General features: G+C 63.9%; 12 protein-coding genes (1 of these 12 cut by a window edge). 5 read left to right on the top strand and 7 right to left on the bottom strand.

Annotation, left to right across the window (positions count from 1 at the left end; all coding sequences use genetic code 11):
- Nucleotides 1-273: 273 nt before the first annotated feature.
- The 3 genes from IEX85_RS08205 to IEX85_RS08215 form a co-directional block, all read right to left on the bottom strand.
- Entirely contained in the window at nucleotides 274-26,631 is a 26,358-nt protein-coding gene (locus IEX85_RS08205; protein WP_188860090.1) for an LEPR-XLL domain-containing protein, read from the bottom strand.
- A gap of 299 nt (nucleotides 26,632-26,930) precedes the next feature.
- Nucleotides 26,931-27,704 (bottom strand): SapC family protein, encoded by a 774-nt coding sequence (locus tag IEX85_RS08210; protein WP_188860091.1) that lies wholly within the window; start codon nucleotides 27,702-27,704, stop codon nucleotides 26,931-26,933.
- A 205-nt stretch (nucleotides 27,705-27,909) separates the two neighbouring features.
- Nucleotides 27,910-28,521: a hypothetical protein gene (locus IEX85_RS08215; RefSeq protein ID WP_188860092.1), complete on the bottom strand. Its 612-nt coding sequence runs from the start codon at nucleotides 28,519-28,521 to the stop codon at nucleotides 27,910-27,912.
- 128 nt (nucleotides 28,522-28,649) lie between these two features.
- On the opposite strand from IEX85_RS08215, the gene dauA reads away from it, so the two are divergent.
- On the top strand, nucleotides 28,650-30,386 hold the full coding sequence (gene dauA, locus IEX85_RS08220; RefSeq protein WP_188860093.1) for a C4-dicarboxylic acid transporter DauA: 1,737 nt from the start codon (nucleotides 28,650-28,652) through the stop codon (nucleotides 30,384-30,386).
- 208 nt (nucleotides 30,387-30,594) lie between these two features.
- Here the strand turns inward: dauA and IEX85_RS08225 are convergent, their stop codons facing one another.
- Complete coding sequence (locus IEX85_RS08225) at nucleotides 30,595-31,362, bottom strand: FadR/GntR family transcriptional regulator (protein ID WP_188860094.1); 768 nt, start codon at nucleotides 31,360-31,362, stop codon at nucleotides 30,595-30,597.
- 120 nt (nucleotides 31,363-31,482) lie between these two features.
- Here IEX85_RS08225 and IEX85_RS08230 point away from each other — a divergent pair, with 120 nt between their 5' ends.
- The 3 genes from IEX85_RS08230 (at nucleotide 31,483) to IEX85_RS08240 (ending at nucleotide 35,014) form a co-directional block, all read left to right on the top strand.
- A complete protein-coding gene (locus IEX85_RS08230) occupies nucleotides 31,483-32,664 on the top strand; it encodes an acyl-CoA dehydrogenase (RefSeq protein WP_188860095.1) in 1,182 nt (393 codons plus the stop codon).
- Nucleotides 32,665-32,917: 253 nt separating this feature from the next.
- Nucleotides 32,918-34,132 carry a CaiB/BaiF CoA transferase family protein gene (locus IEX85_RS08235; protein ID WP_188860096.1) on the top strand — a complete coding sequence of 405 codons (1,215 nt, stop codon included), beginning with the start codon at nucleotides 32,918-32,920 and terminating at the stop codon, nucleotides 34,130-34,132.
- Nucleotides 34,133-34,234: 102 nt separating this feature from the next.
- Complete coding sequence (locus tag IEX85_RS08240) at nucleotides 34,235-35,014, top strand: SDR family oxidoreductase (protein ID WP_188860097.1); 780 nt, start codon at nucleotides 34,235-34,237, stop codon at nucleotides 35,012-35,014.
- Between the two features lie 482 nt (nucleotides 35,015-35,496).
- Here the strand turns inward: IEX85_RS08240 and IEX85_RS08245 are convergent, their stop codons facing one another.
- On the bottom strand, nucleotides 35,497-36,054 hold the full coding sequence (locus IEX85_RS08245; RefSeq protein ID WP_188860098.1) for an NnrU family protein: 558 nt from the start codon (nucleotides 36,052-36,054) through the stop codon (nucleotides 35,497-35,499).
- A 122-nt stretch (nucleotides 36,055-36,176) separates the two neighbouring features.
- Nucleotides 36,177-37,226, bottom strand: a complete 1,050-nt coding sequence (locus IEX85_RS08250) for an alkene reductase (RefSeq protein ID WP_188860099.1) — start codon at nucleotides 37,224-37,226, stop codon at nucleotides 36,177-36,179.
- Between the two features lie 526 nt (nucleotides 37,227-37,752).
- Between IEX85_RS08250 and IEX85_RS08255 the strand changes: the two genes are divergently transcribed.
- Nucleotides 37,753-38,925 (top strand): DesA family fatty acid desaturase, encoded by a 1,173-nt coding sequence (locus IEX85_RS08255; protein WP_188860100.1) that lies wholly within the window; start codon nucleotides 37,753-37,755, stop codon nucleotides 38,923-38,925.
- Between the two features lie 333 nt (nucleotides 38,926-39,258).
- Here IEX85_RS08255 and IEX85_RS08260 read toward each other — a convergent pair whose 3' ends face one another.
- Nucleotides 39,259-57,671: the 3' portion of a hypothetical protein gene (locus tag IEX85_RS08260; RefSeq protein ID WP_229721838.1), read on the bottom strand. 5,023 nt of this gene lie beyond the right edge of the window; only the last 18,413 of its 23,436 coding nucleotides appear in the window; its start codon lies beyond the right edge, outside the window; it ends in the stop codon at nucleotides 39,259-39,261.

Raw genomic sequence — 57,671 nt, forward strand, 5'->3', positions numbered from 1 at the left:
TGCCGAACCGTGGGAGCCGCGCCTCGCGGCGAATCGAATCGGGCACCGTGCCCAACCCGTTCGGGGCGGGGAAGTGCCCTTCGGGTAAGCCGCTCCCGGGAAAAACCCCTGTAGGAGCCCGGTCCCCGGGCAAACCGGTGCCGGGCTTCGACGGCCTGGATGTGCCGCGCTCGCGAAAAGATCGCCCGCGGAGCGGGCTCTACACCCGATTCGCAGGTTCTGCCGAACCGTGGGAGCCGCGCCCCGCGGCGAATCCAAGGCGAATCGAAACGGTCAATCGCGGTAGATTTTCCAGTCCTCCGCCAGTCCCTCGTCCAGGGATCCACGGCGCGAGGGTTCTGTCCGTGGCGGCTCGACGCCGAGCAGCAGCCAGTCGTCGACCTCCACCGCCCCGTCGCTCTGCGACAACGGTGCCTGCGGCTCGAGTGCCGGCAACTCGGCCCTTGCCGTGAGCGCCGCACCGACGCTGAAGGCCCCGGCGTCCGGCTGTACCCTGGCGCTGCCCGCATCCACGTTCAGGGTATCGTTCGCCATTTCAGGCCCGGACGCCACGCTTCCGGATGTCCCCTGTGCTCCGGAGCCGAACGATTTTCCCGCGACAGGGGCCAGTCTGGCTTCGTCATTCTCCTTTGCGGCCGGTTGCGCCAGCGACAGCGTCAGGGCGGTCGTGGGGTCGTCGCCAACAGCGGCGGCAAGCAGACTGCCGCCACTGACATTGCCGTGCTGATCGACGTTGGCGCCGGCGTTGTTGTAGTCGTCGAGGCGGTTTTTCAGCAGGTTGATCTCTTCGCTGTCGCCGCCGGCGAGCGCGGCATTGGTCTGATCGACCACCTCTGTCGCGGTCAGCGGATAGGCGATCTCCGGATGGGTGGCGTTGAGCAATGCGGCCACGGCATGGCGCAGCAGCGCGTTGACGCCGCCACCCTTGAGACCCAGCGCCGCCTCGAGCGTGATGTCGTCATAGCCGAGTTCATCCGGCAGGTCGAAGACGCTTTCGAGCGTCTGCTGCGGATCGAAAACCAGCGCGCCCGAGGTATCCCGCGGCCAGGCGACCGCTCCCCAGTTGCCCGCGTTGTTCTTCCAGAAGCCCGGGGTCAGACCCTCGCTGCCACCGATATAACCGCGATGATGGTTGGCGTCGACGTCCGTCGCCTCGACGCCCAGCAGCAGGTCCTGCGCGCGAACCTCCACCAGGTTGGCGTAGCCGCCAGGCTGCACCCGATAGTCGTATACCCCTTCCGAGGTGAAGAGCCAGGTCTCGCCGATATCCAGCACGCCGTTGTCGTTGTCGTCGCCCGACAGATATCGCGGTGTGAAGTCGTCGGTCGGATCCTCCGGCGTACCGGCATCATCCACCAGCGCCAAGATTTCGAGCGCGACGTTGCCGGTATTGCTCACCCGATAGGTCCAGACCGGCGCCGTGCCAATCACCAGTTCCGGCCCGCCCGGCAGGTCCGCATCCTCGATCGAGGTTGGGTCGAGCCGGTCGAACGCGTTGATCGCCTTCTCGACATCGACCCGGGCCAGTACGCCGAAGTGGTGGTTGGCATCGTCGTCGGCGACGGTATCTCCGGTTTCGTCGGTCGCCATCACCAGAACATGGTTGGCATAGTCGCCGGGCTGTACGCTGTAGTTACCGGAGGTGAAGCGCCAGACCTCATCCGGATCGAGCAGACCGTTGCCGTTCGTATCGCCGTCGACATAAACGGGGGCGAAGTCGTCCGTGGCGTCGCCCGGGGTACCGGCATCGTCGACCAGCGTGGTCAGCGCCAGCGCCCCGTCACCCTCGTTGTGCACCTCGTAGTGCCATATCACCTCGGTGCCGGCCTGCAGGTAGGCCCGATCTTCGGGGGTGTCGGCATCCACCTCGACATAGCCGCCGCCGGTCAGGGTTTTCTCGATGCGAATCAGCGCCTCGGAGCCGAAGTGGTGGTTGTAGTCGGCGTCGCTGACCTGCGCGCCGCTGTCGACGCCGACGGCGGTCACGGTGGCGAGATTGCCGTACTGCCCGGCCCCGACCGTAACGGTGGCGCGGAACAGCCAGACCTCGCCGACATCCAGCAGGCCATTCTGATTGGCATCGCCCTCGACATAGAACGGCACGAAGTCGTCCGCCGGTGTCTCGCTGCCGGCGTCGTCGACCAGCCCGGTAAGCTGCAGGCTCTCGGCGCCGGTGTTACGCACCAGATAGGTCCAGACCGCGGTATCGCCGACCTTGAGGACAGGTCCTGTCGGCAGATCCGCATCCTCGTAGTCGGTCGGGTCGAACACCTTCACCGCGTTGATCGCTTTCTCGATATCGATCGCGGCGGTGGTGCCGTAGTGATGGTTCCAGTCCTCATCCCGGACCTGCAATCCCAGCGCCACGTCCGTCGCCGTAACCGTCGCCAGGTTGGCATACTGACCGGCAACGACGGCGTAATCGATCACGCCGGCGGATGTGTAGACCCAGACCTCGCCGACATCGAGCAGTCCGTTGCCATCGAGATCGCCCTCGACATAGACCGGCACGAAGTCGTCATCGGTACTGGCAGTGCCGAAATCATCCACCAGCGCATCGATCGCGAGCGCCACGTTACCGGTATTGCGCAGCTCGTAACGCCAGCTGGCGGCGCTGTCGACGGCCACTACGGGCCCGGTCGGGGTATCGGCATCGTACCAGGTCACCCCGTCGAAGCTGATCAGCTTTTCGAGGTCGATCCCGGTCAGCACGCCGAAATGGTGGTTCGGATCGCGATCGATGCCGTACTCGCCGGTATCGGGGTTGGTCGCCAGCACCCCGGCATGATTGACATAGGCGCCGGGCGCTACGGTCTGACTCTGCACGCCCTCGGAGGTAAAGACCCAAACCTCGTTGCCGTCGAGCAGGCCGTCGCCGTTGCGGTCGCCGCTGACGTAGACCGGCACGAAGTCGTCGCTGGGATCGTCCGGCGTACCGGCGTCGTCCCACAGATCCAGGATCTGCAGCGGATCGCGACCGTCGTTGTAGACGCGGTAGGTCCAGAACAGCTCGGAGCCGACCGCCAGCATCGGACCCGTTTGCGCGCTGTCGGCATCCTGCGCCGCACTGACCCGGGTGACGCTGGTATCGGTATTGATTGCCTTCTCGACGCGGATCTCGAGATCGCCGATACCGAAGTGATTGTTGTCGTCCTGGTCCCCGGCAACGCGGCCGCGTACGTCTTCCACCTCGACGCTGACGGTATTGGTGTACTGCCCGGCCTGAACCTGATAGTCGATCACGCCTGCCGAGCTGAACAGCCAGACCTCGTCGGGATCGACCCAGCCATCGAGATCCAGGTCGCCGATATTGTGGATACCGTCTGCCGCGTAGACATAGCCGGGGGTAAAATCGTCGCTGCTGTCATCCGGCGTGCCGGCATCATCGACGATCAGTGTCGGGCGCACCGCAACGTCGCTGTCGTTGAACAGCTGGTAGGTCCAGACCACCGATGTCCCGGTTTCGAGCAGCGGTCCAATTGGCTGGCCATCCATCGCCATCGGCGGCGTATCGGCATCCTCGAGCGGCGATGGATCGGATGCATCCCCGGCATTGATCGCCTTCTCGATCCGCACCTCGAGCGGACGCAGTACGCCACGGTGGTGGTTCTCGTCGACATCGAACACCAGGCTGCCGCTGAGCGGGTCATCGGCCACTGCCAACGCGATATTGGCGTAGTCGCCCTCGATCACCTGGTAGTCGAGCACGCCGTCGGAGGTAAAGCGCCAGACCTCGCCGGGATCGAGCAGAAGATTGTGGTTCAGGTCGCCAACGTTGTAGGCACCGTCCGTTACCGGCGTGGCGACGAAATCATCGCCGTTATCGTTCGGCGTACCGTTATCGTCCACCACGCCCAGAACATCCAGCGCCACGGTGCCGAGATTGCGCAGCTCGTAGGTCCAGACCACCTGATCGCCGACGAACAGATCGACGCCCGGCGCCTGATCGGCGTCGGCCTCGACCGTATCCCCGGCGCTGATGAGTTTTTCGAGCTGTAGCGGCGTCGTGAAGCCCAGATGGTGGTTGGCGTCGCGGTCGATACCGCTCTGGCCGGTGGCCGGGTTCGACGCCACGACGGTCGCGACGTTGCGGTAGGCCCCCTCGACGACCTGGTAGTCGCGCACGCCCTCGGAGCTGAACCACCAGGATTCACCGCCGTCGACCAGGCCATTCCGGTTGCTGTCGCCGATATTGAAGCCATCCTGTGTGATCGCCTGCGGGGCGAAATCGTCGCCGGCGAATTCCGGCGTGCCGGCATCGTCACTCAGTGAATCGACGCGCAACGCCTCGTCGCCGGCGTTGGTCAGCCGGTAGGTCCAGATCACGTCGGTGCCGACGTAGAAACCGGGTCCCGGTGCGGCATCGGCATCCAGCTCGACAACATTGGCGGCACTGATGTACTTGTCGAGACGAATCCGCACCTCGTCGTCGCCGACGCGATGATAGTTGGCGTCGCTGTCCGAGGCTTCCCTGCGCACGCCGCCGATCTGCGCCGCGGCGGTCACCGTTGCCACATTGACGAAGTCATCGGCGCGCACCCCGGCCTCGAAATCGACCACAGCCTCGGACGTATAGCGCCAGGTTTCGCCGGGGTCGAGCAGTTCGTTGCCGTTGCTGTCGCCCTCGACATAGCGCGGCACGAAGTCGTCCGAGGTATCCTGCGCCGTGCCGGCATCGTCGCTGATGGTCAGATCATCGACCGCGACTGCAACGGTGCCGGTGTTGCGCACCAGGTAGCTCCAGACCAGGGTTTCGCCGTCGTCGGCATCGTAGGCCGTGGCCGGGGTATCGGCGTCCTCGAACAGCGACGGCTGCCAGACGTTTTCGGCGTTCACCGCCTTTTCGATATCGATCGACAGGACCTCGACCAGCAGGTCCGGACAGTGCTCGGTTTCCGGCGCGCCGCGGGTGTCGATCGCCACGCCGCCGATATTGCCCGGCTGCGGATCGCGCGGCGCGCCGCTCTGATCCTGCCAGCCCTCGTCCTGCTGGGTGATGATATTGAGTTCGCCGTCAGGCTCGATGCGCGTCGGGTCGGAGCCGCTGCCCACCCCCAGCGCCGCAACGAAGTCCACCACCTGGGGTGTCGGCAAGCGGTTGACGGTGGGGTAGCCGAACTGGCTGAACGGCACGATGAAGCTGTTGAACTCGCCGACCCAGTCGAACAGCCGGTCGGAGCCGGTATTGGCGATCAGTACATCGCGCCCGCCACCGCCAAAGGCAAAATCGCCGGCGCTGCCGTCGGGCCGGTCGTTGAGTCCGCCATTGGTTTCGAGGTTGTCGTCGGCGTTGATCAGGTCATCGCCGGCACCGCCGAACATGCGGTCGCAGGCGGTGCCGCCCACCAGCCAGTCGTTGCCGAGATCCCCGAACAGATGGTCGCTGCCATCGTTGATCAGGTCGAAGTTGAGCAGGAAGCCCTCGATCTTCAGACGCGGGTTGTCGGCATCGTAGAGCGCGAACTTGGTGGTCGCGGGATCGTACTGAAGCGGATTGGCAAGGTCGAAACCACCGAGCGAGCCACCGGATTGCGGCGCCTCACTGTAGAACGGCAGCTGCGCCTCGGCGCCGGAAATGGCGTCGTCGCCGGCGCCACCGTGCAGGTAGTCGTCACCCAGGCCACCGAACAGGATATCGTTGCCGCCGCTCTCCCAGGCGTGCAGCACCACCGTCTTGTGCAGATAGCCCTCGTAATAGAGCCCGGCGCCGATATAAGGCCCCGGGGTGGCAATATGGACTTGCGCGTTGGCGCGATCGAGCCGGTTCAGCGGTTCGGCGACGCCGTTACGGCTGGTGAGAATACGGCCGTCGTCGCCGAGGACACCGTCCACGCCGGTACCGCCGTAGATACGGTCGTAGCCGCTGCCGCCGTAAATGTCGTCATCCTGGCCTTCGCCGAAGGCGATATCGTTACCGGTCATCAGGTGGATGCTGTCGTCGCCTCCCTCGCCGTGCACCAGGTCGTCGCCGCCGATATCGCCGGCGGCGCCACCCGGCGTGTAATCCAGCAGCTCGAAGGCACGCGGAATGATACGCAGCGCGCCGGCGTAGTCGTCGTAGTTGAAGGTCAGGAAGGCCGGCGCCGGTGCCGCACTGCCGTTGAGGCCGACCAGGCGGTATAGGTTGCCGTTGTCGCCCAGTATCCAGTCGGCATCGCGGGCGTGGCCGTCGGCGGTCAGGTCGCCGAAGTCATTGCGGGCGATACGCACCCCTGCACCGCCGAACAGCACATCGGCACCGTCCGGCCGCATCTGTGCACCGCTCAGGCCGAACAGCGACGAGCTGCCGCCGATGATATCGTCCTGGCCGAGGTTGCCGAATATCAGGTCGTCGCCGCCGTTGCCCTCGATGTAATCGTCGCCGTCGGAGCCGCGGCCGTAGTAGTCCTCGACCGAGAGCCGGGTTGCGCGGGCCTGAACGGTCAGGCGCCCGTCTTCGTCGATCACCGAACCGTCGCCCTGGATGGCGTCGTTGCCGAGCTGCCCGAATATCAGGTCGTCACCGGCGCCGCCGGCGATATCGTCGTGCCCCCAGAGACCGGTGGCGGTACCGGCGGCATGGTCGAGCAGCGTTACCACGCGGGTTTCGACGCCGGTCGGATTGAGCTGCGCCGGGTCGGTGATCAGCGCGCGGCCGTCGTCGGCGTAGATCAGGCTGCCCTCGAGTGACCGCATGCGCGGACTCAGGGCGCTGCCGGTGCGCAGGATAACGGCGTTGTCGCCGGCGATGACGTCGTGATCCAGACCGCCGTCGATCAGGTCGTCGCCGTCGAGACCGTTGGCGACGTTGTGACCGCCGATGAGGTCGTCGTCGCCGGCGCCGCCGCTGATACGGTCACCGCCCTGGCCACCGAGGATGATATCGGCGCCATCGTTGCCACGCAGCAGATCCGCGGCGCCGGCGCCATGGCGCGTGTAGATGGAGGTGAAGGTGAACGGATGCTCGGCAGGCGCCAGACTCAGCGGCAGCAGGCTCTGGTCGATATCGCCCCGGACACGGCCGAAGTCGCCGAATATCAGATCATTGCCGCTATCGCCCGAGACCGTATCGCCGGCGATGCCGGCAATGACGATATCGTTGTCGTCGCCGGCACGGATTTCATCGGCACCACCCAGTGCCGGGTCTGTCGCGACTATCAGATCGGCGCGGCTGCGGTCACCGTCCAGCACGACATAGTCGATGCGGCCGTGATCGCCGAACAGCACGTCCTCTCCGCTGCCGCCGGCGATGAGATCCGAGCCGTTGCCGCCGAGAATGCGGTCGGAACCTAGGTTGCCGTAGAGGATATCGGCGGCACCGTTGGCCGGCGCCCGGGTGCCGATGCGCTCGATGAAGCCGGTGGTCAGTATCCTCAGCGTACCCGGCGTCTGGGTGACGAAGCCGTGGTCGCCGAAGATAACGTCATCGTCCTCGTTGCCGCGTATCAGGTCACGACCGGCGCCGAGGGCGTCGCTGGTATCGATGACGGTGCCGGGCAGCCACTCGATGGATATGACCCGGGTGATGGGGTCGACGTTAAAGCCCGAGTCGCCGTAGATATGATCGACACCGCCCTGCCCCTCGATCAGGTCGTCGCCGGAGCCACCGGCGAGATGATCCCCCGCCTGGCTGCCGTAAATGCGGTCGTTGCCGCGGCCGCCGTATACCGTCAGGCCGACGCTGACCGCGGTATCGAAGCTGAGATTGCGGGCATCGATGATATCGTCGCCATGAAAATCGAACGGCACCGCATCATCCGACGCCACACCGGGCGTGCCGTTGTAGCGCTGTCCATCCTGGGCGGTGTCACCGTAGATCACCAGCGGCGAGTCGGGGCCGGCGCCGCCGTTGACGATGAAGAGGTCACTGCCGCCGCCACCGTGCAGCAACGTCAGGCCGCCGTGGTCGGCCTCGGTCAGCAGGGTGCTTTCGACGGTCAGCTGATCGTCGCCGCTGCCCAGCAGCACCTCGAGGATTTCCATATCGCCGTAGGTGATACCGCCGGCAAAGGTGACGAAGTCCGGCTCGTCCGCGGTGCCGCGGTTCAGGGTCAGATCCGGCGCCAGCCCGAGCCCGGAGAGGTTGGTCGAGGTCAGCACGCCGATATCCCCGGAGGGGTCCGCCCCCTGAATGCGGGTGATGCTGGAATCGTTGTGCACATTGACCCGGTCGATCTGCTGGCTTTCGTCGATCGGCACCTCGATATCGATCGGCGGCGGGTTGGTTTCGCCGGGCAGTACCACCGCAACGTTGATCGAACGTCCCGGCCCCTGGCCGACGCCGCCTTCCAGGTACAAAGGGCCGAGCAGCTGATTCAGCGTATGCGGCTGGATCGGGAACTCGCGGGTCTGGGCGTCGCGTTCGGTCGGGGTGTAGCTGCTGTCGGCCGAGACGTTGATCACCACGTCCTGATACCAGTTGTTCTGATCGAAGGTCAGGGTCGCCGGATTCGTGCCGCTGGCCGGCGTAAAGCGCGCACCGATGCTGCTGGAAAGGATCGTCTGACCGTCGCCGTAGAAGCTGATGGTGACCGGACCCTCCGGGCGATGAGTCAGGCGGATGCTGTAGCTGTCGCCGGCGCCGCCCTTGACCAGGTGGGTCGAACCGTCGGTCTGGCGGACCAGCACGCCGGCCGAATCGTTGTCGACGACGTCGACCGCCAGCCGCACCGGCACCTGCACGACGAACCCGGGATCGGTGCTGCTGACGCCGTGGACGATCGGCGAGATCATGCGGTTTTCGGCATCGCCATCGTCGACCGCGGTGACCAGCAGTTCCACCGGCGTGTTCCAGTTGCTGCTGTCGAAGGTCAGGGTACGGGTGGCGGCGTCGTAGCGCGTTTCGCCGGCCGCCGCCGCAAGGCTGATCTGGGCATCGAACTCGAGCGTCACCGTGACGGTGGTGCCGGCTGCCGGTGCGCGGGTCAGCGACAGCCGGTAGCTGTCACTGATGCCGGTGGTCACGGAGCCTTCGAGCACCAGGGTATCGGTGCCGGTTTCCTCGATGATCAGGCCCGCGCGATCGTCATCGATCACGCTGACCTCGACATTGCGCACCCCGGCATGCTGGAAGCGGTCGTGATCGCTGAGCACGCTGTGGCTGATGGCCAGGGTACGCGGTCCCTCTTCCAGCGAATCGGCGACCGCTTTGACCCTGACGGTCTGATCGGTCTTCCAGTTGTCCGGCGTGAACACCAGTACCAGCGCTTCGTCAAAGGCACCGCTGGCGCCGGATACCAGCACGCCGGCACCGCCGAGGGCCCGCTCCTGCTGGTTCGACAGCGCCGCCGATACCGTGACATAGACATTGGAGGTGGGCGCGGCCGACAGACGGATGCTGTAGCTGTCGATGCTGCCGCCATTGTGCTCACGCACCTCGGTGAAGCCGTTGCTTTCGGTGATCACCAGCTGACCGATGCGCTCGGCGTCGGCGACGCTGAGGCCAATGCCCTCGGCCAGCACCTTGTCGTACTCGATGTCGGTCGCCGACGAAACCGCATGGTTGATGACGCCGCTGAGGCCTTCGAGGTCGACGCTGACGACCTCCCCGGTGACGTCCCCGGTCACATCGAAGGTATCGCTGCCCTTGCCGCCGATGACCCGGGTCACCATGCCGTAGGCGGTACTCTGGATAAAGAAGTGGTCGTCGCCCTCGAGACCGTCGACCTCGAGGCTTTCCTCGCTGTTGCTGAAGCGCACGTTGAGACCGGCGCCGAAGACGCCGTCCTTGGTGATGACGAAGTTGTCGTCCTTCTCGGTGCCGAGCACGATGATGCTGTCGTAACCCTCGCCGCCGTCGATCGATACCGGGGCGTTGATGTTGTACTGCACCAGGTCGTCGCCGTCGCCCGCGTTGAGCTCGGTCTTGCCCTCGGTGGACTGGCTGCCGTCGGCCAGCGCGAAGGCCCGGACGATAAACTCGTCGTTGCCGCTTTCGCCCTCGAGTCGCAGCTCGGCCTTGTTGCTGTAAACGCTGAACTGATCGTTGCCGGTGCCGCCCTGCACCACCGTCGAGAAGCTGATGCCGCGGCTGAGGTAGCCGCGGGTGGTCTCGATCGCCCGGGCGCCGGCCGGAAACTCGTTCTCGGCCAGCACTTCGCCGTCGGCGCGGTCGGTACCGAATATCTGGCCGATCTGGAAGCTGTCGTTGCCTTCGCCGCCGTCCAGTGTGGTGATGGCGGCGTTGTCGTCGACCGCGAAGTGATCGCTGCCGGCAAAACCCAGCACGCTGAGGCGGGCGTTGATGTTCTCGTCGTAGTTGATGCGCTCGACCTGCTGCGGCCGGGTGCTGTCGTTGCTGCGGATCTGGTCCAGGGTGCCGTGCAGCAGCGCGACGAAGGCGGGCGTGTCGGCGGTGGCGCCACTGGCCATGCGCGAGGCGATCTCGTTGACGCGGCGCAGCAGGAAGATATCGTCGTCGGCGGTGCCGAGAATGCTGAGGCGGTCGATACCGTCCTGGCGATGGCCGCTGTCGAGCACGCTGATGACGTAGTCGGCGGCGGCGCTGCTCTGGCTGCCGCGGGTCTGGACGATATAGGTGTCGCTGTCGGACTGACCGTCGAGGTACAGGGTATCGCGGATTGGATTGCCGTCGCCGTCGCTGCCGCGATAGGTGTCCATGGTCTGCAGCCGGTACACCTCGAACAGGTCCAGACCGTCGTTCTCGCCGGAGGTGGCGCTTGCGTTCATGTCGGCGCTGCCGAAGACATGGGTCTGGCCGCCAAGCTTCGTTTCGAGGAACTGGAAGCGATCGTTGTCGACGTTGCCGAAAATCGCCGTGTAGTGGCTCAGGCCGCTTCCCGGGGTGATCTCGCCGCGCAGCCACATGCGGGTGCCGGCGGCATCGAGGTCACCGTGGTCGCCGCGGATGATGACCCGGCGCCCGGCCTTGATCAGGCTGTTGCTGCGGGTGGTGACGTTGTCGCCCACCAGCAGGAATACCGAACCCGACGCCAGCACCCGGGCGCTGGAAACCGCCTGATCCAGCAGGGTGGTACCGCTGGTTTCGAGGTTCAGGTCCTCGCCGATCACCGTGCCGGCGGCGTTGGTCACCGCTGCGGTTTCGCGTACCCAGAGCTGGAGGTCGCCGGCCTTCGCCTCGGCGCGAAGCACGTTGAGTTCCTGGCGCACCTCGGTCAGGCCGATATTGCGATCGGCGACCAGGTAGACGCGGCCCTTCTGATAGCCGTTTTCCGTGCGCGAGGAGTCGATCTCGAGATTGTCGTCGAAGCTCACCGCGCCGCTGACCGTCGACTGCAGACCGATACTGCCGCCATGGGCGATGAGGTCGATGTCGACGGCGGTGATATTGGTGCTGCCGTCGCGGCGACCGTCCAGAATGGAGCCGGCGCGGCTTTCGAGGCGTACGTCGGCGCTGCGCGACACCACCGTATCGAGCCGCAGGTCGCCGGCGGTTTCCTCGATGAACAGGCTGGCGTAGCCTTGTGCGCTCAGCATGCCCGATTTGGCGCCGGCGCGGCTGCCGCTGGCGACGCTGTCGAGCAGATCGGTCTGCAGGAAGTTGGCCGCGCTGCCGATACCGCCGTTCAGCGCCCGCAGCCAGATGTTGATGCCCAGCACATCGGCGGCGCTGTCGTCGAGCGCATCGACGATCGATTGCGGCGCGAACAGGTAGACGTTGTCGGCGGTGGACTGAATACGACCGATACGCAGGTCGTTGCCGTCGCTGCCATCGACCGCAACGATCTCCGCGATGGGCGCCGCAAGGGTGCCGATAAAGCCGTTGCTGGTGATATCGATATGGCCGCTGCCCCGGATATTGGTCTTGGCGAGCACATTGATCACAGCGATATTGCTGGCAAGCGTGCTGCCGACCGCCGGCGGACTGGTGTTGGCGGCGCGGACGATGATATTGCCGCCGGCTTCGACCAGGCCGAAGTCATAGGTGCTTTCGATCTCGGTGGCGTTGGTGCCGTTGCCGAAAGCGCCCCAGACCACAGAGGCGCCGGTTGGATCGGCGCTGCTGTTATTGGGGCGGAAGAAATCATTGAAGCTGAGGAAACGCGGGGAATAGGAGCCGCTTTCCGGATCGAAACTGCGATATCCGTCTTCGTTGGGCACCCGTACCAGCACGCTGCCGAGGCTGCCGGCAGCGACTTCACGGGTGCTTTCCTCCAGCACCACATTGGCATTCGCGCCCGCAGCCACATGGTCGAGGTCGACGCTGAAGATCGTGCCGCTGGCGAGGCTGTCGCGCAGCAGCCCCTTGAGGCTCAGGTACAGCGACTGTCCGGCGACGGCGTACAGCTCCTCGTTGCGTCCGGCGCTCTGCACCAGCTCCACGTGCAGCCGCTTGTCGGAGGCGCCGACAGTGCCGGTACTTGCCTCCAGGCCGTGGAACAGGGTCAGGCTGACATCGTTCTGCTGCCCGGACTTGGCAAGGCTTGCCAGGGTATTGAGGGTGAGCCTGGCGTCGCTGATCGCCGCAATCTGGTAGACGCCGTCGTTGCCGTCGCTGCCCTGCACCTTGATCAGGTCGCCGACGGCAAAGCCGTAGGCGCTCCAGCCGAGGCCGTCGTCACGGACGATGGCGGCCGCGGCCGACGCGGTCTGACGGGTAAAGGTGAGCCCGCCGCTGTACTGCCCGGCACTGCGGAACTCGAACTCGCGGCTGCCCCACTCGGTACCCGCCGCGCCGAGGGTGTGGGTGCGGATCACCATGGCATCGCTGGCGGAGAGAATATCGCCGCCGGTATTGAGAATGCGGGTCTCGCCGATCGGATTGTTGATGGCGGCGGCGTTGGCGAACTGGCTGAGTCCGGTGCCCTTGAAGATGATGTCCGAACTGCTGAGGTTCTGGATATCGAGCAGCGCACCGTCGACGGTGCGGATCAGATCGAAGTCCATCGTCACGGTGTCGCGTTCCGGCCGGCCTCCGGTAGCACCGGTGCTGGTGCGCAGCTCGACACGCGGCTGGCCGGTGCTGTTGACCAGGTCGATATTGTTGATGATCAGGTTCAGCGCCGACTGATTGACGATGCGCACGCCCGAGAAGCTGTCGCGGAACACGAAGGTGCCGAAACTGCTGCTGGTCTGGTTGACGATGGTGCCGGACAGCGCCTCGAAGACGATATCGCCGCTGTCGTCGTCGTTGTAGATGTCGTTGACCTCGATCGAGCCCGGCGTGCTGCCGCTGGCGGCGGTCTTGGTATAGGTGACGTTCACCGCCCGCACCACCTTGCCGTCCTTGTCGATGATCAGCTCGGGGGCAGGACCGGCCGAGATCACCACATCGGCATCCCACTCGATCAGGCGCGTAATGTTCTGGGATTCGTACTTGTTGCCACCGTCGAAGTACTGGTCGGTGTGGATGGTCTTGCTGTAGCCATTGTTCTCCGGCTTGCCGCGTTTGGCGCTGTAGCTCTGGATATCCGCTTCGACGAACAGCGCCAGGTTGTCGAAACTCGAGCGGCCGTCGGTGGCGGTGAGCGAGCCGGGCCTGAGCAGCGGCGTGTCCGAGGCGCGCGGGCCGGCGTAGATGATCGCGGTGCGGTCGGCGTCGACCTTGCTGGTGATGGTGTCGTTGCCGATGGTGTCGGTGCCCTGGGGCGGCACCACCGCGACGGCCAGGCGACCGGCCAGGCGTTTGGTGGTAACGGAATCGTGGCGGGCGCGCACATCCACACCGCGGCTGCCGGTGATCTCGGCGCCGGCCTTGATCTTGACTTCGGCGGTGGAGGTCAGCGCGATATCGGCGTCGGCATGGGCCGAAGCGACGCCGAACAGCACCGGGTTGATGGCGACGGCTTCCGCCACCGCGTTGGCCTTGATGGTCGAGACCCTGGCCGTCAGATCAACGGTTTCGGCCAGCAGCAGCGCATTGGCATCGACCACCACCTTCGAGCTGCCGTTGATGATCAGGCCGCGTTTGACGTCGTCGCGGTTCTCGGTATCGTCGGCATCGGCGCCGGCGCCGGCGCCCACCGCCAGTGCGCTGGCGCGCACGGTGCCGTCGATATCGGCGTCGGAATGGGCTTTTAGATTGTGCGCCTCGACACGGCCGCTGCTGCCGAACTCGGCGCGGTTATCGAAGTACAGCTCTGCACGCGGGTCGGCGATATTGGCCGAAATAAAGCCACCACCATGGGCCAGGGAGTAGGCGTAAATGGTGAGCTTGGAGTTCTCGCCGGCACTCAGGGTGAGATCGCCGTCGGCCAGCAGGGTCATACCCGACGCGCTGATGGTGCCATCGCTCGCCTTGTCACCGAAATAGGCCAGCGCCGTGGCCTTGCCATAGGCCCTGGCTTCGACGCCCGTGCCCTGGAACGCCAGTCCGCCGGAGCGCATGTCCGCTTTGCTTTCGATGTTCAGGCTGGCATCAGCGGTGATGTCGACGTCACCGCCGGCGGACAGCCACTTCGACGCGATCCAGGCCTCGACCGCGGTGGTAACGTCGAGATCGGCGTAGAAGACACTGACGGTCCCGACGCCGCCGCTGCCACCGAACGCCCTCGAAGTCGACTTGCCGTCGCCCGGAAGCTCGATGCTGTTGGCCAGGGTATCGCCGTTGGCGGCCAGCAACCTGTGGGTGCCGCTGCCGCTGCCGATATCGAAGCGCAGCTGGAACACCGGTGTGCCCGCGCTCAGGGCGCCGAAATCGACCCCTTCCACGGCCACGGAGTGCATCGTGCCGCTGAGCAGGCCGGCCTGGCTCAGGGAGATGGCGTCGCCGCCGCTTTCCGTGGCCAGCTGGAAGCCGGTCGCGGTGCGGTTGACGACATAGTAGGTACGGCCGTCATCGAGCCCGCCGAGCGGCAAAGATGCGACCCGCAGCAGACTGTGCTCCGAGTCGGTATCGGTACGGTCCGGCGTCAGCTCGACCACAGGCCCCCTAACCAGCACGTCAGTCTCGTTGGCACTGGTAAAGGCGTTCTTGCTGGTCAGGCGTATCTGGTTGTCGACGATTTCGGCAATTTCGTAGGAACCGTCGCGACTGCCCGCACCACTGATGCTGATGACATCGCCAACCGCGAAGCCGTCGTCGGCCCAGTTGCCGGTGCGGCTCAGCACATCGCCGCTGGCGCGCAGGCCCGAAGCGTCCGCGTCGTAGGCGAGAAAACTCAGTGACGCAAGATTGGCATAGCCGTGTGTCAGCTTGACGCTGTAGGCGTCCTGACGGAACACGTAGTAAACGCTGGTCTCGTCGAGGCCGCCGATTGCGGTGCCGGTGGTGCGATACACCACCTGCTCGCCGTCGACCAGGCCATGACCGCGGATCGACTGACCGTCATCTCCGAGCACGGCAATGTAGATATTGTCGTTGTCCGGAGCATCGATCACATTGCCGCTGCTGTCGGTTTTCGGCACCGGCTGGCTGCTGCCGTCGGGGCCCGTCACGTTGACGATATCGACATCGACCTGGCCGCTGCTGAACAGGCGGTCGTAGTCGTCCGGCGCGCGATAGGTCACGGCATCGCCATTGCTGAAACTGTTGTTGCGGTTGATGGTCTTGCCATCACTGCCGATCAGGCTCGACCCGGTGGTCAGCTGAACCGACGGCAGCGTTCCGGCGTCGGGGTCGACCAGCTTGATCGAGCGGGCATCGACTACCCTGACGGTATAATCGGCGCCCTGGGTCAGCCCTCCGATGCTGGCGCCGTCGACACCCCGGAAGACGATACTGTCGCCGTCCTTGAAGCCGTGGTCGGCTTTGAAGCGAATCACATCATAGACCGCATCGAAGGCCTCGCCGAGCACCACCTCGCCAAAGGCCAGCACGCCCTCGGAGTCCTGAATCACGCTGTAGAGACGGCCATCCTCGAGCCCCGGCAGCGCACTGCCGCCATCCGGTTTGGCGTAGATGACCTGATCGCCGGTGCGCAGCGGAAACTCGAAGAGGATGATATTGCTGCCGTCGTCGACGTCGGTGGCGGCGTCGAAGGTATCGGACGGGTTCGACAGTTTCTCGGCCCTGGCCTCGGCCCTGACCTCGACGTTGCCGCCGACATCGAGCACCGAACCGGTATCGAGATAGGCGAAGACATCCGGCGCGCTGTCCACGTCGGCCGTGCCACCATTGCCGGACAGCACACCACCACCCGACGCCTGCACGCTGGCGTCGGCCTCGGCGGCCGGCATGCTGGCCTCGGCAATCAGGTCGCCGCTGGTAAAGAGCGTGGCATTCTTGCCAAGAAAAGCGGTCACCTTGACGACCGGATCGGTGTCGCCGGAGTCGTTGTCGTTATCGTCGCCAAGATTGGTATGCGCCTCCATGCCGTTGCCGGAAATCAACCCGCCACCGGCCGCCAGCCCCTTGGCGCTGGCGACATGGGTGCCACTGGCGCTGAGCTTGAGACGCCCGGCCCGGGCGTCGGCGGCACCGACGGTAGCGTTATCGCCGACGGATGCCTCGGTAATGCCGCCGAGATTGGCCTCGACGTAGCCGCCGGCGCCCTGCAGCGCGCCGCCCGAGCCCGCGACGATGTCCGCCAGCGCGTAGGCCGTGTTCTGGGCCGTGAAATCGGCATTGCCGCGGACATCGAGCACGACCTTGTCGCCGGCGGTCGCTTTGGTATTGCCGTCGACCCTGACCACCAGCTTGCCCCCGGCGCCGCCGAGCGCAATGCCACCGCCGCCGATTCGGATATCGCCCTCGGCATCGCGGTCGGCGCGTGCGTCGACCAGCAGGTTGCCGCTGGCGTGGATCTCGACGTCATCTTCGATGGTCGCCAAAACGTGCCCCTTGACCTGGGCCAGGGTCTCGCTGCCGGCGCCGCCGCCTGCGATGCTGACCGACACCACCAGGGAATCGACCTTCGCCTTGCGCTGAATGGCATCGGCCTTGACGCTGACGCTGGCGGCCTTGATGACGGATCCTTTCTTGATCGTGGCGAGGGTATCGCCCGATATTTTGGCTTCCGGCAGGAACACCGAGACCGACAGCACGCTGCCGCTGCCGCCGTAGAACTTGACCTCGGCGAAGTGATCGCTGCTGGCCTTGACCGCGACCTCGCCCTTGAGCGCCGTGATCGTCGAGTCCGTGCCGATATAAGCCTGCACCTTGCCACCGATGCTGGCCTTGACGATACCGCCGTTGCCGCCGCCGCCGACGCCGAAGGCCACCGCGGCCAGTGTCGACTCGGTTTTGCGGATCTTGGCGATCGACTCCGCGGTAACGCTGATGCCCCCGCCGCTGCTAATCGCATTGCTGTCGATGTAAGCGGTGACGTTGCGATCGATTTCGGACTCGACGCTGACGACGCCGACGGTCAGCACCGTCACACTCACCGATACCGCGACCTGGGTGATCTCGGTCCTGACGACCTCGCTGTCGTCCTTTGCCTTGACGCCGATATCGCCGCTGGCGGTCACGCTGCCGCCGCTGATGTAGGCGCTGGTGACGGGCTGGCGGCTGGTGTTGTCCGGGTCCGCCGCCACCAGATTGGTCGCCCGCGTATAGGCCCCGGCACCGGCAAATGAAATCGGTTTTTCCGAAATCTGCAGCGCGAAACTGACGGTGATATAGGTCGAGCCGGCCTCGAGTGTATTGTCGGAGATGGCGTTGACGCTCAGAGCCCCGCCAGAACTGGCATCGACCCCGCTGATATAAGCCTGCACCCTGTCCGTCACGCGGTTTTCGGACACGATGACCCCGACACCCACCGACGCGGCGCCGCCCTGACCAACCCCGATGGAAACCGACAGCACCCCGCCCGAGGCTTCGCTGTCGATCTTGGCGGTATCGAGCGCCTCGACACTCAGGCCGCCGGCACCGGCCGCGATCGCCGCTGGATTCGCAGGATCCCCGTCCGGAACCGCCGGGGTGCGCGCATTGCTGATATAGGCCGTCACCGTATTGTCGATATTGTTGTACGCCAGCCCGCCGCCAACCGCGGCGCCAAGCGAAACGCCGGTTCCCAGGCTGAGAGAGAACTGCGCCGTCACGCCGACCCCCAGGACATCGATGGAGGCGTTTTCTTCGGCCCGCACCACCAGTGCGCTCTGCGCCTTGACCCTGGAGCCGGTGATATAGGCGCTGACGGTATTGCCGATCTGGTTGTCGGCGTAGAAACCGCCGACCCCGATGCCGATGGCGGAGGAGCCGGGCGTCACCGAGAAACCAACCGCAACCGCAATCGCCTCGCTGTGGATCAGCGAGCCGTCCTGCGCCAGCACCTGCACATCGCCGCTTTCGGCCTCGACACCATAGTAGTGATCGGTATCGCCCCTGCTACCGGCAATGTAGGCTTTGACGGTATTGCCGATATCGTTCACCGCGCCGGCACCGGCCAGGCTGACATCGACCCCGGCCCCTGAGTTGCCGACCGTCACCGCGCCACTCAGCGACCCGGCCAGCGCGAACACGTCGATACGGGCGTCGCTGGCGGCGACCACCGCCACGCTTCCCGCTTCGACGCGGGCGCTGTCGATACGGGCCTCGACGGTATTGGTAATATCGTTGAGCGCCGCGGAGATACCGACGGATATACCGACATTGGTACCCTGCCCGATCACCAGACTGACCGCGACGCCGCCGGCGTCGGCGACGATGCTCGAGGCATCGACCGCCATGACCGATACAGCGCCTCCGGCATCGACGACGCTGGAGGCGTCGACCCAGGCCTTGATGCCGTTCTCGACATGGTTGCCGGAACCCGCGCCGGCGCCGCTGAAGTCGACGGAAAAGCCGCTGCTGCTGCCGCTGAAGACGCTGACGCCAAGTGCCCCGGCAATGGTCAGCGCATCCACCATCGCCGCCGATGTCGACATGACCTCGACCTTGCCCTTGGCGTTCACCTTGGCCTTGTCGGTGACATAGGCATGGATATCGCTGTCGATATGGTTGATCGCCACCGATATGCCGATGGTGCCGTTGATGTTGCTGCTGCCGGTGGAGGCGATCCGCAGCGTCACCCCGACACCGCCGGCATCGGCGACAATGCGGCTCGGCGACATCACCTCCAGCACACCGTCGCGCTCGACGATCAGGTAGCGATCGTTGCCATCCTCGAGCAGCCAGCGTTTGCCCTTGGCCAGCAACTTCAATGTCGCATCCGACGACACTTCTATCGCTTTGGCGCTGTTTTTGAACAGGGTCTTCAGCGCGCTGGAGACTTCCTCTTTGTCCAGCGAGCCGATCAGCGACGTCGCCTGGGCCTTGCTGGAACTGAACAGTTCGCGGGCATCCTGGGAGCGCACCACCACGTTCCCGGCACTCGAGGTGACCGAGCCGCCGTCAACGAAAGCCTTGATGCTGTTCTCGATGCGGTTGCCGGACCCGGCGCCCGCGCCGCTGAGATTGAGTCCGAAGCCGCTGCTGCTGCCGGCGATATCGGCAGCGCCCGCGCCGGCGATGGTGAGCACATCGACGGTGGAGGCGGACGAGGCCTCGATGGCGATATCGCCGCTGGCGGACAGCGTCGAATCGATCGAGGCTGCACGCACGTCGTTGGCGATGGCATTGATCGACGCCGAAACGCCGACGGTGAGATTGAGCGTGCTGCCGCCGCTGGTGGCGATGCGCAGCAGGATGGCGACGCCACCTGCGTCGGCGATGATGGTGCCGTCATCGCTGGCCTCGACACTGATATCGCCTGCGCTCGACGTCAGCTTCGAGTCGGTGACACTGGCCTCGGTAATGGTGGCGATCGCGTTGCCGGAACCCGCCCCGGCGCCGAAAAAGTTGAGGCCGAAGCCGCTGCCGCTGTTGGCGATGGAACCGCCCCCGGCACCGGCGATGGTCAGGGTATCGATCTTATGGTCGCTGGTGGCCGTGATGTCGATATCACCGGTGGCCAGCAGGGTCGAATTGCTGACCTGGGCACGCACGCCCTCCTTGTCGCTGCGGGTGTCGGTTCGCTTGCCGATCTCGTTGACCGCCACCGAAACCCCGACCGCCAGCGTCACCTGGTTGCTGCCGCTGGCGCCGAACAGCAGCGCCAGCGCAATGGCGGCGGCATCGGCGGTGATTTCCGACTCGTCGCTCGCCGTCACCTCGATGGCGCCGCTGGTGGCCTGCACCTTGGGCGCATCGGCGACCAGCGCCTCGACCTGGGCGTGGATGTAGTTGCCCGACCCCGTGCCGCCGATGGAGCCCGTGGCCAGCTCGCCGCTCCAGGTCAGCGCCTCGATCCGGGCCTTGACGCCGGCATCGAGGTCGACGCTCTGACCGACAACGCTCGAAGTATCGATGCGCGCGGTGGTGCGGGTACGGATCTCGTTGCGCGCCGCCGAAATCCCCACGGCGGCGTTGATCGCCTGGTTGCCGGCGTTGGAGAGCAGCGATATCGAAAGTCCAACCGCGCCGGCGTCGGCGCGAATCCAGGCTGCTTTCTCGTTGCCGCCGGCCGACGTGTAGTAATCGCGCGCCGTCAGCGTCACGGCGCCGCTGAGCGCATTGACCGTGGCGTTGTCGATAAAGGCGCGGGCACCACCGCCGACGTTGTTGCCGGAACCCGAGCCCGCGCCGCTGATGGAAATCTGGCTGCTGACGCTGCTGGCCGGATTGGAGAAGGCGCCGGCCAGGGCGATGGTCACCGCATGAATCCGCGGCACCGCGATGGCACTGATATCGACGTCGCCTCCGGTAGCGGTGACGCTGGCGCTGTCGATACCGGCGGTGGCCTGATTGACGCTGTCGTTGATGGCGATGGCGCCACCGATCGACAGTCCCTTGGCCTCGAGTTCGAGCGCCAGTGCGCCGGAAACCGCCAGTATGCTCGACTCGTCCTGTGCCGAGAGCGACAGACTCGACGCCCGCACCGTACCCTTGTCGTTGATGTAGGCGGCGGTGGTGCTGTCGATCAGGTTGACGCTGACGGCGCCGGCGCCGGCAATGGCGAAGCTGTTGCCATTGCTGTTATTGGAGCTGAGGTTGGTCGACGGTGGCGACGACACCAGACCGTCCTTCACCACCGTGCCGGCCAGCGCGAAGCTGTAGAGATTGCCGCCGGAATAGGCATCCATCGACAGGTCGCCGCCGATATTGACGCTGGTCTGGGCATTGCCGGGAACGTTGTTCTCGTCCAGCAGGGCGTTGCCGATATAGGCCTGGGTATCCCGGCCGATCAGGTTGACGCTGACCGAAATGCCGATGCCGATACTCTCGCCAAGCTGTGCGGCGCCGGCGATGACGACGTAGGTATTGAGGTCTTCCGCGTTCAGCGACAGGTCGCCGCCGGTGATGCGCGCCCCAGGTTCGATCACTGCGTGGGTGGTGCCGTCGTGGTCGACCACCGAGACGCTGCCGCTGAGGCCGAACTCTCCGGCCTCGCCGCCGGACTGGGCGAAGGCGAACGAGAAGATTTCCTCGCGGCTGCTCAGAGACAGGCCGCGATTGCTGCCGCTGTGAATGCGCGCACCGGCCTCGATCCGGGCATAGGTGTTGTTTTCGAACAACTGCACGATAGCCGAGCCGCCGAGGCCGACCTTGCCGGACTTGGTGCCGAAAATGGAGAAGGCCTTGCCCGGACTGCCCGTCTGGATTGCCTGGCGGATACCGGCCTCGTTGATCTTGAGGTGGGCGATACCGGCGACATTGACCAACTGCATCATGGTTTCGGCGCTGATATCCACCGCCTGATCGGCGGTTCTGAAGCCGACATCCTGATTGATGCGGGCGCCGTCGCGCACTACCGCGCTGACGTTATTGGTGTAGTCCGCCACGCCGATGGAGCCGTTGGCGGTGAACTTGGTTTCCGGCGCATTGCCCTCGCTCTGCGCCCAGACGTTGACGATGCGGTCGAGGCCGAGCTTGCCGTTGAGCAGACTGGCGATATCGCCAAAGACGTTGGCGTTGGTGGCGTCGCTGACGACGTTGTTGTCCTCGTCGGTGGTATAGAAACTGCTGAACGGCAGCAGCTCCAGCGGCTCCACCGGCAGCTTGTAGGTCAGAGAGGCGCCGATCGACAGCGTGCCCTTGGCATCGAGGCGGGCATAGTCGGCACTGGTGCTGTCGACGATGGCGTCCACCTTGTTGTCGTAGAAGCCCAGCGACAGCGCCACCGAAACGACGAAGTTCTTCTTGCTGTCCGGCTGCGAAATGACGTTGCCGACGGTGCTGATCTTGGTCTGCTGCTCGACCCCGGCGAAAATCCCGATATCGGACGCCGAGCGAAGCTGCGCGGTTTTGCCGACCTGCGCCAGAACGTCATGGTCGAACCAGTTGACCGAGAAAGACCCCGCCGCGCTGAAAGCGTCGTTGGGCGTGCCGCCGGTGCCCTTGAGCGCATTGCCGATCTCGCCGGTGAGAATTTTCTTCTGCATCGACGAGGCTTCGAAGAACTTGCCGCCGCTGACCTTGTAGAAGGGGTTGACGCCCGGGTTCTGCAGTTCGCCCTTGGTGAGCAGATCGGTAATGGTCGGCGCGCTGCCAAGGCCGACGCCCGATGTCGCCGAGTTGCCGGCCGCCAGCTGTGCCTGAACACGTATACCGGCGAATTCCTGGAACGTGTGCCGGGTACCGCCGGCCTGCGACGGATCGAGATCGATAGGTGCCGCCGCCAGCGCATCCTGGTAGGACTCCGACAGCCGGATGGTATTGGCATCGACCACGGTGACGAAGTAGTAGGTATCGTTTTCGAGCCCGTGGATCGGACGGTCGCCAACGGTTGCCAGCGACTCGCGCTCCAACCCGTGTACGCTGCCAGTGCCGCGACTGTTCAGGTCGACCTGCTGCCCCGCCTGTGCCCGGGCCGCGCTCGTGGCCAGTTTCAGGTGATTGGCGTCGACGCTGATCACGAAGTAGGTATCGCCCTCGGTCAGGCCGCCGATGGCCGTACCGCCGCCGCCGAGATAGGTGACGGCGTCCCCGGTCGCGAAGCCGTGGGACGCAAGCGTCAGGGTGTCACCGGCCAGGTCTAGCGGGTCGTCGAGCAGCGGGTTGAATTTCAGCAGGGCGCCGCTGCTCACCGCTTCCAGCGCATGCAGATCCGTACCGATGGTGGCGCCTGCCGTAAGGTCGATGGCAACGCCGTTGCCGGCGTTCTGCGCGCTGGTCGCCAGTTTTACATGATCGGCATCTGTGCGGATAACGTAGTAGGTGGCGCTATCGGAGAGGTTGCCGACGGCGCTGCCGCCGCTGCTGAAGTAGCGCACTTCGTCGCCGGTCGAGAGGCCGTGACCGCTCAGTTCGATGCGATTGCCGGCAAGGTCGACCACGGGCGCGGTGCGGCTGGGGTCGAAGGTCGAGACGAAGCTGGTGCTGAAGAGGTTATGGATACCGCTGGCGCCGGCATCGCTTAGCGCAACGGCCGTGCCCGCAGAGGCATGCGCCAGGCTCGACGCCAGTTTCAGCCGGTTACCGTCGACGCGAATGACGTAATACTCGGTTTGGTGATCCAGGCCGCCAACGTCCTCGATACCATCCCGGTAGTACACCACCTTCTGCCCGGTTTCGAGCTGGTGGTTGTAGGCAAAGATCTGGTTACGGGCGGTATCGACCGCGCTGTAGCTGAAAGCGTGACCGTCCCCGCTGCCGTTGGCGGTCAGGTTGATGGCGGTACCGGCCAGCGCGTTGCTGTAGCTCGTCGCCAGCTTCACCCGGCCGTCCTGGCCAACGATGACGTAGTAGTCGCTGTTGCCCGCAAGACCGCCGATCGCGGTATCGCCGCTGGCGACGCTGTAGCGCAGCTTCTGTCCCGTCACCAGCCCGCGCTCGCCGAAGTAGAGGTTGTCGCCGGCAAGGTCGACGACGTCGTCGCCTGCGGCGTTGGCCGTATCGACATCCAGCGTCAGACTGCCGCTGACCTCGAAGCTCGACTGCCGGGCAATCGTTTCCTGGGACGATATCGTCGGATCGGTGCGGTACAGCAGCGCATCGCCGGTGGTGAAGCCATGATTGGCCAGGGCGATGCTGTGCTGGTCGTTGTCGACCGCGGACTGCGGGCTGAAACTGACCGGCGCGCCACTGTAGGCGAGTATCTGCTTGCCGCTGCCCCGGGACGTCAGGTCAATGGCCGTCCCTGCCGTGGCATTGGCCTCACTCGCCGCCAGCCGGAAGCTGTTGGCGCTGTCGCGTATGACGTAGTAGACGCCCTCGTTCGACAGACCGCCGATTTCGTTCTGAGCGGGGTCGCCAAGGTAGTACTCCACCTTCTGGCCGGTGGTCAGGCCGTGGCTGGTCAGGCTGATGCTGTTGCTGCCGGGACTGACGCCACTATTGGCATCGAAGGTCGCCAGCAGCCGCGGGCTCAGGCTGTGCGTGGCACCGGCGTTGGTGGCGCGGGCGTCGATCGCCAGCGACGCGGTCCGCGTCAGCTGAATGCGGTAGTCGTCGATCACCAGCACCCGATAACGCATGCCGTCGGTCAGGCCGCCGATGGCGACGTTGTCGTTGCCGTCGGTCTGGCCGCTGTCGTAGATCAGCTGCTCGCCGGTGGTCAGGCCGTGGGGCGTCGAGAAACGGATGGTATCCGCGGTGCCGCTGACATTGGCGAGACTGAAGCTCCTGTCGGGCCCCGATACGGCGGTCTCTTTCGCAATCAGCTTGCCGTCGACGACCGCCTGGATATCGGAACGATCGAACGCCAGCGAGATACCGAGCCCGCCGAGTCCGTCGACATAAACCGACACCGTGCTCGAAGCGCTTGTCGATACCCCGCCCAGCGCCTGAACGTCGATGGAATCGCCGGCCTCGATCGAGACGTTCTCGCCCACCTTGGCGTGGGATATCGCCTCCAGGCTGCTGATGGCGAAAGACAGCCCGACCGCCTTGGTATCGGCCGGCGAGTCGAGGTCGACATTGCGCGTGGTACGGGCCGTCGCGGCGGCGGTGACACCGGCATCGGACTTGATGCTGACATCGCCGCCGGCGTTGATCACCGAACGGCCCTTGAGATCGACCTTGGCTTCGCCGTAGGCACGGCTGAACGCAAGACTAAGCGTATTGAGCTTCTTTTCCAGGCTGCCGCTGGACTGGGAAACGGTGGCATCCTTGACCGCCAGCGCCGCCACCGAGGCATCGACACCGGTTGTTGCCTCGATGGCGACATCGCCGCTGGTGTTGATATCGGTGCCGTCCAGCGTCACCTTGGCGATGGCGCTGCGCACCATGGTCGCCAGCGGGATCGGCGGCAGAATGCCGTCGAACACGATCGAGATCAGCGGGTTTATGAAATTGTTGTTGGCCCAGCCCGGCAGCTCGCCGAGCAGGCTGTTATCCGTAACGCCGGAGGTGATCTCGACGCTGCTGCCGCTGATATCGGAGCGGGTCACCTCGATGACCGCCTCCTTGACGACAACGCCGAACGGACGCAACGGACTGAAAATCTGGCTGGTCTGAGCCGCACCTATGCTGATCCCGCCACCGCGCACATCGGCGTCGGTCAGCTTGATCCAACTCTTGCCGGGCCAGACCACGATCGGCGAGTTCGAGGCAAACTCCTCGCTGGCCGACTCGATCTTGACGTCGGCGGCATCGAAGCTGCTGCCGTTTTCGACGTGGGCGAACAGGCGCGTATCGGTCAGATCGACATTGGCACGGTTGGCCTTGCTTTCGTTCGCCTCCAGCGTGATGGCCCCGGAGTCACCGGTCGAGGCCCCCGTCGCCTGATCCGCACCGGCAGCCGTCTGGCGGGTGGACACCGTAACGGTACCGCCGCTGCTGTCGCTGCTGACCCGAGCCGAGGCCACCGACAGGTCGCCACCGCCGGTATTCAGAGCCCCGGCAAAGACAACCTCGTCCGTATCGGCTTCGCCGTCGATGATCAGATTCGCGCCGTTGAGATCGACATCCCCGATGGTCAGTTTGTCATTGCCGGTCTGCAGCCTGATGGTCAGCGATGTGGAGGGGGTGTTGAAAAGGTGGCTTTCCATGGTGCCGTTGAGGCTGCGGATCAGCAACTGACCGCTACCGCTGTTCTCGAGCACCAGATCATCGGCGCCGAGAGTACCGTAAATCAGCACTTCATCGGCGTTGCTGTCGTCCACCACCGGCTCCAGACCCTGATAACGGAGGCGTTCGCCATCGAGGATGACGGAACCGGAATCCGGCCCCGTGGGCTGATAGGCCACGAGTCTGAAGTCGCCGTCGGCGATCTCCAGGGTATCGAAACCACGGTCGCCGCCATCCATGATGCCATCGAGGGACGCGCCGGCAGAAACGACGAACAGGTCCTCATTGTCGGCGGCGCCGCGCAGGTTCTCGACATTTTCGAACTGAACCAGGTCCAGATTGCCTCTGTTGTCGCCGTCGACCTGCCAACGACTGTCGGCCTCGGGTCCGTGCAGACTGTCGCTCCCCGCCCCGCCATCGAAGCGCACCACCAGCGAGCCCGTGTCGATACCGGCGTCCAGCTCCAGCTGCAGACGGTCGTCGAGATCCGAGCCGGTAATGGAAATATCGCTGGCCCGTGCCAGCTCGCGTTCGTAGATCAGCTGCTCGGTGACACTGTCATTATCGAGCAGCTGTACCACCTCGGTACCGCCCGACTCGGTGACCCTGAGCGTCAGGTCCGTAGCGGTGTCGGCGGCGGCAACATAGGTGAAGGGATCGGCGGAGAGGAGCAGGCGCGGCTCGAGAGTTTCGAGCCTGAAGTCAGGCGTCGCCGCAGGCGCGCGACGGGCAGAGCGCAGGCGTTTCAGGGCGCGGGCAACCGAGCGCGACAGCCCGCTGAGCGGCTGCGACAGGCGCGCCGACAACGAGCGGCTGCGAGTGGAAGTCTGACCTGGCGACAGGTTGAACGGATAAGACACGGTCTTTCTCCAGTGACGGGTGCCCGCTCTGCGCCCTCTCTGGCACGGCCACGGCACCTTCGTCCATCAAGTGTCTCTTTGAATCACTCCATTCAAAGTACTGCCTCACTGTTGATTAATGAAAAGCCCGCCCTGCGGGCTAACACAGATCACCAAGCCATTGGAAACTTCGCGCCACCTGCGATGGGTTACGCCGCCCCGGGCAACCTGCTACAGGGCAAAACAATACCGCTGGCGGCTTCACCCATCCTACGCATTGCCGAAAATCCCGCTCTGCGGGCTTTCCGATTTATCCCGACTCAATGCGTCACGTTTTCCGACTCGGTGCTGTCGATTTCGACCTTGGGCGCGTCCGGGGCCTTGACCCGCTCAGCCATGGTCGTGAAACTACGCAGCGACAGAAGATGCGTGTAGATCAGCTCCATCTCGTCTCGTTTGACCAGTTCTTCCAGGGTTTCGGCCGGCAGCGCCTTGAGCTTTTCACGGCTGACAGCCTGGAAGCCGGTCAGTGAAAGCTGTTCGCCACCGGGCAGGCGCAGCTGCGCCTGCATCGACTCGAGCAGGCCGAGCTCCTTGAGCTTGCTGCAGAACGCCTGGGTCCGGTTGAACTGTACCTGGTACTCCTGCACGAAATTCAGCACATTACCCAGGTACTGGGTGCGCTCACCGGCGGAGTCGAACAGGCGCTCGCCCCTGCCCTCGGTATTGCAGCCGGCGTATTCCTCGTCGACGCAGAGATAGAAGCGGTCACCGTCCTCGCTCTTGGAGAAAACGAACGGGTAGCGGCGCACGAAGGCCGGTATATAGTGCCCGAGCCAGGCGCCGGACGAGTCGACGAACAGGTTGTGCTCGGCCTTGACGCCCAGCATCGCCACCGGCAGTACCGTATCGCCGCTTTCCGCGAACACGATCGGATACTCGAGGGCCGCCGCGGTGAACTCAACCACGGTAATCGGCACCGAATTGGATTCAGCGGTAAAGGAATAATCACCGGTGGCCTTGATGTACCAACCGCCATGACGCTCGAACGAAACCGGCACCACTTTTCCGTAGTACAGCAATTGTTTGCTCATTACTTTCCCCATCTGGTCCTTTTCACGACATCGACAGTCCCGGTCCTTGCGCGGCACCCGACTGACCCCACCCCGGCACGACGCACCGGAGTCTCGCCGATACCTCACGAAGAGTGCATCCCACCAACTATAGAACAACTGCGGGAAAAGGGACGTAATTCAGACGAGCGTTTGAGCCGCGTTTATGTTGCGGGGCACAAAAGACTCAGGCGGCCCTGAACCAGAAGCCAAGCAGGATATAGAGCCCGAGGTAAAGCGCCGGATAGATCAGCAGCAGCGACCAGAGCAGCGCAGCCCGAAGCCCCTGCCGAAGGTCCGCTTCGCGGATACGCCCCACCAGCGCCCGCGACAGCCACAGGGCCAGCAGCAGTGCCGGAACCAGTACCGACCAGAACACCGGCAGCGACAGCTGCGCCAGCCAGCGACCGTCGAACGGCTCGGGAAAATACTCGAAGGGCACCAGCAGGGTCGAAGGAACGCGCCAGCTTCCGGAACCCGCAAACGACATCACCAGCGGCACACAGAGCAGCATCGCCAGCAGGTGCAGCAACCAGACCGCACGGCTCGGCCGGCTGTCGACCGGACGGCGCTCTACGGCTTCGAGCTGCCGCTGCCAGAGGCCGTAGTGATAATCGTTGAGGCGTTCCATATAGGGCTCGAGCGCCGGACAACGCCCGGCGTTGTCTCGCACCCAGAGCAGCGCATCCTCGCCACTGACGAACTGTCTGCGATAGCGGAGGCCAAAACGCTTCTGCTCGCAGTAGAACAGATTCCGTCGAGGGTCGTAATGTACCGGATTGGCAATCTGTTCGCGCATGGTGTCTTTGCAACTCCTCGTTTTTACAAGAGCTTAGCAGCCGGTTAGAACCTTTGGTGCATTGTCGTGCCCTTCTTATTCCATTTAAACTGTACGCTCTTTCGGCTGGCCATAAGGACCGTCTTTCGATGCCTCATCGCGCCCATCTGTTCCGTCTCCGGCCCGCCATCGCCCTCCAGGAAAGCTGCCTCGAGGAACCCTACGGTCACCGACGCTTTGGCAAAGACCTGATGGCCGGGATCACGGTCGGCATCATCGCCATTCCGCTGGCCATGGCGCTGGCGATCGCCAGCGGTGTGGCACCGCAGTATGGTCTCTACTCGGCGATGATCGCCGGCTTCATCATCGCCCTGACCGGCGGCTCGCGCTACAGCATCTCCGGGCCGACCGCCGCCTTCGTCGTGATCCTCTATCCGGTGGCGCAACAGTTCGGCCTTGCGGGTCTGCTGCTGGCAACCCTGATGGCCGGCCTGATCCTGGTGGCAATGGCGCTGGCCCGTCTCGGGCGGCTGATCGAGTATATTCCGGAACCGGTGACACTGGGATTCACCTCCGGCATTGCCATCGTCATCGCCACGCTGCAGGTACGGGACTTTTTCGGCCTGCCGCTTGCCGAACTGCCCGAGTCCTGGCTCGGCAAAGTCGAAGCGCTGGTGCTGGCACTGCCGCAGCTCGATATCGCCAGCCTGCTGATTGCCAGCCTCACCCTGGGGCTGATGATTCTCTGGCCACGGCTGAAAACGCCGGTGCCGGGCCACCTGCCGGCGCTGCTGGCGGGAGTCGCACTGTCGCTGGCGCTCGGCGCCCAGGGTTTCGACGTCGAGACCATCGGCTCGCGCTTCAGCTATCTGCTGCCGGATGGCGGTATCGGCCAGGGCATTCCCCCGATGCTGCCGCACTTCGAGTGGCCCTGGCAGCGCAGCGGCCCCGACGGCGCCGCGCTCGAGCTTTCGCTCGAAACGCTGCGCGCCCTGCTGCCGGCAGCCTTCACCATCGCCATGCTCGGGGCCATCGAGTCGCTGTTGTGCGCGGTGGTGCTGGATGGCATGACCGGCCGGCGTCACAGTGCCAACAGCGAACTGCTGGGACAGGGGCTTGGCAACCTGATCGCGCCCTTCTTCGGCGGCATCACCGCCACGGCCGCGATTGCACGTTCCGCCGCCAACTACCGCGCCGGCGCCGAGTCGCCGGTCGCGGCGATGATTCATGCCCTGGTGGTGATGGTCGCGCTGCTGGCGGTCGCGCCGTTGCTGTCGTACCTGCCGATGGCCTCGATGGCCGCGATGCTGCTGATGGTGGCCTGGAACATGAGCGAGGCGCACAAGGTGCTGGCACTGGTGCGAAAGGCGCCGGCCGGCGACATTCTGGTGCTCGCTGTCTGCCTGTCGCTGACGGTGCTGTTCGATATGGTGATCGCCATCGGGACCGGGATCGTGCTGGCCTCGCTGCTGTTCGTGCGCGACCTCGGTGCCATGACCCGGGTCTCCGATATCGGCGCCAACCGACGGCTGGTGCCGCAACCGCTGCCGCCCGGCTGGTCGCTTTACAAGATCAACGGACCGCTGTTCTTCGCCGCCGCCGACCGGGTGTTCTCGGAGCTCGAGCTGCTCAGCCGCGACAGCCGCGGCGTTGCGCTTTACCTCGATGGCGTGCCGATGCTGGATGCCGGCGGTCTGGCGGCACTGGAGAAATACATCGCCAGCTGCCGTGAACGCAATATCGAGCTGCTCATCGCCGATCTGCAGTTTCAGCCGCTGCGGGCGCTGGCCCGCGCAGGGATCAGGCCCGTCGAAGGCGAGCTGTCTTTTGCGCCGACCCTGGCCGAAGCGCTGGAGCGCCTGCACCAGTTTTCGACACCCGCCTGATCACCCGGGCGCCTGGCGGACTTGTCAGGCTTCTAGTGTACTGTTTCACCCTAATAGATACTTATAGAGCCCGCCAATTCGTGTCCAGCAAGGCGCCGTTCGCCGGGAATAGTGGGGCTCTTGCCAAGAACGGCAACGCAGTTGGGCGCGAATTGGCGAGCTCCCCTTGGCGGCTCGCTATAAGTGCCTTTAAGGATGAAACAGTACACTAGTCGCTCACCAACATGCGCTGCTCGAGCTGTCCCTGCAGCTCGATGTTGAAGTGCTCCGCCGAGCGCATATGCTCCTGCATCAGGGTCCGTGCACGCTCCGCGTCGCGATCGCGGAAGGCCGCCATCAACTGCTGGTGATACTCGAGGTTGGCACAGGAAAACTCGCGCTGCTCCGGCAGCTGCGCCTTCTTGAAGATCACCAGATCGCGAATGAGATCGTTGAGAAAGCGGCCGATGAAGGCCAGCAGCGGATTGCCGCAGCGCTCGGCCAGCACCACGTGAAACTCCAGTTCCGCGATACGCTGGTCGATGCGCTCGTCGAAATCTGCCGCCGGGTGCTCGCAGCGCTCGACCAGCGCCTGGAGCCTGGCCAGATCCCCGGCCGTCAGCAGCGGCGTCACCTGCGCCGCGATCTCCGGCTCCACCAGGGTGCGCAGGGCATAGATATCGGGACCACCGGGCTGCTCGAAATGCAGGAAGTTGCGCAGCAGCTGGCTGGCCCGCTCGTACGGCACCCGCTCCAGCACCGCCCCGCCATTGGGACCGGTGCGGATACTGACCAGCCCCTGCACTTCGAGTGACTTCAGCGCTTCGCGCACCGTGCCCTTGGCGCAGTCGAACTGCTCCATCAGCTCGCGTTCGTTGGGCAGCCGGTCACCGGGCTGACGCCCGTTCACCACCACCCAGCGTTTGATCGAGTCGACGATCTGATCGGCACGTTTGATTCGTTTTGTCGGACGAAATCCGGCGTTCTCGTTACTCATGACCTTGCCTGAAATAGGGGCCGTCCATTCTGCCATGAACGCAGGCCGATGGGCACAGGGTTGATTTAATCTATTTATTATAATAAATATACCAAAAAGACAAACCCGAGGAGATCGACGATGGCCACCCGCTTCAACTGGGAAGACCCCTTCCTGCTGGATCAGCAACTGAGCGAAGAAGAACGACAGATCCGCGACATGGCAAACGCCTTCTGCCAGGAACGTCTGCAGCCTCGCGTGCTGGAAGCCTTTCGCAACGAGCACTTCGACCGCGAGATCATGCTGGAGCTGGGGGAACTTGGCCTGCTGGGCGCCACGGTCGATCCGGAATACGGCGGCAGCGGTATCAGCCAGGTTGGCTACGGTCTGATCGCCCGCGAAGTCGAACGGGTCGACTCCGGCTACCGCTCGGCGATGAGCGTGCAGTCGTCGCTGGTGATGTACCCGATCGAGGCCTATGGCTCGGAAGAACAGAAACACAAGTATCTGCCGAAACTGGCGAAGGGCGAACTGGTCGGCTGCTTCGGACTTACCGAACCGAACCACGGCTCCGATCCCGGCGGGATGATCACCCGGGCACGCAAGGTGGACGGCGGCTACCGCCTGAGCGGCCAGAAAATGTGGATCACCAACAGTCCTATTGCCGACCTTGCGGTGGTCTGGGCGAAGTCCGACGCCCACGACGGCAAGATCCGAGGCTTCATCGTCGAGCGCGGCAGCGACGGCTTCAGCACGCCCAGGATCGAGGGCAAGGTGAGCCTGCGGGCATCGGTCACCGGTGAAATCGTGCTCGACGACGCCTTCGTGCCGGACGAGAACCTGCTGCCGGGTGCCTCGGGTCTCGGCGGTCCCTTCGGCTGCCTCAACAAGGCCCGCTACGGTATCGCCTGGGGCGCGATGGGCGCCGCCGAATTCTGCTGGCACGCCGCGCGCCAGTACACCCTGGACCGCCAGCAGTTCGGCCGTCCGCTGGCGGCGAACCAGCTGATCCAGCTCAAGCTCGCCAACATGCAGACCGAGATCGCCCTGGGCCTCCAGGCGGCACTGCAGGTCGGTCGTCTGATGGATGCCGGCAACTGGGCACCGGAGATGATCTCGCTGATCAAGCGCAACAACTGCGGCAAGGCGCTCGATATCGCTCGCCAGTCCCGGGACATGCATGGCGGCAACGGCATCTCCGACGAGTTCGGTGTTATCCGCCACATGGTCAACCTCGAGTCGGTCAATACCTACGAGGGCACCCATGACGTCCATGCGCTGATCCTCGGCCGCGCTCAGACCGGTATCCAGGCATTCTGCTGAGCCATTCCGGTAGAAGACGGTGCGCATCGCTTCGAGGCTGTGAAAGTATTCGATATCTTGCGAACCGGCCTCACCCTGTCCGGCGCCGCGAGCTCTCGGGCTGCGTAGGAGCGGCGCCCTCGCCGCGAATTGGTTAGGCGCCGGTGCTTCCATTGTTGCACCGGCAGTCATGGATCGTCTCAGAAGGCATTGCGAAACGTGCCGGTATTGCTGGTGAAGTGGAGCAAAACATGCCGAATCAAGGAGTAACGAAATGAGCGCCCAACCCCTCAAGGGCATCCGGGTTCTGGACCTGTCCCGGGTACTGGCCGGGCCCTGGTGCGGTCAGCAGCTGGCCGACCTCGGCGCCGAGGTGATCAAGATCGAGCGCCCCGGACGCGGCGACGATACCCGCGCATGGGGGCCGCCCTGGCTGGCCGGCACGGAAGAGTCCGCCTACTACCTCAGTGCCAACCGCGGCAAGGCCTCGGTGGCAATCGATATCGCCGCCCCGGAAGGCCAGCGCCTGGTGCGGGAGCTGGCGCAACACTGCGACGTGGTACTGGAGAATTTCAAGGTTGGCGGGTTGAAGCGTTACGGACTCGACTACGAAAGCCTCAGCGCCGACAAGCCCGACCTGATCTACTGCTCGATCACCGGTTTCGGTCAGGATGGACCCTACGCCCATCGCGCCGGCTACGATTTCATGATCCAGGGCATGGGCGGTCTGATGAGCCTGACCGGCCAGCCCGACGACGTCCCCGGCGGCGGCCCGGTCAAGGTGGGTGTCGCCTTCGCTGACATCTTCACCGGCATGTACGCCGCCAATGCCATTCTCGCGGCGCTTTTACAGCGCGCGCGTACCGGCGAAGGCGCCCACATCGACCTGGCGCTGCTCGACGTTCAGGTATCGGTGCTGGCCAACCAGGCGATGAACTATCTCTGCTCCGGACAGGCACCGCAACGCCTCGGCAATGCCCATCCCAATATCGTGCCTTACCAGGCATTCGCGACGGCCGACGGCCATCTGATACTGGCGGTCGGCAATGACGCCCAGTTCCAGCGCTTTTGCGAAGTCGCCGGCTGTACGGCGCTGGCCCGCGATGCGCGCTTCGCCACCAATGCCGCGCGCGTGAAGCATCGCGAGGCGCTGATACCGGAACTCGAGGCGATTTTCAGTACCCGCGGCAGCGCCGACTGGCTTGCGGCGCTGGAGGCGGTCGGCGTACCCTGTGGTCCGATCAACAACCTGCAGCAGGTCTTCGACGACCCCCAGGTGCGCGACCGCGGTCTGCAGCTGCACCGCCCTCACCCGCAGGCAGGTTCGGTTGCGCTGGTCGGCAACCCCATCCGCTTCGATGGCCAAGCGCTGAATGCTCCCACGGCCCCGCCGACGCTCGGCGAGCAGACCGACCCCGTACTCAAGCGTCTGCTGGGGCTGTCGGAGGCGGAACGGCAACAGCTGCGTAAAATCGGCGTTACCGCCTGACATCACGACGTTGTGCCCTTATGATTCCCAGGGTAAGTCCGATTGTAGCAACTGATAAAAACAACAGAGTCCACCCGGACAGCCTGCAAAAGGGAGAACCCTATGGATCTGCATATTGGGGGCCGCCACGCCATCGTCTGTGGCGCATCGAAAGGACTGGGCCGCGCCTGCGCCGAAGCGTTGGCCGCCGAAGGCGTACATCTGGTGATCAATGCCCGTGGCCGCGACGCGCTGGAACAGGTGGCCGCCCAGATCAGCATGCGTCACAGCGTGACCGTGACCGCCGTCGCCGCCGATATCACCACCGCCGAAGGGCGTGAGGCCGTGCTGTCGGCAGGACGCGCCCCCGACATCCTCGTCAACAACGCCGGCGGCCCGCCCCCCGGGGACTTTCGCGACTGGAGCGATGACGACTGGCATCAGGCGCTGCAGAACAACATGGTGGCGCCGATCCAGATGATAAAAGCGGTGGTCGACGGCATGATCGAACGGCGCTTCGGCCGCATCGTCAATATCACCTCCGGCGCCGTCAAGGCGCCGATCCCGGCGCTGGGGCTGTCCAATGGCGCCCGCACCGGACTCACCGGATTCGTTGCCGGCCTGGCACGACAGGTCGCCGAGCACAATGTCACCATCAACAACCTGCTCCCCGGTCCCTTCGAGACCGACCGCCTGAACAACACTCTGGCAGGGGAAGCGAAAATGCTCGGTATCACACCGGAAGAAGCGGCAAACCGTCGCAGGCAAACCAACCCCGGGAAGCGCTTCGGCAACCCGACCGAGTTCGGCCAGGCCTGCGCCTTCCTGTGCGGCAGCAACGCCGGCTATATCGTCGGCCAGAACATCCTGCTGGACGGCGGCGCCTATCCCGGCACGCTGTAGGAACGGCGCGAGGGCGCGGCACGGTGCCGCGCAGGTTCGCCCACGGAGTGGGCTCCTACAGCAAGCGGCAGATGCGGACGGCACCCCGTGATGCGGTGACTCCTCGACACCTGTAGGAGCCCGGTCTCCGGGCAACGCCCTCTGCTCCGTAGCGGTTCGCCCACGGAGTGGGCTCCTACAACAAGCGGCAGATGCGGTCGGCACCCGTGATGCGGTGACTCCTCGACACCCGTAGGAGCCCGGTCTCCGGGCGAACGCCCTCTGCTCCGTAGCGGTTCGCCCACGGAGTGGGCTCCTACAACAAGCGGCAGATGTGGCCGGCACCCCGTGATGCGGTGACTCCTCGACACCTGTAGGAGCGGCGCCCCCGCCGCGAACAACCGCCTCGACCAAAAGCTTCGCCGCGGGGAAGTGCCCGTAGGTTTGGGTACGCGCTACGATGAGGGGCCGATGTCAGTGCGGTTGCTACGCTCACCGGCACCCTACGCGAGCAGCGACACGCCGAACAGCAGGCCGTGGCCGAACAGCAGCGCGCCAAAGGCAATCAGGCCAACGATCAACGCCAGCAGGTCGTATAGCAACTGCGGTTTGGGATGCGGTATCAGGGTCTTTCGTGGTCTGCTGAACGCCATATCGAGGAGCGCATAGACAAGAAAGGGGGCGAAAATCAGCGTCGATGCCAGATCGCCATTGGCCAGCAGATGTACCGACGCCCAGAGACCCACCCCGATCAGCATCGGGTGTCGCAGATAGCGCCGGGTCAGGGTCGGCAGATAGGCGGCGACCACCAGGATCAGCGCCAGCGGCATCAGGGCCTGGGCCAGGGAACGCCCGAACGACAGCGGTGACCAGAGGATCCGATTGTCGATCAGGGCATAACCCTCGATCATCAACCAGAGCCCGACCAGCGAGCCGAGCGAGAACAGCGCCAGATAACCAGGCCGTCCGAAGGTATCGATCAGTCGCTGACGCACACCGCCGAGCAGCGGTAACGCATGCACGCCGAAAAACAGCAACAACCCCAGCAGCATCCGGTCCATATCCGTCCCCGCACCTTGAGCCTCAAATGACCTTCGCCTTACGCCTTACGCCTTACGCCTTACGCCTTACGCCTATCAGTATAGAAAAAACGGCCGCCCGAGTTGGCGGCCGAACGAGGAATTCAGAGGCTGGGATAGGTGGTATAGCCCTGAGCCCCCGAAGCATAGAAGGTTCCGGAATCAGGCGTGTTCAAGGGCGCTTGCCGACGCAGTCGCTCCGGCAGGTCCGGGTTGGCGATAAAGGGCACGCCGAAAGCCACAGCATCGACCCGGCCATCCTCTATCCAGGCATTGGCGGTCTCCCCGGTGAACTTCTCGTTGGCAATGAAAGCACCGTCGAACAGCGCCCGCAGTTCCGGCACCAGGCTGTCCTCAGCCTCCGCTTCGCGGGCGCAGATAAAGGCGATATGGCGGCTGTTCAGTTCGCGAACCACATGACTGAAGGTCGCGCGCGGGTCGGAATCGCCGACATCGTGCGCATCGCAGCGCGGCGACAGGTGAACGCCCACACGGGCGCTGCCCCAAACGCCCACCGCCGCATCGGTGATGTCCAGCAACAGCCGGGCCCGGTTCGCGATAGATCCGCCGTAGGCATCCTGGCGCTGGTTACTGCTGTCCTGCAGGAACTGATCGATCAGGTAACCGTTGGCGGCGTGGATTTCGACGCCATCGAAACCTGCGGCCAGCGCATTTTCAGCCCCCCGACGATAGGCTTCGACGATCCCGGGAATCTCCGCGGTTTCCAGCGCCCGCGGGCGGGTATAGGGACGCTGCGGGCGAACCAGACTGACATGACCGGCCGGGGTGATCGCACTGGGAGCGACTGGCAGCTCGCCATCCAGGTAGATCGGGTCCGAAATCCGGCCCACATGCCACAGTTGCATGACGATACGGCCCCCCTTCGCATGGACGGCTTCGGTGATCCGCCGCCAGCCGGCGACCTGCGCATCGTTCCAGATCCCCGGCGTATCCGGGTAACCCACCCCCATGGGAGTGACGGCCGTCGCTTCGGTAATGATCAGGCCAGCCGAGGCCCGCTGGCTGTAGTACTCCAGCATCAGATCGCCGGGGACGCGACCCTCTTCGGCACGACAGCGGGTAAGCGGCGCCATCACGATGCGATTGGACATCTCGATTGCGCCGATACGAACGGGGTCGAACAAAGTTGCCATGGGTTGCACGCTCCTTAAGAGGATTAAACGGACGGGGTTGCTAGGGTTTCAGGAAGCCTCGTACCAGGGGTCTTTTACGGGCCGGTGATCTGGCCTCGGCCCGGCCCCACTACCGTAGCGAAGCGCCAGCGGATCCTGTCCTATATCGCGCAGGGTCTGGCCGCTGATTCGCTCCGGCCGCGCCGGCGCCTTTACCAGAAGCCGGCCAAGACGTTGCAAAAGATTCACTGTCAGTCCTCCCGACAAAACAAACCAACCGGTATGTTGAGCGAATTTAAACATACCAACCGGTATGTAATCAATAACAATTTCCGTAGTGGACCCAGGCACTACAATCAAAATCAGAACTGCCCCTCGGGCAAGTGAACGGAGTGCGGCGTTAACGGACTAATACGGAAACGAGCCTGAAACGGACTCGGACGGACTCGCCCCTTTGCGGGCTGCCATGGTCAGGGCTGCGCCGGAGCTCCAGGCTGAATGAACGCAGACAAGACACCGGCTTCGCCCGGGCGTCGAGGAGACTGTTATGCTGGACGGACTCATTTCCCTGCCCTGGTGGGGCTATCTGCTGGTATTGCTGGCGCTGACCCACGGCACCATAGTGTCGGTCACCATCTACCTGCACCGCGCCCAGGCGCACCGCTCGCTGCAACTGCACCCGGCACTGGGCCACCTGTTCCGTTTCTGGCTCTGGCTCACCACCGGCATGGTCACCCGTGAATGGATTGCGATTCATCGAAAGCATCATGCCCACTGTGACAGCGACGGTGATCCCCACAGCCCGCAGCTACTCGGAATATCCCAGGTGCTCTGGCAGGGAGCGGAGCTTTACCGTCAGGCATCTCAGGACCAGGATCTGCTGCAGCGCTTCGGTCAGGGTGCCCCCGATGACTGGATCGAGCGGCATCTGTACAGCCGACACCCGTCACTCGGCATCGTGCTGATGCTGGCCATCGACCTGCTGTGCTTCGGCGCGATCGGCCTGACGCTCTGGGCGCTGCAGATGATCTGGATACCGTTTTTCGCCGCCGGCGTGATCAATGGCGTTGGCCACTGGTGCGGATACCGCAACTTCGAAATCGCCGATGCCTCGCGCAACCTGGTGCCGTTCGCGGTACTGATCGGCGGCGAGGAGCTGCACAATAACCATCATGCCGCTCCCACCTCCCCCCGCCTGTCCTGTCGCTGGTACGAACTCGATATCGGCTGGTGTTACATCAGGCTGCTGGCCTGGCTGCGGCTGGTACGTATCCGCCAGGCCGGCCTGCTGCCGCGCCTGGCGCAGGGCCTGGACCCACAGACCTGGTCCAGCCGTCTGCACGTACTCAGCGTTTACGGCCGTGAGGTGGTGCTGCCGACCGTGCGCCAGGAATGCCAGGGCGCCACCCGTGCCCACCGAAGACTTCTGAGACGCGCGCGCTGGCTGCTGCTGCGGGAGAAACGCAAGATGAGCGAGGTGCAGCGCCGCTGCCTCGAGCGCTCGCTGTCACTGAGCGAGCGCCTGGCCACCACCTACGAGTACCAGCTGCGTCTGCGCGCGCTCTGGCAGCTGCCGGGGCGGTCATCGGACCGGCTTCGCCAGGCGATGCACGACTGGTGCCAGGACGCTCGCCAGTCCGGCGTCGAAGCGCTGGCGGAATTCGCCGAGCAACTGCAGCGGGCGCAACAGCGGCAGCCGCTTCAAGCGCCTGTCCGCTGAATACCCGCTCTGTCAATATCGCCATGGGTTTGCAAGTCAGCTGCGCAATATCCTTGGTGCCACGGCATTACCCGAAAAAGGCTCGCCCGCGGAGCGGGCTCCTGCAGGATAAGCATGTTGCGTAAGGCACGATACGCCGTGATCGGACTATCGTAGGAGCCCACTCCGTGGGCGAATCAGCCCGCGCATTCCCCCGCCAATCTGCCACAAGCTCAAAAAAGGCGCCGCCCCCATCGGGATGCGGCGCCTTTGCCTTTTGTGGATCTCCCGTCGCTCAGGGCGGCCCTGCCGTCAGCTCCTTCGTTGACAGGACTCCCGGCACTTAAATCCCTTTCAGGCGACATCGCGCCCTTTCATCGCGAAATACCAGGGTGCCTCCTCTACCTCGACCAGCATGCCGGTCTCCTCATCGAAGACCAGGGTGCCCTGTGCCGAGCGACGCTTGGGCTGTTCCGGAACAGTCGCTTTTGCGCTCGATCCGGGCTCATGGACAACCGAATCGGTCGCCGGATCGGACTCATTCCAACCCAATGCGGGCTGAGTCAGGGCCTCACTCCCACCGGCGGTCCCGGGGGACGGAGCCCCATCCCCGTCGTCAAACAACGAGTATTGCTCAGTAGACGGCTCGCTGGGTTCAAGGATCACGGCCTCGCGGTCACCCTCGATCTCGAGACGGGTCCCCGCCTCGAGAGAGTCGGACATAACCGCCAGCCCGTCATGGTCGTAGCCTAGCAGATGTCCAAGTTCATGACGCAGCACGGTCAACAGATCCATCATGCCCGATGCGGAACCGTCCGCGGTATCGAACTCGCTGTCGTCGTCCGGGGTACTGTCGATGAACCAGCCCCAGCCTGCGGCGTCGATATCGACCAGGATGACGTTGCCGTCGACCTCGGCCAGGGCATCGCCTTCCAGATCGACGACATGGATCTCGACATCGCCAAGCGCCGACAGATCCGCTTCGGTCACCAGCCCGCTGTCGAGCCAGTCCTGGTAGGCCGCATCGAGCAACATCCCGGCATCGTCTTCCTCGAGCTTCGGTACCGTCACCACACTGGAAGCTGCCTGGGCTGCCAGCATCTGCAGGCCTTCGAACCTAGGATCGTTGGTCGCGAAGCGGAAGTCCTCGAACTCGGCTCCGGAATCGCTGACCATCAAACCAAAGCGGCCATCCACGACGCCGGCGTTGAAACCATAGGTCGCGACGAAGCTGCCGTTGAGCGTGATATTGACGGAAGCGCCGACAAAACTCAGTTTCAGGTGGTGGTCGACATCGTCCGCCAACGCAATATTGAGCGTCATGTCGATCGCCAGACCCCGTTTCGGATCGACATGACCGATCAGCAGGCTGTCGTTCGCCGCGTCGATCGCGATGAACTTGAAGTCGTCCTCGGCGTAGTAGTCAAAGGCGATCCCCCCCACTCCTGTACTGACCACAGTCGCTTCCAGCTCGAGATAGGCGTCGGCACGCAGCGGCTCGCCCAGGTCGACCAGGCTGACGGCGTAACCGGTGGTATCGGCTACCCCTGTGTAGGTGCCGTTGTCCACTGCCCAGTCACCACTGACGGACTCCAGCACCGTGTCGCTGCTGTCGAAGCTGTCTTCGACTTCCAGCGTGATCTCCGGCGGCAGAATCTGGACTTTGAAGTTGTCCACGGTGCCCGAACCGCCATCCATGCCGACACCGACATAGCCCTTGTTGAGCGGGATCGGATTGCCGTACTGATCCAGCAGCGGCTCAAAGGTGTAGGAGAACCAGTTCACGCCTTCAATAATCAGCGTCACGTTGGTGCCGTTAACGGCAATCAATACCTCGTATTGTTCTCCCGGCTTGATCCGAACCGGCTTGTTCGACTGAACCACCTCGTGCCAGCCGCTGGCATCGCGATAGCCCATCTCGATCTTGTTGGTCGAGATATTGATACCGGCGTACTTGAAGTCGATATCCGACTTGTAGTCGAAGATGATGTAGCCGTTGGCCTTGGCGCCGCCTGTCGGCTTGTCGACCTGGATCAGCGCGCTGACCTCGTAGTAGATCGGCAGGTAGTCATCGAGGTTGTAGAACGCAGACGCCTGCTCACCGCTCGCCGCCGAAATCTGCAGGCGGCCGCCGCTGACCGAGAAGTTGCCGGTATCGCGTACGAACAGATCCATCGAGGCGTTGTTGAAGTCGGAGGTGCGCAGCACGTCGCGGCGACCGCCCGGTACGTTGCCGGCCTGAGGATCGGTCGGACCGCCGGTCTGATCCTGCCAGTAGCCGTGATCCTGCTGGGTTACGAGACCCATCTCGCCGTTGATGCCGCCCTGCAGCTTGGCCACATTGGAGTAGCGGTCGTTGTGGTTGCGCTGACCGGTGTCGGCGGTGCGGGTAACGTCCACACCATCGCTGAAGGCCTGGGCGAAGAGGAAGTCGAACAGATGCGGCGGTACCTGCCGGCTCACGGTGGCGATACCGAAGGGTGCGAACGGCACGATAAAGCTGTTGAACTCACCGACCCAGTCGATCAGGCGGTCGCCCTTGGTGTTGCCGATCAGGATATCGAGGCCGGCGCCGCCGAAGACCCGGTCCTCGTACACCAGGTGCGTATCCGGTGTCTCGTCGGTGCCGCCGAGCGGCAGCTGTCCCGGCGAGTTGTGCGGCGGGTAGTCGGGGTTGACGGTGCCGAGGACATCGTCGGCGTTCATCAGGTCGTTGCCGAAGCCGCCGTAAATATGGTCGCGGCCGGTGCCGCCGACGATCCAGTCGTTGCCCAGATCCCCGAAGATGACATCGTCGCCGTCGCTCTGGCGGTACTGCTCGGGCACATCCGGATCCGGTGTCCGGCCGTCCGGCTTGAAGGCCACGTAACCCAGTACGCTGACGCCCTCGTCGCTGTTCCAGTTGAGGAAGTACTGAAGCAAATGCTCGCCACCGGTGAGACCGTCGCTTTCAAGATCCGGCAATGAGCCGTCAGCCTTTAGATCCCCTTTCCAGACGGAACCCGCGTCGGTATCGAACAGGATCACGCGGCGCGGCTCGTACTCGTCGTAGAGGAAGAACTCGCCGAGCCGGCTCTGCACCGGTTTTGGCGAGTTCCAGGCATCGTAGTCGTCGCCGAAGTGCAGGATATCGCTGGGGTTGTAGGGCCGCGAGAAGTCGGTGCGGATCAGCCCGATGAACTCGCCGGCCGAGTTGAAGCGCGGCGCGTAGGATTCCTCCAGTGCCTCGGCGCCGCTGATGGCGTCGTCACCCGAGCCGCCGTGGATGAAATCCTTGCCCAAGCCGCCGAAGATGACGTCGTCGGCGAACATTTGGTTCGACAGCCGCGGATCGGCGGCGCCGAGCTCTTCCGGCGTCAGATTGTACGGTGTCAGGTCGACCGATTTCTTCAGCTCGCCGGCGACGTTGATCAACTCGCTCTGGACGTTACCTGGAGTGCGGATCAGTTCGTTGAGCACGTTGCCCTGACTGGTGCGGGTATCGGGGTCGGTCGCAAGCAGCGCCCCGATCCCGTACAGGCTTTCGGCCAGCAGCGGGCTGGCGGTATTGCGGCTGGTAAAGATACGGCCGTCGTCGCCCAGGATTCCGTCGATACCGGTGCCGCCGGAGATCCAGTCGTGGCCCCAGCCGCCAATGATATCGTCGTCGTCGGCATCGCCGAAGCCGATATCGAAGCCGCCGCCAAGGTAGATGAAGTCGTCGCCGGTCTCGCCGTGAACCTCGTCGTTACCGCCGATATCGTAGCGGGTCCAGATGCCCTGGTCCGGATCGCAGTCGAGGCTGAACATCGGCCGCATGCCTTCGGCCTCTTCGAGCGAGAAGCTGTCCGGATCGTAGTCCGGGCCGCCCGGGGTGTAATCCAGCAGGCGGATACCGCGCACGACGATCTTCTCGGTACCGTAGTCGTCGTAGTTGAAGGTGACGTAGTTCTGAGCCAGCGGGTTGGTCTCTGGGTGCGGGTTCACGTCGTCGCCGTTGATACCGACTATACGGATAATATCGCCGTTATCGCCGACAATCGCATCCGAATCGCGCGCGTGTTTGTCCTGGTAGTCCGTATCGACGGTTACCACGATATCGGCGCCGAATTGATCCACATTCGGAGCCTCGCCGGCGTCCGGGTCGAAACCGTTATTACGGTTGATCTGGGTGCCGGCGCCGCCGAACAGCCAGTCGCTGCTGTCCGGTCGTAGATCCGCACCAGTCCAGTCCGGATTCAACAGCTGTGCATGATAGCCATCCAGGCTGAAGAAGCTCGAGGAGCCACCGACGATATCGTCCTGACCGAGGCCGCCGAAGATCACGTCTTTGCCGCCGCCGCCCTCGATATAGTCCTCACCGTCCGAAGCCGCCTCGAAGCTGGCGACCACGAACAGTTCCCCGACCGGGTCGTCGATGCCGCTATCTTCCGGATCGACCCGCACCGGCTTGCGGGCGGCGCCGACATGGGCAATGCCGGCCACCGCACTGTCGATGGAACCGTCACCCTGGATCACGTCGTTGCCGAGCTGACCAAAGATGGTGTCGTTGCCGGCACCGCCCGCCAGGTAGTCGTTGCCGAAGCTGCCGACGCCCGCCAGGCCATCATTAATTGCGAAGGTGTGGTAGACGGCGTAGTCGATCTCGTACTCGGCCCACCACTGGGGTCCGTTCGGATCGCGGTAGTTGCGCGCAATGCCGTCGGTCAGCAGACGTCCCGAGTTGTACTCGTTGAGCGAACCCGGACCGCTGGCGGCGTAGGCATAGAGCGGATCCATGGCGGCGAGGCCCATCTGCTCGGCCGTCAGGTCAGTGCGCGAGTAAAGCACTGCGCCGGCCAGGGCCTGGAAGCGGGCGTTCTTGATATCGTCGAGCAGGTCACCGTCGTCACCGCCCATACGGCTCAGGAAGACGTTGTCGCCGAAGATCAGATCGTCGCCCTCGCGGCCGTCGATCATATCGTTGCCGCCGCCGCCGATCAGCAGGTCGGCGATGGCGGTGCCGAAGATAATATCGTCGGCGCCGTTCTGCGGCTCGAGCGAGTTGATCTCGAGCACCGTATCGAGGGAGGTGGTCTGGATCTTCTGCAGCAGTACCGGGGGCAGGTTCGGATCGGCCACCAGCTGCACCACCTCGCCGTGATCGCCGAAGATAATATTCTGCAGATCGGCGATACCTGCATCGATACCGCCTACCCGGCCGTCACCTTCGAGGAAATCGCGGCCGGCGGTCAGGTTGTCGGCCACCGGGTACGGCACCGGCACCGGCGCGAAGGTCTGGTCGCTGGCGCCGAGGCTCGGGTCGATGGTCGGCGCCGGGCTGTTGTTGTGGGTCGCGATATGGAGCGCGCGGGTCAGGATATCGACGTTGATACCGCTGTCGCCGTAGATATGATCCACGCCGCGCTGGCCGAGGATCACATCGTCGCCGGAGCCGCCGGCCAGGTGATCGCCGGCCTGGCTGCCAATGATCAGGTCGTTGCCGGCGCCGCCGTAGGCGGTGATACCGACGGTGATGAACTGCGCTTCGAGCTCCTCGTTGGTCCAGCCCGCGAACAGGCCGGAGGCGTCGATGATATCGTTACCGGCGAAGCGGAACGGGTTGGCCAGCGGGAAGACCCATTCGTTGTCCTCGTTCTCGGCATCGCTCAGCCAGGGGAACGGATCGAACGGTTTCTCGCCGAACTCCTGACCGAGGCGGTCGTAGCTGTGGCCGGAGTACCAGGCGCCGTCCTGGCTGGTGTCGCCGTAGATCACCAGCGGGCTCAGCGGGCCGCCGACCAGGGCGCCGTTCGCGTTGTTGACGATGACGAAGTGGTCGCCGCCGATCGCAGCACCCGCATCTTTGGTGATATCGGTACGGGTAATGGTGACCGTCGAGGTCTCGATAATGCAGTCGTGCAGCGCGGCCCCCGCCAGCACCAGCTCGGTTTCGTTGACCTCCTTGATGGTGAAGCCGCCGGGGATACCGTCGATATAGATGATCTGTCCGACTTCGAAACCGTCGGTCAGCCAGTTTCCGCCATCGTCGCGAATCAACGTATCGACCACCAATGTGACCAGGGAGACCTCGGTGACCGTGGTTTCTGGTACGGACAGATGGACATCGACATCATTGATCAGGCCGCCGCCGAAGCCTGCGCCACCCAGAATCAGCGTTGAGCCTTTACCCCAAGTTGCGAACTCTCCATCCGGTTTCAGAGCCGGGTTGGCATCGACAATGGCGAGAATTTCGCGGGTTTCACCTTCGCCACCTACCTGAATCAGCTGGCCAACCTCGTAGCCGTCATCCCGCCAGTTGCGTCCGTCCATACGGGTCAGCAGGTTATCGCTATCAACCGTGGTAGCGTCATAGTCACCCAAGGTCTGTACGAAGAGATTTCCGCCGCCGTGCAGCGTGGTCAGGCCGCCGTGCGGGCCCTGGACCCAGAACATCTCGGTGCCGGCCGTCAGGTCTGTATCGCCAAGCAGCGTCATCTTGTTGCCGTCGATCTCCAGCACACGGTACTGCACCGCGTCGTCGTAGCCGCCGACCGAAACCAGATGGCCCTCAAGGAAGCCAAGCGTTTCCCAGTCATCGCCGTTATCCGTGCGGGTGACGATTACGCCTCCTTCCGTTGGCGCAACCGAGAACCCCACCTCGTCGATCACCAGCGGATCGATCGCGGTGATCAGGACATCGCTAAGGCCGTCGAGGCTAAGCGCCGGGCCCGAAAGCACCAGGATCGAGTTGTCACTGGGGTCGCGCATGGGCTCGAGGCCGCTGACATCGACCACGACACCGTCCTTGTCGACATAGGCGTCGAGCGTATCGTCGTAATAAACCGCATCGCCATTGCCGTCGACATAGATAGTGCGACCGTCAGCATCGAGATAGATGCGATCTTCGACCGATACCACGGTCCAGCTGCCGACCTTGCCTTCGATATAGACGGTCTGGCCGGGCAGGAAGCCCTGCGCCTTCCAGTCGTAGCCTTCGAGGGTAATGGCGACGGTACCGGCTGCTGCACTTGGCAGAACCGGCACAGAGGTGGTCTCGAAGGCATTTTCGGCCGAAACAAACGGTGCCGGATTCAGGGTGCCGCTGACATCGAGGTAGTCATTGCCCTCGCCGAGCATCAGGTTGAATACCTCGATGCTGCTCTCGACACCATTGGTATCGTAACCGGACGAGCCCAGGTTGATCTTGCCGAAGCTGATACCGCCCAGCACCACTATATTGCCGCCGTCACCCTCGCCGAAGGTCGGGCCGCTGACCGGACCGAAGTCGAGATCATCCGACATGCCGAAGCCGCGCAGCGTGGTTTCGGTCATGCTGCCCGTACCGTCCGCCTGGCTGGAGTCGTTGAAGATGTTCAGCACGTCGATCTGCTGGCTTTCCGGCGGCTGGGCGCCGATGGCGATCAGGAAGGCGTCCTTCTCGCCCGGCAGCTTGACGCCCGCGGTCAGCGAGCGGTCGGCGCCGCCCGGACCGCCTTCGACGGCCAAAGGTCCGCGCAGCTTGGACAGCAGGTGGGTGGAAACCGGGAAGATCTTCACGCCCTCGCGGGTCGGCGGCACGATGTAGTTCTCGTCCGCCTTGAGCTCGATCGCCTGCAGTTGATGGTAGTTGGCTGCAGTGAAGACGGCGGTCGGTGCGATCCTCACCACTCGTACGCTATCGGCAACACCATCGCCAAGCCAGGTGTCTTTCAGATCGTAGAGCGTATCGTTGATTTGCACGTTAATGAGCTGCAGCTTGGCATCCTGGCTGTCATTGTCGCCACGGATCAGCTGGATCTTGGCTTCCACTGCCGGGTTGCCATCGCCGCTCAGGTCGATGATCCGCACCCACATACCCTCGAGGAAGCCCTCGGAGAGCCAGCCCTGTGCAGCGCCGGAGAGATCGCGGTCGAGGAACTGACCCGGGAAGGCATCGGCGCCCAGCTCCTCTCCGAAGCCAACGTCACCTTCAAAGAAAAACATCGAGGCGAGATTCGACAGTGTGACCGGGGCAGCGGACTCGCCGGAGAACTGCGACGGAGCCGCGTCGGTCGCCAGCAGGGTCAGCGTCTTGCCATCCAGCGAGATCGACAGCACCTCATAGTCGCCGTCGTTGGCGCCGCTGCCGTCGATACGGATCGTCTGGCCAGCGTAAATGCCGTCATCGGTGAAGTCGCCAAGGTCGGAGCCTGTGCCACGGGTCAGCGTCAGGTTGCCGGCACCGCTGCCGTAGACCAGCTTGCCGTTGTAGACCTGGGTCGGTATCAAGCCGCCAACAGACTCGTAGTCCTCCGGTGTCACTGCACTGCCGTCAATAGAGACCACATCGGCCAGGCCGTCGGTCAGCACCGCCACCTTCACGTTTTCTTCCGGCGCCTTGGTCAGGCGCAGCTCGTAGGTATCGTTGCGACCACTGCCAAGCGGGTTATCGTAGATCAGCTGTGTCGAGCCGCCGCTCTCGAGCACCACTGCACCGGCGGTCTCGTTGTCGTAGACCTCGACATCGAGCAGCTGCAGGCCGGAGCGCAGGTTCGGGAAGATGTAGTCGGCATCGGTGGTGCCTGCACCACGCTGGAAGTCGATCACTGCGATCTGCAGGTCTTCGCGGACATAGTCGTCGCGCGCTTCTACCTGTATCGAAATGGCGTCATTCCAGTTTGGATCCGAGACACCATCGACGTAGGTGAACGTGGCCCTGGCCACGACGAACTTGTCGTCGGACGTATCGTCCGGCGTATCCATGCCGGCGATTTGCTCGGGCGTTGCGAGCACGACCAGACGCGCATCGGAACTGCTGAGCCTGATTGCCTTGTCGGCGGCATCGTTCAGGACAACGTCGACCACAACGGTGCTGTTGTCCGAAGGCGCCATCGCCAGCTGCAACTCGATCTCGTCGGTCAGTCTGGTCGTCGCATCGCCCTCGATGACGATGGTCTGGCCGTCGTTGTCGCCATTCGCGTCGACCTCGGTGACATAGACCCCCGGGGTGTCGTTGTCGAACACCTGGACCTCGACGTTGCGCACGTCGGCGGCATCATACTCTTCGACGTTGGAGATCACCGAGTGTTGGATCACCACGACGCGGTCGCCTTCAGCACGGAAATCGTCCGGTGCAAAGACATAAACGGGGACTTTCTCATCCCACTTGTAACTGTCGCCTGCGCCATCGGCGGTGAACTTAAGCACCAGGGCGCGATCCGGAATCCAGAATGTCTGGCCATCGATCACCACCTGATGCATGAAGGCATCGTCGGCGGTCGTTTCGAGGCCGGCGTAGGTATTGGTGAAAAAGCCGGACATGGGGTCGGTGGACAGCCAGATGCTGTCGCCGGCGCCATCGCTCAGCGGTGCCGGGTTGTTCAGCAGGTCGTCGCGCTCTTCCTGCGGCGAACGGGCCGCCGAGACGGTGACATAGACCACATCACCCAGCTCGAGCTCCTGCGACAGGCGCAGGGTGTAGAAGTCGGCGAACTGATCCAGCTGCTCCGACTCCTCGCGCACGATGGTACTGCCGTTGTTGGTCGCCTCTTCATTGATCACCACCAGGCCCTCGAGCGCGGTGGAAACGTTGTAGTCGAAGCCGTCGACCACCAGGCCGTTGTAGAGCACGTCGTCCGAAGTCACCAGGTGATCGACGGCGCCGGAAACGCCCTCGAGTTCGCGGGTGATGATGTCCTCGGTGACGTCACCGGTGACGTTGATGGTGTCGGAGCCGAGGCCACCGATCACGCGGTAGGCGACGCCGAAGGCCGTGGACTGGACGAAGAACTCGTCGTCGCCCTCGAGACCGTCGACCTCGACCACCTCGATGGTGGCGTAGCGCACGTTCAGGCCGGCGCCGAAGATGCCGTCCTTGGTAATGACGATATCGTCGGCGAACTCGGTGCCGAGGATCACCAGCTTGTCGAATCCGGCGCCACCCTCGACCGATACCGGCGCGTTAATGTTGTAGCGCACTTCGTCCTGACCGCCGCCGGCGCGGATATCCGGCGCCTGGGCGACCGAGAAGCCAAGGCCAATCTGCGGCGTGGCGACGCCGTTGTCGTCGAGGACGATGACATCGTCTGTGGTCTCCGGCGTCAGCAGCAGATCAAGGTAGTTGATACCGCCGTCGCCGTTGGTGTCGGCGGACAGGTCGCCGTTTTCAAACGCTTCCTGCAGGATCGCCACGCCGGCATCCAGGTCCGCCTTGTTGATCTTGCCGTCGCCGTTCCAGTCGAAGTCGGTGGTGGCGGCCAGGGCGAAGGCGCGGACGATAAAGAGGTCGTTGTCGTCGTCACCCTCGAGCCGCAGCTCGGCCTGGTTGGAGTAGACGCGGAACTCGTCGTTGCCGCTGCCGCCCTGGGCGACCAGTGGCGCCGAGATGCCGGGCGAGAGCCAGCCGCGGGTGGTGGCGACCAGATCGGGGAAAATATCCTGCGGCAGCAGGTTGCCCATCGTCTCGTTTCGGTTGGCACCGAAGATCTGGCCGATCTGGAACTGGTCGTCGCCGGCGCCACCGTCCAGGGTCACGATCACCGAGGTGTCGTCGGTGAAGAAGGCGTCGTTGCCGGCCCGCCCTTCGACCGTCAGGCGGCCGTTGAGACCGGTATCGTAGTTGATGCGCTGGACTTCGTTGCTGTCCTCGTTGTTCTGCACCACGTCCTGGTACTCGTCGAGGTTGCCGTGCAGCAGCGCGACGTATCCCGGGCGGTCCGAGGTCTCGTTGGGCAGGAAGGCCGCGGTACGCAGCAGGAAGATATCGTCGCCGTCACTGCCGCTGCTGTCACGGCCGATAATCGTCGCTTCGTCGACGCCGTCGTCCGCCTCGCCGGTATCGAGGATATTGATGACGTAATTGCGCTGATCGGGACCATTCGAGCCCAGGGTATAGACGGCGTAGTAATCGGTATCGGCCTGACCGTCCAGCGTCAGGGTATGCTCGGCCGCAGTGGTCATGTTCGGGCCGGTCTGGGCGTTGGCGTCTTGCAGGTAATAGACGATAAAGCGGTCTTCACCGTCGTCGCCGGTCGAGTCGGTCGCGTTCTGGCTGCCGTATACGCGAGTCTTGGCGCCGATAAAGATGTAGCCCGACTCATCGGGGTTTGTGCCCCCCCCGACCCCGGAGGCGTCGCCGAACTGGAAGATGTCGGCGTCATCGTTACCGAAGATAGTAGTCACGAACTGCGGGGACTCTATATAGGGAACAGCGACGCCGACCGGGTTGTCGCTGTCGTCGTTGGCTGCAACCGTGCCCTTCTTCGTGCCGGGCGTTGTGAGGACGGCGCCCGCGATAAGGGCGCCGCGCAGGATGATCTCGGTGCCGAAGGTCGGGTCGGCATCGAGGGCCGACAGCAGGCCGTCCAGGGCGTTCGCATCGCCGAGGATGCTGATGCTCGCGTCGTTCGCCGGGGTGCCATCGTTGGCATAGGTGGTGGCGGCGATGATCCGGGCGTTCTCGTCCGTCGCGATGTCGTCGCCCACCCAGAGGGTCACCGAGCCAAGCTCGGCAAAGATCGTCCCCTGACTGATGGTGCGCGGATCGTCGTTGTGTAGCTGACGGGCTTTGCTTTCGGCAAAGTTCGCGAAGCCACTGTCGATCAGCAGGAGGTTCGAGGTTTCGTCCGTCGCGCCACTGGCTTCCCACACCGTCAGGCGGATGTCACCCGTGTAGGTATGGGCCAGGACGAGGCGCAGTTCGTCAGCGACTTCCGCAAGGTAGATGTCGTCGGTCGCCTCGAGCGCCACATCGTCGCCGCCCGCGCCGAGCCCCGCCGCGGTCGAGCCGCGCCGCGAGTCGATCTCGAGATCGTTGAGCAACTGGCCGATATCGGACCCGGTGCCGTTGGCATCGAGGTCGATCGCCTTGCCCATCACGTCCGCGGTCTGCAGCAGGATACCGGAGAGGAAGTTCGTCTCGTAGGCCTCGTCGCCAGTCAGGTCCACGACGCCATTGGCGAGCAGCCGTGCGCTGGATTCGTGATCGAAGATCGATCCGTCGACCGTGCGCAGGGCCACGTGACCGCGGCTGAAGACCGTGCCGACCTGGAGGTCGCCGAAGAGCTCGTCGATGAAGATGCCCCGATTGGCAAATGTAGTATCGAAGGCGTAGAGCGCGCCGGTGCCATCGTCGGCGACTCGGTCGACGTTGATTTCGAGCCAGTTGCCCAGCGTCCCTATACCGCTGTTCGACACGGGCGTGGTGAAATCGGGTGTCGAGGCGTTGACGCCGGTCGACATCAGGATATTGACGCCGCTGACATCCACGCTTGGCGTGCCGTCGGCGTCGAGGATGCGGGCACCGGAGCGCAGTTCGACGTCGGCACCGGTGGAGTTGATATGGCCGACCAGCATATCGCCGGTAATTTCCTTGGCCAGGATCGAACCGTTGGTGGTCAGGAAGATCTGCGGCGTGCCGTCCGGCGGGTTGCCGTCATCCCAGGCGACATCGGTATTGATATCGAAGTTGACCGTGGTATCAGGTACATCATTGACGACACTGGCACCGTAAGGCGCGCCGCCGATCGATGTCGTCGCATAAGTGCGGTTTTCCGCGCCGGCATAGACATCGGTGCCATTGACATGGCCGATATCGATATCGTCCCCTGCCCGCGCCTCCAGGAAGAAATAGGTGCTGTCGACTTCGTCATATTCAGTGCCGAGGCTGCGGCGAATGAAGTTATACAAGGATTCGCCCGTCACATCCGGGCTGAAATGATCGAAGTATTCGCCGGTCCGGTTCGGTGAATTGGTGGTGATGCCAAGACCGCTGATATCCAGCGGCAACGGCAGGGTAACGCCCCCGGGAAGCGGCGGCTCCAGCGTCCGCACGGTCAGGCCGTCGATATCGGACAGAACGTCGCCGGCCCGGGAGTCGTTGATCACCACATCGATATCATCACCGGCCGTGATGCGTTCAATGATCACCTCCAGGGACTCCTCGGCCGGATCGACCGAACGGTCGTGCAGGGTGATATCCAGCACCGTATCGCCGTCGGCATCCGCTTCCAGGTGGACCTCGCTCAAGGTCGGGGTGTCACCTCGCTCGACCGCATGGGTGATACGCATCAGTTCGACCATCAGCGCGCTGCGGCCACCCTGCGCGCTCTGATTGCCGATGTCGCCGCTGGCGTCCACATCCAGCACATTGGTGCGGATCAGGCCTTCGTCGAAGATCGCCGGAATCATGGCGTCTTGCTCGGCCACCAGATCGCGTTCGTCGACGCGGATATTGCCGCGCTGGTTCTCGATAATGGTCGTGCCGATGGTGTTTTCGATACCGCCGAGCAGGATGATGTCGCTGTCGTCGTTTTCGCCGGCGATAAGATTGCGGATCTCGACGATCGATTGCGGATACCGGAGATTGACGTCGAACTCGAAGGTATCGCCGATCACCTCGGGATTCAGCGACACATTATTGGTCGAGGCTGCGTTGAACTTGATATCGTCGACGATGATATCGACCACCGATGAGCTGTCGATGGCGTCGATATGGTTGATGACCAGATCGAACTCGGAATAGTTGATGATCTTGACGTAGTCCCAGGAACGCTGGCTCTCGACCAGACCATGGTTGCCCCAGATCACACCTTGCGGACTGCCGGAGACATCGTTGGCGTAGAAGGTCAGCTTGCCGGCTTCGTCATAGATGATGTCATCGAGAATGACCTGCTTGTCGCCGTTGTAGTCATCCAGCGTATTGCCGACTTTCTTGCCGGCATTCTCGCCCAGGAATTCGATATTGGTCAGCGTGGTGATCACGCCATTTTCGTCGACCACCAGTTCCGGATTCGGCTCGCCCAGCAGCGCGACGTGGGATTCCCAGAAGATCTGCCGCGCCACTGTCTTCGAAGCACTGCCCTTCTCGCTGCCATTCACATTGAGGAAGTTGAAGCAGACCTTGGCATCGCCGGCGCCGATGCAGATTCTCAGATCCGGCAGGTTGGTTTCGCGGTCGGCATCGCGGGTCACCGAGGCGTTGCTGTCCGCCAGGACGAAAACATCGGACGCCTTGAGGAAGGAGCCGTAGCGGCCGCTGACCCGGGTCAGATCGTTATAGGTCGACGAGGCCGTCGGTTCCACCAGTACCGGGATCGGGTTCAGGACCTCGAGAACCGCCGAAATGGCATTCGCCAGGGCATTGTCGTAATCGTTGTATTTCGAGACCGCATGCGCGAACACCGAGGTGTTCCGGTGCTTCGACTGCACGGTGATATCCTCGTTCGAGACGATCGAGGACCCATCGTGCAGGATGGTTTCCACCATATCCCAGCCATTGGCATAGGCATCTGCGGTCGAGTCGGCCACCGGGAAGGCCTTGGTGTCCGACAGCGCATAGGCATTGGCGTTCCATTGCGTGACCGGGCCGCTGTTGTCGGTGACGACCGAACCATCGCTGGAGTCGACCTTGAGCTGGGTCCCGGCCTGGGCCGATACCACCACGGTGTTACCGGTCAGGTCGGCGCCACCTTCGAGCACGGTCTGAGTCACCGACCGGTCGTTGCTGGCACCGATATTGATGGTGCCGTCCGCATCGGCAAAGCCGGCGATCGCGGTGGCGTTGGCCCGCACGTCCAGATCGGCATCGACATCGCTGCGCGCTTCTATCAGGATCGTACGCAACGCTGAAACCGAGCCGTTGACCCTGGTGATGACATCGTAGTCGACGTCGACATAGGCATTGGCATCGGCATCGCTGACCCCGCTGAAGGAGCCGTTGGTAGCGGACACCGAATTGGCCTTGATCGCGCCGGTCGCAAAGATCTCGACATCGCGTTGAGCCGTGATGCTGCCGCCATGAATATGGGTTTCCACCTGATGGCGCGCATAGGTATTGGCATGGGTGGTGCCGACCGTGATCGCCCCGCCGCTGGTATGGGAGGCATTGGCGAGTGCATCGACGTCGGAAATGCCCTCCAGGGTAACGTCCCGCCCGCGCAGGCTGCCGCCAAGAATATCGGCATCGACAAAGATCGAGGTCGCCGTGGCGTTGGCCCTCAGCGAGTTGACGGTTATACCGCCAACGCCGCTGCCCGAGCCGCGCGCCACAACGTCGGTATTCTGATAGCCGCGCACCAGAATATCGCGGGTGACGAAGACATCGGAGCCGCTGGCGCCGATATCGACACTGAGATCGGAATGCGCGGTAGCGTTGGCGTTACCGCCCGAAACCTGGATGGCGCCACCGCTGACCGAGGTCATCTTGCCAGTGGCCTGAACCAGCGCCTCGGCCTTGAGCGTAAAGTCTCGGACGCTGGTACTGCTGCCGTTACCGACATCGCCATAGAACTTGACGGTGGTCGAGCCGTCCGCCACCGGTCGGACATTACCGGTGGTCACCGCCACCAGGCCAAAACCCTTGCTGCTCAGGGCCCCGACGGCGGTATTCGCATGCAGCCCCTTGATAATGACATCGCCGCCGCCGGTGTTGAAACGGGTATCCTTGCCGACTTCGATCTCGACCGAGGAGTTGGCATCGACATTGACATTGGCCGTGGTAACCGACGCCAGACCGACGGCGATATTGTTGGCTGAGCCAATAGCGCCCTTGTCCGAGGTCAGGTAGTTGCTGCCGTTATGGTTGACCCTAGCGGTCAGACGCACATCGCCGGTCGAGGACGAGGCATCGATATTGCCGTCTTCACCGACCGTCAGTTTCGCCCTGGCGTCGAAATCGACATCCGCGGTGGACGAGGTAATGGCGCCAAAGCCACCGGCCGTTGCCGTTGCCGCCCCTTTGGCAAGGCCGATCACCTCGACCAGCATATCGAAATCGCCGGCCAGCACATCAAGATCGACCCAGCCACCGATGCGCCCGGTCGCCTGCGCGGCGTTATAGGCCGTGGCCTTGACCACACCGGCACCGACCAGGCCGAAGTTGTTCGCTTCCGGTTCCGCAATCACGGTGCTGTCCATGATGGCGTCGGCATCGATCCCGAGGGAGCTGGTGGTGGTGATATGGGTGCGGTCGGACGAGCTGCCGGCCCCGGTGGAACCGATGCGCACATTGACGGTACCGGTGTCCTTGGCCACTGCATCCAGGCTCGCAATCGACAGAATGCCGGCAATCCCCAGGGATTCGATATTGGCCTGAGCGTCATGGGTCGCTTTCGCCCACAACTTCACCCAGGTCGCATTGACGTCGGTGCCGTCGCCGATCCAGGCGCTGGTGTCGCTGTCAATCAGGGTAGTGACATCGGTATCGCCGAAATCGACGCCGAAACTGCCGCCGGCGCGATTGGCCGAGGGCGTTGCCGTTGTCTCTGCATCGGCGGTCACCTTCAACCAGCCGGTCAGGTTGAGATCACCATCGTTGCCAACATAGGCCTCGGTATCGTGAGCCGCTGTGCCGATCACATTGGTCAGGGTAACGTTGGCGATGCCGCCGATGGTGACCGGTGCGTCCACTTCGGCATCCGCCGAGGTGTTCGCATCCGCATCCAGGGTCAGGTTCACCGCATCCAGCTCGACATGATTGCCGACGTAGGCGCGCGTTGCCGACGCCTGGCTCGATGCATCCTCGGCATCCACCAGACCCACCCGGGCCGATGCGTCCATCAGGGAAATGTTGGCAAGACCGGCGCCACTGCCGGAATTGATTTCGGCATTGGCCAGGTCCGACCCTGTATTGGTATTGGCGCGTAAGCTGATGGAATGGCCGGTCAGGTCGATATCGGCATAGTTGCCGATAAAGGCTTCGGTCTCGCGACTCGCCGCCGCCTCAACCTTGATATCCGAGACGGTGACGACCAGAGCCGCCGCCGCGCCGTCCATCCGGGCGGTGGAAACCGCCTTGATTTCGTCAGCCAGGATATCGACGGTGCCGGCGGTCAGGTCGACCCGCTTACCGATGTAGGCCCGGGTCGCGCCCAACAGGTCCGAATCGGCGCGAATCAGGGACACCGAGGCACCACCGGCGAAGTTGAAGCTGGTGGCGACCGCCAGGGCTTCGCTGCTGCCCTTGGCATCGATATCGATATCGCCCCGGCCGCTGCCACCGGCTCCCTTGATCAGAACCGTAATCTGGCTGTTTTGCGCCGCATCGACGTTCCGGCCGACATAGGCCTCGACGACATTGGTGGTCTGCGCAACCGGGCTCAGGCCCCCGACCGACGCGCCGCCCGCAATGGCGATATTGAGCAAGGTGGCATCCGACTTCGCATCGCCGTCGGCCAGCAGGGTCAGGCCGTCGCCGCCGACCCACAATTCGGCGCCGTCGCCGACGAAGGCGCGGGTAGTGCCACCGGCAACCGCCGTCGGTTTGTAGAGTGCGACGGATACGCCTACCCCACCGCCACCGCCTTCGGTTTTGGCGATGGCATCGATATCCGATTTCGCGGTCACGATCACCGGCGTGGTCAGATCGCTGACATCCAGTTTCGCCCCGGCCTGGCCACCGCCGGTGCGCGCATCCGGCGCGCCAAGATAGGCTTCCACGGTACCGCTGACCGTGGCGAAAGCGGCCAGATCCTGAACCGTGCCGCCAAAGGAGATATTGACCGTAACGGAAGTCGCCTCGGCCTTGTAGGTCACCCGGTCGGCGGCGCCATTGCCGGCCCGCACCTGCAGACTGCCGGCATCCATATTGACGCCATCGCGCACATAGGCGCTGGTGGATCCGGATACCAGGGCCGTGGGTTTGAACGAACTGATCGAAGCAAGGCCTGAGAAGCCGCCGCCATCGGTTTTAGCCCTGGCGTACATGTAAGCATCGGCGAACACCCTGATGTCGCCGGAATTGACGTCGACGTCGGTGGTAGCATCAGCTGCATCGCGGGTGGCGTAGGCGCCAATAAAGGCGTCCACCTTGCCGGATACCGTGGAGGTCGCCTCGACGATGGAAGCGGCCACCAGACCGGCAATATTGACCGCGACGGATTGCGTATCGGCCATCATCTGCGTTGCATCGGCCAGGATCGCGACGTTGCCGGCATCGACGTCCACACCCTCGCCGATATAGGCCAGGACATTACCGGTCACCTCGCCCAGCAATTCGTAATTGCCGATATATACGCCACCGGCCAGACCGATGCCGGTCAGTTCCGGTTTCGCCAGCATGTCGGCAACAGCATTGATCGCCACGCTGCCGCCCTGCACATCCACAAAGCCGAGATTGTTGCTGGCCGCAGTTTCTGCTGCGGCGCCGACGTGGGCATCGACACTGCCGCTGACCACCGCGTAGGAATCATGATCCGCACCGCCGCCGGCCACGCTGGCGCCGACGATCAGCGCCTTGGCCGAGGCGTCGTAATCGCCATCCGCATCGATATCCAGACCGCTGAAGCCATCGAGGTCGAGGTCGTTGTTATGGGTCAGGATATTCGCGCCCTGCCCCACATATGCCCGGGTATCGCCGGCCACATCGGCATCAGTCGACACCAGTGACAGGGTAATGCCCAGGGAGACATTGCCGTTGTCGACCCGCGCGACCGCATCCATATCCGAGGCGGCCAGTATACGGACACTGTCCTGGACATCGACCTGACCGCTAAGGCCGGCCGGCACGCTTTGCCCTATCGGAGTGCCGACAAACGCCTCGACCGCGCCGTCGACCGTCGCCGAGGCGTCGATCAGACTGACGCCCGCCAAGCCCGAGAAGCCGACGGTAAAGCTGGTCGCGGTGGCGAGGTAGCGGACCCGGCTGTCGGGGTCCGCGCTCAGATTGCCGGCTTCGACCAGCAGACTATCGGAGGTGAGGTCGCTACCTTCGCGCACATAGGCGCGGGTGCTGCCGGAAACCTTGGCGGTCGGCTTCGTCAGATCGACGCTGATCCCCAGGGTACCGGTGCCGCCCTTCACATCGGCGGTCGCCGCCATTTCCGCATCCG

Source organism: Marinobacterium nitratireducens (assembly GCF_014645375.1).
Classification (GTDB): domain Bacteria; phylum Pseudomonadota; class Gammaproteobacteria; order Pseudomonadales; family Balneatricaceae; genus Marinobacterium_A; species Marinobacterium_A nitratireducens.

What these genes read in the sequence shown, in the direction of transcription:
- IEX85_RS08210 (WP_188860091.1), bottom strand. Translation starts at nt 27,704, where the DNA reads ATGAGCAAACAATTGCTGTACTACGGAAAAGTGGTGCCGGTTTCGTTC.
- IEX85_RS08215 (WP_188860092.1), bottom strand. Translation starts at nt 28,521, where the DNA reads ATGCGCGAACAGATTGCCAATCCGGTACATTACGACCCTCGACGGAAT.
- IEX85_RS08245 (WP_188860098.1), bottom strand. Translation starts at nt 36,054, where the DNA reads ATGGACCGGATGCTGCTGGGGTTGTTGCTGTTTTTCGGCGTGCATGCG.
- IEX85_RS08250 (WP_188860099.1), bottom strand. Translation starts at nt 37,226, where the DNA reads ATGGCAACTTTGTTCGACCCCGTTCGTATCGGCGCAATCGAGATGTCC.
- IEX85_RS08225 (WP_188860094.1), bottom strand. Translation starts at nt 31,362, where the DNA reads ATGAGTAACGAGAACGCCGGATTTCGTCCGACAAAACGAATCAAACGT.
- IEX85_RS08230 (WP_188860095.1), top strand. Translation starts at nt 31,483, where the DNA reads ATGGCCACCCGCTTCAACTGGGAAGACCCCTTCCTGCTGGATCAGCAA.
- IEX85_RS08255 (WP_188860100.1), top strand. Translation starts at nt 37,753, where the DNA reads ATGCTGGACGGACTCATTTCCCTGCCCTGGTGGGGCTATCTGCTGGTA.
- IEX85_RS08240 (WP_188860097.1), top strand. Translation starts at nt 34,235, where the DNA reads ATGGATCTGCATATTGGGGGCCGCCACGCCATCGTCTGTGGCGCATCG.
- IEX85_RS08235 (WP_188860096.1), top strand. Translation starts at nt 32,918, where the DNA reads ATGAGCGCCCAACCCCTCAAGGGCATCCGGGTTCTGGACCTGTCCCGG.
- dauA (WP_188860093.1), top strand. Translation starts at nt 28,650, where the DNA reads ATGCCTCATCGCGCCCATCTGTTCCGTCTCCGGCCCGCCATCGCCCTC.